We start from the raw sequence: 56,327 nt of genomic DNA on the forward strand, positions 1-56,327 counted from the left end.
ATCCGGGGCGCATCCACCCCGTTCGTCATGGAACTGCCGCCCTACCGTATGCCCACGCTCCAGGGCGTGCTCATCCACACCTGGGAACGGACCTGGGAGTACATGAAAAAGGCAGGTACCGTCATTCTCGGCATTTCCATCCTCATCTGGGCCATGATGACCTTCCCCGAGCTGCCCGCCGATCGCGTGGCCCACTATGAGGCGCAACGCGCCGCGGCCCAGACCGAAGAGCAGATCGCCGAAATCGACAACACCCAAGCCGAGGAAGCCGTCCGCCACACCCTGGCCGGTCGCATCGGCACCGCGCTCGAACCCATCTCCGAACTGGCCGGTTTCAACTGGCGCGTGAACATCGCCCTGACCGGCGGCTTCGCGGCCAAGGAAGTCATAGTCTCCACCTTGGGCACGGCCTACTCCCTGGGCGAAGTGGACGCCGAGGAATCCCAGCCGCTGTCCGAACGGCTGGTGGCCGACCCGGCCTTCTCCCCGGCCACGGCCATAGCCCTCATCATCTTCACCATGCTCTACGCGCCCTGCTTCGTGACCGTCGTCACCATGGCCCGCGAATCGAGCTGGCGATGGGCCGCCTTCAGCGTAGTCGGCTCCACCGGCCTGGCCTACGTCATGGCCGTCATCGGATACAACGTGTCCAAGGCGTTCCTGTAACGCCAAAAGGTTTCGCACAACATGAAGGGAGCCCTCCGGGGCTCCCTTTTTTATTCCCCGCGTCCCCGCCGAAACGCCTCGCGGCGGACTGTATCCGAGACAGCGTCAAAGCGAACAGCAAACAGCTTCCTAAGACCCGAGGCGGATGGACGAATCAGCGCCCGCCTCTTTCCTTTTCGGGAAGGATACCCTATTGTCCGCACGGCAAAGGAAACCGATCATGACAAGACTCATCACCATACTGAAAACGATCTTCCGCGAGACCGCCGACGCCTGCCTGCAGTTGTTCAAGGTCATGATTCCGATACTCATCCTGGTCAAGATTCTCCAGGAACTCGATCTCATCAAGTACCTGGCCTGGCCGCTTGAGCCCCTCATGGGGGTTATCGGGCTGCCCGCCGAGATGGGGCTTGTCTGGGCCACCACCCTCATCAATAATATCTACACCGGCATGATCGTCCTGGCGTCCTTCACCGGCGACGCCCCGCTGACCTCGGCCCAGGCCACGGTCCTCGGCGTGCTCATGCTCGTGGCCCACGGTCTGCCCGTTGAGACCGCCATCGCCGACCGCTCCGGCGCACGGTTCCTCTTCCAGTGCTTCGTACGCATGGCCGGGGCGTTCATCCTGGCCTGGCTGCTCCACCTGATCTACTCGGCCACAGGCGCCCTGAGCGGCCCGGCCGCCATGCTATTCCAGACCGACGCGTCCGCCGGGACCGGCTCCCTCGCGACCTGGGCATTTGGACAGGCCAAGAACCTGCTGTCCATCTTCTGCATCATATTCGCCCTCATCTCCATCATGCGCGTGCTCCGCGCCATCGGCGCAATCGACCTCATGAACCGCATCCTCCGGCCCGTGCTCAACCTCATCGGCATCGGTCCCAAGGCCTCGGCCATCACCGTCATAGGCCTGACCATGGGACTCTCCTACGGCGGCGGACTCATCATCAACGAAGCGCGCAACGGCGTCCTGAGCAAGGAGGACGTCTTCTATTCCCTGACTTTCATGGGCTTGTGCCACTCGCTCATCGAAGATACCCTGCTCATTGCGCTCATTGGCGGACATATGAGCGGGGCGTTCTGGGGACGATTGATCTTCGCCGTGCTGGCCATGGCCCTCATCGTCCAGATTGTCCGCCGTGTCCCGGAACGGGCCCGCACAGCCTATCTGTGGGCCGAGAAGTAACCCTCCACAAGGAGAACATCATGTCTGACATCCAATTGATCCACACGGAGAAAGCCCCGGCCGCCGTGGGCCCCTACTCCCAGGCCACCGCCGTGAACGGCATGATCCACGTGTCCGGCCAGCTCGGCATCATCCCCTCCGAAGGCAAGCTGGCCGAAGGCTTCAAAGCCCAGACTCGCCAGGCCCTGAAAAACCTGAAGGCCATCCTCGAAGAAGCCGGTTCCTCCCTGGACAAGGTCCTCTCCGTGGACGTGTTCATCATGGACATGGGCCGCTTCGCCGACCTCAACGGCATCTACGCCGAGTTCTTCACCGACCACAAGCCCGCTCGCGCCGCAATTCAGGTGGCGGGTCTGCCCCTTGGCGGCCTGGTCGAATTCAAATGCGTGGCCGTCATCGACTAGTCAAACCAGCAAGCAGCGAAAACTTTACTTGACAGGCTCTCCGCAAAGTGGATACCTGAAAATCATGCACAACATCACCGCCCGTTTCTTTTTCTTTTTTAGCTTTATCAGGAACGCCTGCGGTCTTGGTGTGCGCTAGTCTTTATTCAATAGGGATTCAAACCAAGAGGCCGCGGGCATAGTCCGCGGCCTCTTTTTTTTCGGGCCGCGCCGCAGCCGAAAGCAGCAAGGAGAAACACCATGCATCTCGGAAAAGCCATTCGGATGGAACGCATCATGAACCGCAACAATGGCCGGACCATCGTGGTCCCCCTGGACCACGGCGTGACCGTCGGCCCCATCTACGGCATCGTGGACCTGCGCGACACCGTCAACCAGGTGGCCGACGGCGGCGCCAACGCCGTGCTCATGCACAAGGGCATCCCCCGCTGCTCCCACCGCGCGGGCGGCAAGGACATCGGCCTTATCATCCACCTCTCCGCCTCCACCTCCCTTTCTCCACACCCCAACGCGAAAACCCTGGTGGGTTCCGTCACCGACGCGCTGAAGCTCGGCGCGGACGCCGTGTCCGTGCACGTCAACCTCGGAGACGAGACCGAACCCAGAATGCTCTCGGACCTCGGCGCGCTCTGCTCCGAAGCTTCGGAATGGGGTATGCCCGTGCTGGCCATGATGTACGCCCGAGGCCCCAAGGTAGAAAACGAATACGATCCCCAGGTAGTGGCTCACTGCGCCCGCGTGGGCGTGGAACTCGGCGCCGACATCGTCAAGGTCAACTACACCGGCGATCCCGAGTCCTTCTCCCGCGTGGTCGAGGGATGCTGCGTGCCCGTCGTCATCGCGGGCGGTCCAAAACTCGAAAGCGAACGCGACCTCGTCCAGATGGTCTACGACTCCATCCAGGCGGGCGGCAGCGGGCTTTCCGTGGGCCGGAACATCTTCCAGCACCCGACCCCGGCCAAGATCGTAGCCGCCCTCAACAAGGTCGTCCACGAAGACTGGGACGTCGACGCAGCCATGGAGCTGTTGTAGGCGAAACCGCCTGGACAGGGAGAAAGGGGAAGGAGGGATCCGGTGGATCGGGTTCCCCGTCCCCTCTTCTTTCCTCAACTTTCCTGTAGCCGTACCACTGAGCGGCAGAGTATGGAACGCGCAGTCGTTTTGTTCGGTGTGATTTAAGTAGGAACGGTCGGCAGAATGAAAAAGCGGCTTATAGTGCCTGGCCTGTAGCGGAAAAAACATGAGAAGCCATCGCGATGGGCTCCGGTCGGACCGGCACGCGGCTGAAATGTGATCAGCCGTCGAATTCGACCTGAACGGTGTCGAGATAGTGAGCCAGATTGTCCACGTGTCTTTCGATGGCGGCGGGATCGCGTTCAAGAGCGGCCAATTCGATGTCATAGCCTATCCTGCCCATCCCCTTGAACCCGTAACCGCTGCCCGTTCCGCGCGCCGTATGGCCCAACCGCGCCAGGGTATTGAAATCCCGGCCGTGCAGCGCGTCGCGCATCAGTTCAAGATCCTGACGGCAGACGGCGAAAAAACGATCCAGCAATTCTTGCAGGTCGGACGGTATCCGTTCGACCTCCGGAGATTCGGGCATGACAAGGTCCTCGGTGCAAATTCATGCACCCGGTTGAATATGTGCCGATAAAAACGTAAGATTCGGCGAACACTAAGGATAGCCGAAGAGCTGTCAAATAAAACATTCTCAACAAAGATATGGCACGAACCCTTTTCATCCTGGCCCTGCTTGTCCTGACCGCTTCCTGCTCGCGGCACGACGCCGTGCGCATTGCCCGCGCAGCCGCGACCGGCAATCCCGCTGCCGCCGCCGAAGCCCTTGCCCGCGACAAGGCCATCGGCTATGCCTCCAACCCGGCCGCGCTGGGCAACGACCTGAAGAACTTCAAGGAGCTCGTGGAGACCTTTATTGAGGCCATCACCGGGGTCTGGGGCAAGGACGACGCGCGTATGCCCGCGCCCAAACAGTACGTGAAGTACACCCAAAACTATCTCTCGCGAGCCAGTGTGGATTTCGACACGGGACAGATCGTGGTCGAGACCGTGGCTGACGACGACCCTCTCGGTAGCCTGCGCAACGCCATCGTCACCACCCTGCTCACCCCCGCCGATCCGCGCTCCGTGGACCTCTATTCGGCCAGCACCGTCAAACTCGGCGATACTCCCTTCCTGCTTGGCGAGGTCAAGGACACAAAGGGCAAAGACATCCGCTGGGAATGGCGGGCCAGGCAATACGCCGACCATCTCGTGGACACGAGGCTGCAAACCCGCAAAGTCAAGGGGAAAACCGCCCGATACGTTACCTTCCACATGGTCCGCGACCACCTTACGGTGCGCGCGGCCAAATATCGCGAGCTGGTGGAGAAGACCGCCGAGCGGTATCGGATCAGCCGGAACCTGGTTTACGCGATCATGAAGGTGGAGTCCGACTTCAACCCGTTCGCGGTCAGTTCCGCCTCGGCCGTGGGGCTGATGCAGGTGGTCCCGTCCACTGCGGGCAGTGACGTGTACCGTTTCCTGCACGGCAAACCTGGCCAGCCCTCGCGCGAGGACCTGTTCGAACCGCCCGCCAACATCACCTACGGCACGGCCTACCTCCACCTTCTCGACACCCGCTTCCTGGGCGGCGTCACCGACCCTGTGTCCAGAGAGTATTGCGTCATCGCCGGATACAACGGCGGCGCGGGCAGCGTGCTGAAAACCTTTGACGGAAACAAGACCCGCGCGGTGAGCAAGATCAATGCGCTGCCGCCCGCCGACGTTTACGGCACCCTGCGCCGGAAGCTTCCCTACGCCGAAACGCAACGCTATCTTGGCAAGGTTCTTGAAGCCAAGAAGCAGTTCGTCAACTTCTAGCCGCCGCGCACCATGGATTTGCAGGAACTCATCGCATCCGCCGGAGAGCAACTGGACCGCCTCATCACTCTGCTCTTTCCGGGCATCTCCCCCGAGCACCTTACCTCGGCCGGGGCCGCGTTGCTTGGCGCTCCAGCCCTCGCACTGCTGCTCATCGGCCTGCGGCTCCTGCTTCGTCCCGCGCGCAACTCGGAGTCCACGCGAACGGGTATCCCCCGCGTTCTGCAACACAAGGGCGTTGTCGTGGACATTCTGGCGGGACCGGACGACGAGTCCGTGGCGGCGCGCTGTGTGATTACCTCGGTAAAATCAAACCGTATCCGGTGCGAGATCATCGAGCGGCTGGACACCATCAAGACAAGGCCGGGCAACGACCTTGTCTGCGTATTCGCCCCCATGAAAACGCGCAACGGCCGGGTCAATTCCTTCACGGCCACCCTGCTGGAGCCGAATCGCGGCAACCGGCGGACGGATCGCCTCATTCTTGCCGGTCCAACGGACTACGCCCTCATTCCGCGCCGCAAGTACCAGCGCAAACGCGTGGCCGACCAGCAGTTCATCAGGGTCAAGCTGTGGGCCGCCTCGCCCGGGACCTCGGAGCTGGCGTTCGAAGACGCCACACCGCAAATCGGCGTCAACACCTTCGCCGCAAACGGGCATGACCAGAGCATCAACGCGGTCATCAACATCTCGGACGGCGGGCTCGGCCTGTCCGTACTGAGCCGCCTTATCCCCGAAACCTGCACTGTGTCGACGCCGGTGGTCGTCAACCTGTTCATGTTCAATTTTCAGGAAAAGACGTTCCGGCCGTATTGGTACGCAGGCGAAATCCGCTCGCTTGAAGACGGCCGCCCGGGATTCACCCGCATGGGCATCGAATTCACGGCAGCCGCCGAAGCGGACCGGAACACCGGCCGCCTTAACTGGATCAATCTATAGTCTGTGGATGGACGAAGGAAACACTCGTCCGCGACCACCCTTTTCACAGACGCCGGCGCATAAAAAAGGGCTCATAAGGACATGGCGTCAACCCGTTGGAAGCATTGCCAACCATCGGGAGATGGCTGTCGACATGTCCACGATTTTCCTCCATCACGCGTTCGGTTCTACGACTACGTTCCGCAGGATTTTATCGCCGCCAACATCATCATAAAGGGCAGCTCAAGGACTATTTGGCTTGCTGTCCGTGCTGCCGCTCCAAAAACGTCATTCGACATGGCTTTGCCGAACGTTGGATCCAAACCGTGCCCTTCGGTTTCAAGCCCGTCTGGCTGGTTGTTCCCGTGCAACGAGTAGGATGTCGTAATTGCGGTGCCGTCCGTTTGATTGACATACAGATGGCCGAGCCAAGGCGATGGCGCATCAAGGCCTTTGAGCGTTACGCCTCGCCTTGACGAAGAAGGAGGCCATCCAAGCTGTGGCCGATCTGCTTGGCGTCGCCCGGAACACCATCAAGTCGATTTCCCAACGATATCTATTCCTCGGAGATAGCTCCAACTCAGGTCATGGCAAGGACGTTCGCCGGGTATCGCTTCACCCTTCTCGCACACTACGATCATCCCATCTCATCAGGCCCAATCGAAGGGACGAACAACAAGATCAAGACGCTGAAACGGCAAGCCTACGGCTATCGGGATACGAAGTTCTTCAAGCTCAGGATTATGGGGATTCATGAAGCGAAGTACGCTTTAGCCGGATGAACCCAAAAAAGCCCCGGCCTGACGACCGGGGCTTGAACTTCGTTCACCGAAGAAAGATCAGCCTTTCTTGTTGAGAAACCGTTCCTTGGCGAGCCTCGACATATTCCCGGCCCCAAAGCTGTATCCGGCTATACGGCGATTCTGCCGCTTCATGCTGGTCAGGTCGTTCTTCAAGGCCTGCCTGAGCTTCCGGGCCTCACCGGTAATTTCGTCGTGCAGGGATTTCATCTCCACAAGCTTGTCGGCAAGAAGCTCCAGGTTCTCTCCGGACAGACCGCGCACGGCCGCATCCAGAATATCCTCCCTGGAACGGGCGAACCGTTCGGCCTCGAACACATCTCCGGCCACAAGGGAATCGAGCTCCCTGCGGCCGATGGCGATGGCCTCGTCGAGCATGTGCCTGCGTTCGGCCATGTCTACTTCTTCGCTTTGCGGATGTCGTCCCGCAGGGACTTGATGACCTTTTTCCATTTCTCCACCGCGGGCAGAAATTCGTATTCGAGCAGGTCGGCGAGCAAAATCCAATCCTCGTTCTCAAGCACGGTGCTCATCTCGGTGAACATGGAGTTGAATTCCTCGGCGCTCTCCAGATAGACCTGATTGTCCTTGAGTGAATACTCGTCGCGCAGAATACCGATCATGTTCAGGAAGTTGCGCATGACGTCGATGAGATCCTGATAGGTCTCCAGCGCCTCGGCGTCGTCGGCCTGACGGAACAATTCAGCCACGCGCTTGCCGCCTTCGCTCATAAGGTTGACGACCTTGTAGAGTTCCAGGGTAATCTCGACGGCCATTTCCTCCGTGGCCATGGTGACGATCTCCACGGACTCCACCTCGGCCAAGTCGATATCCTCGGCCTGGTGCGGATAAATTTCGGTGAACGGCTCCTTGTTGACCATGACGTCGGTCACGATGCGGTCTTCCAGATGGCCGTCCTCGACCACCTTGTTGAAGACCTGCTCCAGGTTCTCGAAATTGTGTTCCCCGATATCATATTGTTTTCCATCGATGATGATCATGCTGACCTTCTCCTCCGTGAGTAGATAAAATTTGCCGATTGTACCGGTGTGAACCGGGTAATTCAAGATTCATGCCGGTCAGGCCAGGTCGTCCAGCAGCGCGGAAAGAAGCTTCAGGTGGCGTTCCGCCACAGCCAGCAGGGAATCAAGATCCCCGCCCCGCCGCTGGCTCTCGAACATCCACAATAACGACAATACTTTCAAGTAATTGTTTGACGAAAGAATATTCTGCACCCGCTGCCAGGAAGCCAAAAACTTGTTTTTGGCCTGGGGCCGTGGGTTCACTCGCAGGAGCGCGCCCTGCCTGGTGAGCAGGAAAAGCATGTCCCGTGCGCTCGTCAAAGTTTTGGACAACTCCGCTCTCAGGACCGGACCGAGCCGCTGACCGAGCCCGGTCCGCACCGCCTCGCCGCCGTCCAGGAACGAACGAAAATGCGCCCGCTGAAGACCTATCCACACGGCCCTTTCCGTGGCGTCGTGACCGGACAGCGATTCCAGCTCCATAAGTCCGTCATCGCCGATTAGGGTACGCCACAGGCGCGCGCCGCCCACGGGTTCCGGCTCGCGGCCACGCACCAGCGATGCGGCACAGGCGTACATCGCCTCGGAAGTGACGGCCCTGCGGCACGCTTCCCCATTGGGACACGCTTCGCCGAACTCGCACGGATGGCAGTCCATGTCCGGCTCCAGGCAGATATCGCCCGCGCGATACGGGCCGGTGTCCCAGGGCTGGGCCGTGGCCAGGAAGACCGCGCACAGAGGCACGTCCAGCCCGGCGGCCAGGTGCATGGTCCCGGTGTCGTTGGTCAAAAGCACCCTGCAACGGGTCAGGACGGCTGCCAGTTCGGTCAAGGAAGTCCGGCCGACGCAATCCACAAAGGAAAAATCCGCGCCCGCCGCGAAACGTCCCGCCAGTTCCGCCTCGCTCGCGGTTCCCAGCAGCACGGGCACCAGGCCATCACGCTCGTAAAGCATACGGGCCGTATCCACGAAATGGGACACGGGCCAGCGGCGGCGATCCTCGCTGGCCCCCAACTGCACTGCCGCGAAACCGCCCGGCCCTTCCAGACCGGCCAGCAATTCATCGGCGCGGGCAACGGCCTGTCCATCCGGACGGGCCAGAACGGAATCACTCCCCTCGCGATCGAGCCCGGCGGCCCGGCGGAACAGGTCGCAGACGTTGAATGGACTGGCCCCGCGATTGGCCCCGGCCATTTGCAGAAAGGCCGCCCAGGACGAAGTGTCCGCGTTGAAGCCGAACTCGTCCACGGTAAAGCCGGTTGTCCGTCCGGATTCAGGCGTAAGGGCGTAGGCGAGAAGCCGGGAGGAGACCGACGGCGTCAGGTTGACGGTCTCGTCCGGCGGGAATTCAGCGAACACGCCGCGCCTGAACTCCTCGGCGTCCCGCACGGCCTGCCGCCAGTCCGCGTCCAGCCCTGCCAGCAGGGATGCGCCTGAAAGAGGAAACACCCGGTCCACGCCGTCGAGCAGACGGGCAGCCGAGGCGAAGTTGGCCAGGCAGACCAGCCCCACCGCATGGCCCCGGCTCTTGAAACCGGCGATCACGGGCTGAGTCTGGATGAGATCGCCGAAGCGGGTCAGATTGACAATCAGAACATTCACGAACCAAATCCTTAAATATAACAGGGTACGCCGTCGAAAAATCGCCGGACCGGAAGAACATTGCAAAAAGGGAGCCGAATCAGAGGCCTGAACCGGCCTGGACCAATCTGACGAGTTTTTCCACCGCGTGAATGGCCGCCTTAAGCCGGATCTGCTCGGTCCGATCCAGGATGGCGGGCTTCACGTAGTTGTGGGGCGGCAGACCGGCGCGATCGCAGTCCAGCCCGATGTCGAACCGCTTGCGCTGGAGATATTCCCAGCCGTCCAGGAGGGAGCCTCCGTGATTGGCCGCGATGTGCCCGGCCCCGGTCAAGGCGCGGATACGATCGCAGGTATTATGCGGGCGAACGCCGTGCTTGAGCGCCAGAATGCGCGCGCTGTTGGTCAGATGGGCCAGGACGGACTTCTTGATATTCAGCCAGCCGTGCCACGGCCCCTCGCGTTCGGTGATGAACGCCCCGAACAAGGTCAGGGGCAGCCGATACACGGTCAGCTCGCTGACCAGCAAGGACAGCGCGATGGGCTTGGTGCGGACGTGCTCCCAGAGGCGCTCGCGCAGCCGCCCGACCTCCTCCTCCGCGCCGAACACGGGCTGGAAGTCGAGAATCAGGCCGGACTGCCACGGCCCCTTCTCGGCGGGATTGGACAGCCAGCCGGTCAGCCGGGAGAGCCACGCGTCGAAATCGCCGCGCCACTCGGGGTTGCTGACCATGACCCCGCCGTCGCACAGGGACAACCCCGCGCCGTCCAGGGCGATGACGATGGACTGGGTGCAGTCGTCCACCTCAGCCTCGTCCACCTTCACCTCCACGGGAATGAGCAGCCCGTTGTCCTGATCGGAGCCAAGCACCATCTCCCCACGGCCGCCCGAACCAAACTCCATGAAAGTGCACTGCGAAAGCCAGGGGTATTCCAGGGCATGGGCCTCCAGCACGGCGGAGGTCACTTCGCGATTGAACAGGGTCAGCCGCTTGCAGGTCTCCTCGGCGGACAATCCATGGTCAAGCCATTCCCCGACGAGATCGAGCCGGGTCCGGCCGATGCCGGTCAGCTTGCCCTCGCGGGCCATGACCCGCAGTTCGGCGAAAAGACCGTCCGGGACGCCCGATTCGCCGTTCACGGGCATCTCGCCGTTCAAAATCATGCCCAACCTCGCGCTCCGTGGCCTAAAGGCCGACCGTTAACCGGAAGAAACCGTCCGTTCGCCGCCGCCGAGAAAAGCCCGAATCCCGCGACCGTACAGGTTCGACCGCTTACCTGAAAAGGCGTGCTTGTCTTTTTTTACCTACTGTAAAAGGGCATCAACGGCAAACTTTCAACCGTATCGGGGGTACAAAATGGATCAGATCGAAAGGATTCGGAAACGGCAACTTCAATTCGCCCTGGGCGTGGGCGTGCCCTACTTCGCCTTTGTCATCGGCATCTTCCTGCTCGTCTATCTGGCAGGGGCATGGGTAGCCGGAGTATCCATCCTCGGCTTCCCCCTGCACTACTGGCTGGTGGCCATCGCCATCTATCCCATTACTTGGGGACTGTTCATCTGGTACGTGGGCAAGGCCAACCGAATCGAAGACGAAATAGCCGAAACAGTCGAAGGAGAATAACATGGAACTCGGATACCAAATACCGGTCACCGCGCTGCTCCTCATCGGGTGCATGTTGGCCTTCACGGTGGTCACCACCTTCATGTTCCGCAGCCAAAAGACCTCGGCCGACTATTACCTCGCCGGACGCAAGGTCAATTCCTTCATCAACGCCTCGGCGATCTCCTCGGACTACCTGTCCGCAGCCTCCTTCCTCGGTGTGGCGGGCGTAGCCTTTCTTTTCGGCTTCGACGGCATCATCTACGCGTTGGGCTTCTTCGTGGGCTATATCGCCCTGCTCCTCTTCCTGGCCAGCCCCCTGCGCAAGTTCGGACGATACACCATACCCGACTTCATCTCGGAACGATTCCACTCCAAACCGGCCCGCATCCTCGGAGTCATCGGCGTGCTCTTCATCTCCCTCTTCTACATGGCCCCACAGATGCTCGGCGCGGGCAAGGTCATGGGGCTTTTGCTCAACCTCGAATACGGCACCTCGATCATCATCATCGCCTGCATCATCACCTTCTACGTCACCGTGGGCGGCATGAAGGCCACCACCGTCAACCAGCTCGTCCAGTTCTGGATTCTGTTCGGAGCCATGTTCCTGCTGGCCTTCATCCCCTTCATGCTTAAAGGATACACCTACGCCGACGTGGTCAAATTCCTGCACGAATTCAAAGGTCCCGCGCCCATCACCGGCAAGGAATTCGACGGCGCGGCCTACACCAGCCCGGCCTACTGGCTTACCAACCTCAAGGACACGCTCTCCCTGCTCCTCGCGCTCATGTTCGGCACCGCCGGGCTGCCCCACATCCTGGTGCGCTTCTACACCGCCCCGGACGGCAAGGCCGCCCGCAAGACCGTCATCTATGTACTCTTCCTCATCGGCATGTTTTATATCCTGAGTCCCTACGTGGGCCACGTTGTCCGCTACGTCTTCCTCAACGGCGACGTCCTGGGCGTGTCCCCGCATCTCATGCACTGGCTGGCCGACAACGGCAAGAACCTCGCCGTTCCCGTGGCGGGCTCCCACTTCGGCGGACAGATTCTTCTGGGCATCGTGGTGGCCGGGGCGTTCGCCGCCATCCTGTCCACCGTGGCCGGGCTGATCATCGCCAGTGCCGGAGCCATCGGACACGACCTCGTGGTCAACGTCTTCAACCCGAACATGCCCGAACGCTCCCGCGTCATGGTCGCCCGCGTGGCCTCCGTCGCCGTGGGGCTGCTCGGCATCCCGCTTGGCTTCTGGGCCGAATCTATGCAGATCGCCATCCTCGTGGGACTGGCCTTCGCCATCGGTGCCTCCACCTTCTTCCCGGTCCTGGTCATGGGCGTGTGGTGGCCGAAAATGACCAAGAACGGCGCCTGCGCGGGACTCGTCACCGGCATCGTCGGCTCGTTCTTCATGATTTTGGGCAAATCCATGCTGCCGGAATTCCTGCAATACAACAACCCGGGCGGATTCGTCATGCTCCTGACCTTCATCGCCATCTACGTGACCTCCAAGATGGAATACGCCGCCAAGGGCGAAGCAGCGCTGCCGCCCGATACCATGGAAGTCATGGCCCTGCTCCACGGTCCCGAAAAAACATAACCCCATTATACATCGCTTCCCCCAAAGGCGGGCCGGTCGTTCCGGTCCGCCTTCTTCCGCGTCTTCCCCCGCACGCATTGCTTGACACTGCTGACGCCGATACCTACTTAAGGGCTCACCACAAACCAAGGAGACCCACATGAGTTATGACATTCGGCTCGTCAAGCTGGTCAGCGGCGAGATGGTCGTCGGCAACTTCGCCGGTAGCGACATCGAGGAACCCGCCATCCTGCAGGCCATGCCCACCCAACAGGGCACCCAGATGATCCTCCTGCCTTACGGATATCCCTTCGACCAGGAAATGCAGGGCAAGATCGCTCAGAGCCACGTGCTGTTCGAGTACAAGACCTGCCCTGAAGAGTTGAAGACCAAATATATCGAAGCCAAAACCAATATCTCCATGTCCAGCGGCGGACTCGACCTGTCCGGCCTGGGCGGCCAGGGCGGCGGCCTCGATCTCGGCTAGCCGACCCAAGCGAAAACTGCTATCCCGAACGGGGCTGGTTCAGTGAAGCCAACCCCGTTTTTTTCCGTTCACCGATCTACCTGCGACCATGAAAGAATTATTGCCTATCCTCCCCCGCCCCTCTCGCTACATTGGTAGCGAATGGGGGGCTGTGTTCAAGGACCCGACCAAGGTAACCGTACGGTGCGCCCTGGCATTTCCAGACATGTACGAGGTGGGCATGTCCTACCTCGGCCAGAAAATCCTGGCCCAGGCTCTCAATGCCCGCCCGGAATTCTGGGCCGAACGGGTCTTCACGCCCGACGAGGAGGCCGGAACCATCCTGCGCGAGCAGGGAGTTCCGCTGGCCACCCTTGAATCGGACACCCCGCTGGGGGAGATGGACGTCATCGGCTTCAGCCTGACCCACGAGCTTTGCTACACAAACATCCTGTACATGCTTGATCTGGCTGGCATTCCTGTTCGCAGTGCGGACCGTGAAGCCCCCTTCCCGCTCATCATCGCGGGCGGAGGCGCGGCCTTCAACGCCGAACCCATGGCCCCGTTCTTCGATGCCATGGTCCTCGGCGACGGCGAAGAAGCCATGCCGCAGGTCCTGACCGCAGTGGAACGCACCAAGGCCCAAGACTTGTCCAAGGAGGACCTGCTCTCGGCCCTGGCCGAGATTCCCGGCCTCTATATCCCGTCGTTCTTTGAGGACCAGGGACAGGACAAGCCGCTGAAACCGTTGCGCGAGGGATATGAAACCGTGGAAAAAGCCGTGGTTGACGATCTCAACCGCGCTCCCTTCCCTACGGGCCAGGTCATTCCCTTCGGGGCCATCCACGACAGGCTGACCATGGAAATAGCGCGAGGCTGCACACGCGGCTGCCGCTTCTGCCAGGCGGGCATGATCTACCGCCCGGTCCGCGAACGGTCTCTGGACGGCCTGAACGACATTCTTACCAATGGGCTGGCCGAGACCGGATACGAGGAAACCTCCATGCTGTCGCTGTCCACCGGCGACTTCTCCGGCCTGGACTCCCTCTTCACCCGAAGCTTCGACAAGTGCGCGGCCGAACAGATCGCCATATCCCTGCCGTCCCTGCGGGTAGGCTCTCTTTCCGCGCCGATCATGGAACGCATCTCGTCCATCCGGCGCACGGGCGCGACCATCGCCCCCGAGGCGGGCAGCCAACGGCTACGCGACGTCATCAACAAGGGCGTGGACGAGGAAGGCCTCCTCGAACACGTCCGGCTGCTCTTCGAGAACGGCTGGCAGGGGGTAAAGCTCTATTTCATGATCGGCCTGCCCACCGAAACGGACGAGGACCTGGACGCCATCCTGGACCTTTGTATCAAGGTGCGCGATGCGGCCGGACGGCATATAAAGAGGCTCCAGGTCACGGCGGCGGTTTCGCCCTTCGTGCCTAAGCCGCACACCCCGTTCCAGTGGGAACCGCAGATTCCCTTGGAAGAAATATACCGGCGCATCAGCCATCTGCGAAACATTTTCCGCCCGCACAAGCGCATTTCCATCAAGTACCACGAGCCGGAGATGACCTCGCTGGAAGGCGTCTTCTCGCGCGGCGACCGCCGGTTGGCCGAGGTCGTGGAGCGGGCCTACGCAAAGGGCGCGCTTTTCTCCAGTTGGAAAGACCACCTGCGGCTCGAACCGTACCGAGAGGCCATGAACGAGGCCGGGCTCGACTGGGATAAATACACCGGCCCGCGCGATCCCGAAGGCCCCCTGCCCTGGGACCACCTGTCCAGCGGACTGACCAAGCGGTTCCTGCTCAAGGAGCGCGAACGCGCCCTCGACGAAAAGATCACCAACGACTGCCGCTATGGGGCGTGCCGCAACTGCGGCGTCTGTCAATTCGACGGCCGAATTTCGACTCTGAAGCACCAGGCCGAATACAAGGACATCCGCCCCAAACTGGTCTTTCACAAACGGGACCAGGAAGGCGAACAGCCGCCCTACACCGTGGAGAAGCCGGACCTGACCGGCAAGGCCGCCCATTATCGCATATGGTACGAAAAGACCGGCCCCGCCGCCTTCCTCAGCCAACTGGAGTTGCAGGCCGTATTCGAGCGCGCCTTCAGACGAGCCGTGCTGCCCATGACATTCTCGGCCGGATTCCATCCCATGCCCAGGCTCTCCTTCGGCAAGGCCCTGCCCGTGGGCGTGGAAAGCCGCTGCGAGTGGATCAACGTTTTCCTGCGCAAGGACTTCGCGCCCGAAGAGGTGATCGAACGACTCGCCCAAAACATGCCCAAGGGGATCGTCCCGTTCAATGCGGAACGCCTGTCCCTGGGGCGCAAGCAGCCCCAGGCAGTGGAAGAGGTCTATACGCTGCGTTTCGTCGGCGATGACCAGCGCCGCAAAGCGCAATGGCGGGAATTCATGGCCGCCGACAATCATTTCATCGAGAAACGGACCAAGAAGGGCAAACCCAAGCAGGTGGACCTTCGGCCCATGGTCCGCGAGGCCACGGAGACCGGGGACGAACTGACCCTGGTTCTGGACTGGCGGGATCAATACATGAGCCCGCTGGTCTTGTGCTTCGCCGTCATGGAAGACGCGGGTCTGCTGGACTTCACCCTGATGAAGACCGAGCAGCGTTTCGAGGCGAAACCGGACGAAACGGCCTAATCGAGCCAGGCGTTGCCCGAGCCTATGCTCACAGCGACCTGCCGGTAAACGACCGTTTCACCCCCGGCCTCGGGGGTCATCCTGATGAGCACGTCCGTCGCCCCTTCCTCAAGGGCCGAGAACAGATAGCGCGCTCTGGGGCCACTATCGTCGTCATACTCAAAATACCGCTCCATGCGCAGCATTTCCGGGTCGAACGCCGCCCCGGAGATGCGGTACCCCTTGGAAGACGGCCTGCTCACGTCCAAAGCGAATACATCATTCTTTTCTACGTTGACGGCAGCCCCATATTCATCGTCCAAAACAATTGTTTCAACGGGGGAAATCCCACCATCGACAGACGAAAAACCCGAGCAACCAAATAAAAACAGAACAAAATACGAACTCATCGCCAAAAAAATTATTTTTCTGAACAAGATTCGCCTCCCCACGTATATCGGCAAATTCATTACGCTATTGTTAAAGCCTGGCGAAGCGTGTATGACTATTTCGTTTATGCCCATTAAAACTACGCTGTCTCAAGGGTTCCATGCAACCCTTGTTCGGAGGTGTTTTTTGTGGGTTGCGCCCGGTGTGGTGCAAGAGAGGTATGGATCGCGCCGTGCTGGCGCATTCGGATCAATTTATGGAGGAACAAACAATGAAAGTGTCGACGTTCAAAGCCGCCGGCAAATTCTCCCTGCTCGTTCTCTCGCTCCTGGTTGCCGCCCTCATGTTGGTCGGCTGCGGCGGTGAAGAGAAGAAAGAAGCAGCCGAGAAAGCCGCTCCCGCTGCCCCTGAAAAAATCACCCTCAAGCTCGCAATGGATGCCGACCCGGTATCCCTTGACCCGCATGTCCAGCTTTCCGGCGGCATGCTGCAGTTCTCCCACCTGGTCTTCGACCCGCTGATTCGCTATGACAAGGATATGAACTTCGTGCCCCGTCTGGCCGAGAGCTGGGAGCGCATTGATGATCTGACCATGCGCATGCACCTGCGCAAGGGCGTCAAGTTCCATTCCGGCAACGAGTTCACCGCCAAGGACGTGGTTTTCACCGTTGACCGCCTGAAGAAGTCCGAGGACTACAAGGGCCTCTTCGAGCCGTTCACCGGCGCCGTGGCCGTCGATGACTACACCGTGGACCTGGTCACCAAGAAGCCTTACGGCCTGGTGCTCAACATGGCCACCTACATCTTCCCCCTGGACAGCAAATTCTACTCCGGCACCGACGATAAGGGCAAGGCCAAGGACGCCATCGTCAAGACCGACTACTCCTTCGCCAACGTGAACGAGTCCGGGACCGGTCCCTTCACCGTCATCAGCCGCGAGCAGGGCGTGAAGACTGTCTTCGCACGGTTCAAGGACTACTGGAACAAGGACACCGGCAACGTCGAGGAAATCGTTCTCTCCCCGATCAAGAATGACGCCACCCGCACCGCCGCCCTCATGTCCGGCGACGTGGACTTCGTCATGCCCGTGCCTCCGCAGGACCTGGAGCGCCTCAAGACCACCGACGGTCTGCATCTCGTCACCATGTCCGGCTCCCGCATCATCTCCATGCAGCTGAACCAGAAGCGCAACCCGGCCCTGGCCGACCCGAAGGTCCGCCTGGCCATGGCATACGCCTATGACAACCAGGGTGTGGTCGAGAAGATCATGAACGGCTTCGCCACCGCGGCAGGCCAGATGTCCCCCAAGGGCTACGTCGGTCACCTCGAATCCCTGACCCCTCGCTTCGACCTCGAAAAGGCCAAGGCCCTGATGGCCGAGTCCAACTTCCCCAACGGTTTTGAAGCGACGATGATCTCCCCGAACAACCGTTACGTGAACGACGAGAAGATCGCCGAGGCCTTCGCCTCCATGATGTCCAAGATCGGCATCAAGGTCTCCCTGAAGACCATGCCCAAGGCGCAGTACTGGGATCAGTTCGACGCCCAGGTCGCCGACATCCAGTTGATCGGCTGGCACTCCGACACCGAGGACTCCGGCAACTTCTTCGAGTTCCTGTCCATGTGCCGCAACACCGAGACCGGCTACGGCCAGTACAACTCCGGCAACTACTGCAACGCCAAGGTCGACGAGCTGACCCTGGCCGCACAGACCGAGACTGATCCCGCCAAGCGCGCCGCCGACCTTCAGGAAGCGGAAAAGATTCAGTACGACGAAGCCGGCTTCATCCCGCTGCACTGGCAGAACCTGTCCTGGGCTTCCAAGGCCAACATGAACACCGAAGACATCGTGAACGTCATGAACTTCCCGTACTTCGGCGACCTGGTCATCAACTAGCGCCCAAGCGACTTGCATTAATCAAAAAATAACAATAAAGGGGAACCCCGGCCTCGCCAGGGTTCCCCTTTCATACAAAAGTGCGCCTGGGGCCGGGATTGTTGCGGTCCACCCCAAATTCCGGTCACAACCCCGTGCCTGGACAACATAAAGTCAACGAGTCGACATGTTTGCATTCACTGTAAAACGAATCCTGCAAGCCGTGGTCGTCATGCTGATCATCAGCTTCATCGGATTCGCCATCAAACACAACTTTGGCGATCCGGTCCGCGATCTGGTGGGACAGCGGGTCACGGCGACCGAGCGTGCGGAAATCCGCGACCGCCTCGGTCTCAATGATCCATTCCCCGTGCAATACGCAAGATTCCTGCGTGACGCCCTGCGCGGCGATCTGGGTCAGAGCTATTTCTTCAAAAAGCCCGCCACGGAAGTCATTATCAAAAAGGCTCCAGCTACACTGGAACTGGTTTTCTGTGCAGCCTTCATTATCGTGGTCTTATCCATTCCGCTCGGCATTTACTCGGCCATTCGCCCTAAAAGCCTATTTTCGCGGTTCGTCATGGGTGGGTCCATAGTCGGGGTTTCCATGCCCGTCTTTCTCACGGCCATCCTGCTCATCTACATTTTTTCCGTGGAGTTGCACTGGCTGCCATCCTATGGCCGAGGCGAAACCGTGCTCCTCTTCGGCTGGTGGGACAGCGGGTTGTTCACCGTTGACGGCCTCCTGCATCTGGTAATGCCGTCCATTGCCCTCTCCTCCATCATGCTCCCGTTGTTCATCCGGCTCATTCGTTCCGAGATGATGGAGGTGCTGGAAACCGAATACGTCAAGTTCGCCTGGGCCAAAGGCATCAAGCCCTGGCGCGTCTGGCTGGTACACGCCTTCAAGAACACCCTGCTCCCGGTCATTACCGTGGGCGGTGTGCAGCTCGGTATCATGGTGGCCTTCACCATCCTCACCGAGACCGTGTTCCAGTGGCAGGGAATGGGCTCCATGTTCATCGAGTCAGTGGAACGTTCCGACACCTCGCTCATGGTCGCCTACCTTGTCTTCGTGGGCATCGTCTTCGTGCTTGTGAACACTTTTGTGGACATCATCTACGGCCTGGTCAATCCCACGGTCCGAGTGGCAGGGAGGCAGTAGCATGAGATCCCGTTGGCAACGTTTCAAAGAATCCTACATGCTTTACAGCTTCCTGCGTGACCATATGGCCGTGACCTGCTTCGTCATCCTGGCCATATTGGTAACCACGGCGTTCACCGCGCCGATCATTGCGCCGCATGATCCGTACGACACCAAGACCATCGACATCATGAACGCCCAGCTTCCGCCCGTCTGGTCCGACGGAGGCACCGCCGACTTCCTGCTCGGCACCGACGCCCAGGGCCGCGACATGCTTTCGACCATGCTCTACGGTATGCGCGTTTCCATCATCATCGGCGTCGGCGCGGTCTGTCTTCAGGCATTCCTGGGCATCGTGGTGGGGCTGCTCTCCGGCTACATCAAGCGGCTGGACAACATCCTCATGCGTATCGCGGACGTCCAGCTCTCCTTCTCCACCTACATGGTGGCCATCTTCATCGGCGCCATCGTCCAGACGGCTTTCGGCGTGGCCGGATACGACAAGGTCGCCGTGCCGCTTATCATCGTCATCATCGGTTTGGCCGAATGGCCCCAGTACGCCCGAACCGTCCGCGCCTCGGTGCTGGCCGAACGCAAGAAGGAATACGTCGAGGCGGCCCGAGTCATCGGCCTGTCGAAATCCCGCATCATGTGGCGGCACATTCTGCCCAACACACTCTCTCCGGTGCTCGTTATCTCCACCGTCCAGGTGGCCAACGCCATCATGAGCGAGGCGGCCCTCTCCTTCCTTGGACTGGGAATGCCCGTGACCAAACCTTCGCTGGGATCGCTGATCACCGCCGGTTTCGAATACATCTTCTCCGGCTCCTGGTGGATCACCATCTTCCCCGGCTTCCTGCTGGTCACCCTGATCCTGGTCATCAACCTCCTGGGCGACTGGGTCCGGGACTTCCTCAACCCCAAACTCTACAAGGGGTAAGGCGTGGAAAAACTCATAGATATAAAAAACCTGCGCGTGGACTTCGCCCTGCGCTCCGGCAGAGTCCGGGCCGTGCGCGATGTCAGCCTGGTCATCAATAAAGGCGAACGCCTCGGCATTGTCGGCGAATCCGGCGCGGGTAAATCCGTGCTCGGCTTCTCCATCATCAACCTCATCTCCAAGCCCGGCAGAATCACCGGCGGAGAGATTCTCTTCGAAGGCATGGACCTGGTCAAAATCAATGCAGACCAGATGCGCCACGTCCGCGGCAATGAAATCTCCATGATCTTCCAGGACCCCATGATGACCCTCAACCCGGTGCTGACCATCGGCACCCAGATGAAGGAAACCATCCGGGCCCACATGAACGTCTCCGACAAGGAAGCCGAGGCCATCTGCCTGGACAAACTGCGCAAGGTCTACATTCCCTCCCCGGAAAAACGGCTCAAGCAGTACCCGCACGAGTTCTCCGGCGGTATGCGCCAGCGCATCGTCATCGCCATCTCGCTGCTGACCAACCCCAAGCTCATCATCGCCGACGAGCCCACCACGGCCCTTGACGTGACCATCCAGGCCGAGATCATGGACCTGCTCCTGGAGCTCTGCGAAAAGGAAAACATGGGGCTGATCCTCATCACCCATGACCTGGCGGTGGTCTCCGAGGTCACTCAACGCATCGCCGTGCTCTACGCGGGCAAAGTGGTGGAACTCGGCGCAGCCAACCAGCTCATCTCCAACCCGCAGCACCCCTACACCAAGGGGCTCATCCAGGCTTTGCCGCAGATGGCGGGCGGAGCAAGGCGGCTCAACCAGATTCCCGGCATGATGCCGTCCCTGCTGAACATGCCCAAGGGATGCCCCTTCGAACCGCGTTGCACCGTCGGCAGCGAACGCTGCAAGACCGAGATCCCCAAACTCCACGCTCTCGAAAACGGCACGCAGGTCGCCTGTTTCAAATGTGAAGGAGGCGAATAGCCATGAGTGCCATCCTCGAAGTCAAGGACATCGACAAACACTTCGACATATCCGGCTCGGTCATCGACCAGCTTCGGCTCACCGGCGGCAAGATCACCCGCAAAAAAACAGTGGTCAAGGCTGTCAACAGCGTCTCCCTGGAAGTCCAGGCGGGCGAAACCCTGAGCGTGGTCGGTGAATCCGGCTGCGGAAAATCCACCCTGGCCCGTACGGTCATGGGCCTGTACCGGCCCAACAAGGGCGAGATTCACTATCGGGGTGCGCGCATCGACAACCTGAGCTCCCACAAGATGCTCCCCTACCGGACCAAAATGCAGATGGTCTTCCAGGACCCTTACGCATCCCTCAACCCGCGCATGACCGTGCGCCAGATTCTTGAGGAGCCGGTCCGCTTCCACAACCCCGACATGAGCCGCGACGAGGTCAGCGACCGCGTTGCCGAGGTCATGTGCCAGGTGGGTGTGGACCCGGTCTGGGCCACCAACTTCCCGCACGAATTCTCCGGCGGTCAGCGCCAGCGCATCTCCATCGCCCGCGCCCTGGTCCTCGACCCGGAATTCATCGCGGCCGACGAGCCCATCGCAGCCCTGGACGTTTCCATTCAGGCCCAGATTCTCAACCTGCTCATGGACGCCCAGGAACAGCGCGGGCTGACCTATCTGTTCATCAGCCATGACCTGAGCGTGGTCGAGCACATTTCGAACCGCGTGCTGGTCATGTATCTCGGTTGCGTCTGCGAGCTGGGTACCGCCAAGGAGCTGTTTTCCAACCCGAAGCACCCCTACACCCAGGCGCTGCTTTCGGCGATCCCCAAGCTCGGCGGAACGGCCGGCGGCCACGTCAAACTGTCGGGTGACGTGCCCACTCCCATCAACCTGCCCACCGGCTGCGTTTTCCATGGCCGGTGTCAGCACGCCAACGAGCGCTGCACCCGGGAAATCCCCAGACAGCAAACGCTCGCCAACGGCACCGTGGTAGCCTGTCACGGCGTCGAGGAAGGCCGCCTGTAACCTGCCAAGGCGTTCCCTCGTCCCGCTTTTGCCGAGACTTCGCTTGAAGCCCGCGGGGAAACGAACGAGACGGATCGATATGCAACAAAAAAAACGGCGCACCGTAAATGGTGCGCCGTTTTTTATTGTCGATTGGTCGGGCTGAAAGTTATCTTCAGCCGCCCGGCCCTACAGGTCAATGCCATATTTCTTGATGGCCGCCATGCCGCCGTGGATGTTGGTCACATCCTTGTATCCCTTGTCGTCAAGCATGATCTGCGCCTCGTAGGAACGCGCTCCGGTATTACAGATCAGCACGATGGGCCGATCCGTGGGGATTTCGTCCAGACGGTCGTAAATCTCGCCCTGCGGGACGTTATGCCAGAACTCCGGATTGCGTTCCATGAACGGTCCGGCGTCCCCTTTCTCCCGGCAATCCAGGAAGAAGCAGGCATCCTTGTCGCGATGCTCCCACAGCTCCTTGAACCCGGCAGGACCCACGCCGCGGTTGATGCCGCGCAACGCGTTGTCCGCAAGGTTGGCAAGGGTGTTGAGGATGTCCATGGCCGCAGCGAACGGCGGAGAATAGGCCAATTCCATATTGGATACGTCATCAATGGTGGGAGACGACTTGAGAATGGCGGCCACCGCGTTGATGCGGCCCACCATGGCGTCTCCGGAGGAACCAAACCCCTGAACGCCGAGCACGCGGCGGGTGGGTTTGTCCACAACCATCTCAAGAGTCATCAGCTCCTTGGTCGGATAGAAATGCGCCCGGTCCAGTTGAATGAGCAACACGGACATGGCGTCGAAACCGGCGGCCTTGGCGGATTCCAGGCTCAGGCCCGTGCCCGCCATGGAGGTCTCGAACAGCTTGACCACAAAGGAACCGACCACGCCGTCGAACATCGCCGAACCGCCCGCCAGATTGGTGCCGATGATGCGCCCCTGGCGGTTGGCCATGGAACCGAGCGGCAGGAAGGCGTCCGTGCCGGTAACGAGGTTCTTCACGATGCAGCAGTCGCCGCCAGCATAGATGTCCGGATCGTTGGTACGCAGACATTCATCCACATACACTCCGCCGCGCTCATGCACGGCCAGTCCGGCTTCCTTGGCCAGGTCCGAATTGGGAACGACACCCGCCGAGATGATTACGGCGTCGGCATCGAGCACACGCTTGTCCGTGACCACCCGCTTGACCACGCCGCCCTCGCCCTCAATGGCCTTGACGGTCTCGCCGAAATAGAAGGAAACGCCGTTCTCTTCCATATGTTTTCGGCCCATGGTGGCCAGGGTCGGACTCACCAGACGAGGCATGATCTGGTCAGTGATCTCCACCACGGAAGTCTCAACGCCCCACATATCGGCGAACGCCTCCGCCATCTCCAGGCCAATGAAGCCCGCGCCGATAATCACGGCGTTGCTTACCTCGCCCTTGGAGATGGACTCGCGGATGCGGGTTGCGTCGCCGGGATTGGCCACGTAGTTGACGCCCTTGAGGTCCTCGCCGGGCAAGCCCAGCCTGCGCGGGGAGGCGCCGGTGGCGATGACCAGCTTGTCATACGCTATGCAATCCTTTTCGCCGGTCTCGACGTTCTCCACCTCAACGCACTTCCTTTCACGGTCGATGCGCGTGGCTTTGGTCAGGACGCGGACGTCCACGCCCTTGACCTGCTTGAAGAACTTCGGATCGCGCAGCATGTGGAAGCTGGTGGTGCACAGCTCCGACGCGTCCGACACGTCGCCGGACACGTAATAGGGGATGCCGCACCCGCCGTAGGAAATCATGGCGCTCTGGTCGATCATGGTCACCCGGGACTCGGGCTCCAGCCGCTTGAAGCGGCAGGCGGCCTTGGGCCCGAGGGCCACACCGCCGATGACTACGATATGCTGAGACATAAAACCAATCCTTGGAATCTTGGCTCCGGGCGTCCCTCAAACCCGGGGCGTTACTTCAGGAACGAACCGATGGCCCTGCCAAGACGCTTGATGCCTTCCTCAATGCGGACTTCGTCCGAGTTGGAGAAGTTCAGACGCAGGGTGTTGTCGCCGGAACCGTCCACGTAGAACGGCTTGCCGGGCACAAAGGCCACCTTGTCCTTCACGGCCATATCCAGGAGCTGCATACTCGAACATTCCTCGGGCATGGTCACCCACAGGAACATGCCGCCTTCGGGCCGGGTGATGGTGACGCCGTCCGGGAAATACTTGCCGATCATCTCCACCATACACTCCCGCTGGCGGCCGTACCGCTCACGGATGAGCTCCACATGGGAATCGATGTCGTTGGTTTCGAGATAACGACGCATGATCGCCTGGGACACGGTGGAAGTATGGAGATCAGCGGCCTGCTTGGCGACGACAAGCTTGTCGTAGATATCCTTCTCCGGCGCGACCACCCAACCGATGCGGAAGCCCGGCGCGGCGATCTTGGAGAACGAACCGCACAGAAGGCCCTTATGCTCGCAGAACGAGAAAACGCTCGGCAGGTCTTCGCCCAGGAAGCGGAGCTCGCCGTAGGGGTCGTCCTCGACAAAGAGCACACCGTACTGGTCGCACAACGCCGCGACACCCTTGCGTTTCTCAAGCGAATAGCTTACGCCCGACGGGTTCTGGAAGTTGGGCACGGCGTAAAAACACTTGGCCCCTTCCTTGAACGCCGCTTCAAGCTCGGCGAGGTTCGGCCCGTCGTCCTCAAGAGACACGGTCACGAACTCGGGCTCAAACAGGGAAAACGCCTGAATGGCTCCGAGATAGCCGGGCCGCTCGATGACGACCCTGTCGCCCCGGTCAAGAAAGACCTTGGCGCTGATGTCGAGAATCTGCTGCGAACCCGAGGTCACCAGAATGGTATCCGGGTCCACGGTCAGGCCGCGCTTCAGATATCGCTGCGCGATGATCGCCCGCAGGCCCGCATCGCCTTCAGTGGTTGAATATTGCAGAGCGCTTGCCCCGATGTCCTTGAAGACCTCGTGAGCGGCCGCATCCATGGCGGGAACGGGGAAAAGTTCGGGATTGGGCAAACCGCCCGCAAAAGAAATGATCTCCGGATCAGCCGTGACTTTCAGAATTTCCCGGATGAATGAGCGATGAACGGTGCCCATCCTCCGAGCGAAACGTTGGGACATGTTTTTTTCCTCCAAGCCACTTCGGATACTCCGAAAGCTGCTGCCTTGCAAGAGGATGCCCGCCCAAAGAGCGGATAAAAAACACAGCCTTCCGGCTCAAAAGATAGAGGACCGGGGATCAAGCCGGTCCTCTGGGGGCAAGAAGAGGAGAATATGCATGTACCATGCGGTTCAGCCGCCCCGTCCAAACGGACACGCTCCGCTTGGGGATGGAGCCGCCAATACCCTAATAATAACTATTAACGAAACACTGTCAAGTTCTCCTGATCGCGAACACCCGCAGTCGGTTATTCCTTTCCCGAACACATGGAACGAATATTGCTTTTAACGTATCAGCCATTGAACCGCGGACAAAAGGATAAATAATGAAATCCATCCCCGCCATAGTTTTGTTCATCGGCCTGCTTGCGGCCGCGACAATCCCCGCGCACGCCGGGGGATTCATCGCCATGGCCGCTCCCTATCCACCCTATTCCGAGAGCAACGGGCTGTCCGTCAAAGGCATGACGGTGTCCACCCTGACCACCATCATGGACAAGTGCGGCACCCCCATCGCCGACCGCGAGATAAAGCTCATGCCGTGGGCCTACGCCTGTGAAAGCGCCGCCCGGCAACCGGGCCGCATTCTGCTCAACGCCAATCGAACGCAAGAGACGGAACACCTGTACAAATGGGTTGGACCGGTGGCCACGGCCAAAATCGTGCTCATCGGGCGCAAGCAAGACCGGCTGCGTATCCCCTCCCGCGCGCACCTGAGCGGTTATCGCATCGCCACGGTGCGCTGGAGCCGTCCGGAAAAGAATCTTCTGGCAGGCGGTCTGAAGGCGGAGCAGCTCATGCGCAGCCCGAGCCATGTCCAGGCCCTGCGGCAGCTCGGCAACGGAGACGCCGACCTCTTCGCCACGACGGAACTCGACGCGCCCCGCCTGCTGGAAGGGTTGGGAATGCGCCAAGAAGACTACACGGTCTATTTCGTCTTCAACGAAGAGTCTCTGTATTTCGCTTTCAGCCGCGACACGGACGATGACCTCATCGACAAGCTCAATCTGGCGCTGGAGGAAATCAGGGCCTCGGAAGCCCGTGGAACAAACAGGTTCGAAATGACATGCGCCCAATAGAAAAGAGAAACGGATTCGATCAAACGAATCTGGAAAAAAACCGATAAAACCCGGCACAAAGGGTGAGGCGGCAGAACAGAGAAAGGGGCCTGGCGGCCCCTCTGTCATTTATTCCTTATCCGGTGACCAGTTCGGGTCGCGATATTTGTCGGGATTGTAAAGACGCCAATCGGAACCGTCATCATACTTCTCGTCCGCACCCGGATACGGAGTGTAGATGTTGTCCCGCTTGCTGGTTTCTTCGTGGCTATCCACATCTTCAATGAATACATGTTCCATGACAAACCTCTAATATCCTGAACTTTATTCACCTCGATACGGATCGTGTTTCGAGGCGGGACGCCATGCGCCCCGCCCTTTCGTGAATCAATTACCCGGCAGTGTCAAGCTTGGGCTTGACGTACAATTCACCACCGTGACAGTCGTTGATGACCAGCAGCGGGAAATCCTTGACCTTCATGGCACGGATGGCCTCCGGCCCCAATTCATCGAAGGCGATGACCTTGGATTCCACGATGGAGTTTGACAGCAGCGCGCCCGCCCCGCCCGTTGCGCCGAAGTAGACGCCCTTGTGTTTCTTCATGGCTTCCCGGACTTCATCCGACCGCTTGCCCTTGCCGATGGACGCCTTCATGCCCAGGGAATGAAGCCTCGGCGCGTAGGTATCCATACGATAGGAGGTGGTCGGCCCGGCGGAACCGATGGGACGGCCCGGAGGAGCCGGGCTGGGACCGACGTAGTAGATGGCCGAGCCCTCAAGCTCGAAGGGCAGCTCCTTGCCCGCATCCAGCAGTTCGAAAAGTTTCTTGTGGGCCGCGTCGCGCGCGGAATGGATGGTGCCGGACAGAAAAACGACGTCTCCGGCCCGCAACTGCTCAATGGCCTCGTCCGTAAGCGGCGTGTTCAATTTATATTCGGCCATTACAGCACGACCTCCTCGTGTCGCTGGGAGTGACACTGGACATTGACCGCCAGCGGCAGGCTGGCCAGGTGGCATGGTTCCATGGTGATCTTCACGCCGAGCACGGTGGTCTTGCCGCCCAGCCCCATGGGGCCTATCCCCAGCGCGTTGAGCGCCTCTTCCAATTCCTTCTCCATGGCCGCGACCGCGGGGTCGGGATGGGTGTCGTCAAGCTCGCGCAAAATCGACTTCTTGGCGATCTTGGCCGCGTGCTCGAAAGTACCGCCGATGCCGATGCCGATAACGGTCGGCGGACACGGATTCGGTCCTGCCTCGGCCACCCGCTCGACCACGAATTTCTTGATGCCCGCCCAGCCCTGGGCCGGAGCGAGCATGGTTACGCGGGACATGTTCTCGGCCCCGCCCCCCTTGGCCATGTAGGAAATCTTGAGCCGGTCGCCCGGGACCATGTCGAAATGAATGATGGCCGGGGTGCCGTCGCCGGTGTTGGCGCGGGTCATGGGATCGCACGCAGATTTTCGCAGATAGCCGTCCGCGTATCCTTTGCACGTCCCTTCGTTGATAAGCTCACGCAGGTTGCCGCCCACGACCCGGCAATCGTCGCCGATCTCCACGTAGAATACGGCCAGACCGCAATCCTGGCACAGCGGCAGCTTGGTGTCATGGGCCAGATCAGCATTCTCCAACAACTGGCGCAAAACCTCTTTCGCCGAAGGAGAATCCTCCTCGGCCATGGCCTGTTCCAGCCTTCTGCGAACATCCTGCGGCAGCTCCGTGTTCGCCTTCATGCACATGGCGGCCACGGCCTCGACCACATCCTTTCCCTGAATTTCTCTCATTGATTAGCCTCCAATGATTACCTCCGGCGGCCAGAGGGGAAACTTTTGGAAAAGTTTCCCCTCTGAACTCTCCTTCAAAACTTTTTGCGGCTCCCTCCGCCCAAAGCCGTGCGAGCGCGTTGATGCATTCCGAGTCCCCTGCAAATGGGGGGGCAACCTGCTTATTTCCTGAAAAGACGTTTCAGGGACGTGATGCCCATTTTGCGCCGCAGAAATCCGAGCTGGTTCTGAAGCGGCAGGTGTTTGGGGCAGACATCTTCGCAAGCGAGCAGGCCCATGCAGCCGAATATCCCCATGTCGTTGCCGATAATCTCGTAGTAGTCGTGCTCGGTCCGCTCGTCGCGCGGGTCGATAAGGAACCGGGCCACGCGGTTGAGCGATGCCGCCCCCAGGAAGTCCTCGCGCAGCCGGGCCGTGCCGCAGGCGGCGATACAGCATCCGCACTCCACGCACCGCTCCAGCTCGTAGATGGCGACGGCGTCCTTGTTGTCCATGCGCTCTTCCAGCGCGGTGGGATCGAAGATCTTCTTGGTGTGAATCCAGGACTCGGTCTTGGTGTACATCTCACGGAACCAGGTGCCGGTGTCCACGGACAGGTCGCCCACGAGCTTGAAGACAGGCAGCGGCAAAAGGGTTATCTCGCCCGGCAGGTCCCGGGTCTTGGTGTGGCAGGCCAGGCCCGGACGGCCGTTGATGACCATGCCGCAGGAACCACAGATGCCGGCCCTACAGCAGAAATCAAACTGGAGAGACGGGTCCTGCTCCTCGCGGATGCGATTGAGCGCGATGAACAGGGTCATGGAGTCGGTCTCTTCCAGGACGAACTCCTGCATATGCGGCATGGACAGCTCGTCTTCGGGATTATACCGGAAGATATTGAGTTTGAGTAATCTGGACATGGCTATTCCTTCCTGTCGTCGGCGCTGATGATTTGCGAATGGCCGTAGCCCCGGTCACCCGGCGGAATTTCCACGACGGTGGTGGCGGGCTCGTATTCGAGAGTCGGGAGGGTGTCCTCCGGCTTTTTCCAATAGGCCAGGGTGCGGGTCAGCCAGTCGCGGTCGTTACGCGCGGGGAAGTCCTCGCGGTTGTGCGATCCGCGCGACTCGGTGCGCATGAGCGCGCCGTAGGCGACCATCAGGGCGAGCCGGACCTGGCCTTCGAGCTTGAGGGCGGCGGCCAGCTCGGGGTTGACGCCCTTGCCGTTGGAACGCAGCCCGACCTTCTTGGCCCGAATGAGGGCCTCCTGCAATTCGGCCACGCATTTTTCGAGCCCTTCCTGAGTGCGGAAGATGTTCGCGCCCTTGTGCAGGGCCTCCTGCATGGCGGCGCGGACCTTGTAGACGTTCTCCGAGCCGTTGGCGCCGGAGATCAGCGCGTCGATGCGGGCCTGCTGCCTGCCGACCTCGTCGTTGATAAGACCGGTCTTGAACTCGGTCTCGCACCCTTCGAGGTATTCGGCGACCTTGCGGCCGATAATGCCGCCGGCAACCACGGTCTCGGCCAGAGAGTTGCCGCCCAGCCGGTTGAAGCCGTGCATGTCCCAACAAGCGGCCTCGCCCGCGGCGAACAGTCCCTTGAGGCCGTAGGCGGCCCCGTCCCTGTTGGTGCGCACGCCGCCCATGGAATAGTGCTGGGTCGGGCGCACGGGGATGAGCTGATGAATGGGGTCCACGCCCAGGAACGAGGTGCATATCTCGTAGACCTCACGCAGCTTGCCGGTAATGTGCTCCTCGCCCAGATGGCGAATATCGAGCCAGAGATGCTCGCCGTAGGGCGACTTCACGCCGTGGCCTTCTCGCATGTGGTGGGTCATCCAGCGTGAGACCACGTCGCGGGAGGCCAGCTCGGCCTTCTCGGGTTCGTAGACGTGCATGAACCGCTTCTCGTCCACATCGAGCAGGGTGCCGCCGTCGCCCCGGCATCCTTCGGTGACCAGGATGTCGGTGGGCACGATGCCGGTGGGATGGAACTGGACGGCCTCCATGTTGCCCATGGGAACCACGCCGGTGTTGACGCACATGGTGTGCGCTCCGCCGTCGCAGATGACCGCGTTGGTGGTGTTCGGGTAGATGCGGCCGAACCCGCCCGCCGCGATCATGGTCGCCTTTGACAGATAGACGCGCAGTTCCCCGGTGCGCAGGCAGCGGGCGACCACGCCGAAGCAGGTCTCGCCGTCCTGGAGCAGGGCGATGGCTTCGGTCTTGTCGTGGACCTCCACGCCCTTTTCCGCGCAACGGTTGTCCATGGTGCACATGACCGCGTGGCCGGTGCCGTCCGAGGTATAGCAGGTGCGCCATTTGGCCGTGCCGCCGAAGGAACGGGCCATAATCAGCCCTTCCTTCTCCTTGGCCTCGACCTTTTCATATTGCTTGCCGCCCTTGTAATAGATGGACTTGCCGGGAACCACGCGGTTCCACGGAACGCCCCAGTGGGCAAGACGACGCATCTCGATGGGAGCGGCGTCCGCGAACAGCCGGGCGACCTCCTGGTCGCACCCCCAGTCCGAGCCCTTGACCGTGTCCGCGAAATGGACGTCGGGACAGTCGCCCTCGCCCATGACGGAATTGCCCAGGGAGGCTTGCATCCCGCCCTGCGCGGCGGAGGAATGGGACCGCCGGGCCGGGACCAGGCTCAGACAGACGACGGAGAAACCGGCTTCGGCCGCTTCCACGGCCGCCCGCTCGCCCGCCAACCCCGCGCCGACAACAAGAAAATCGGTGTAGACAGTCTGCATGGCTTATTCTCCGTCAGTTGGTGCTCAGGAAAAGGAAACGGGCCAGGGTAATCAGGCCGATGCCTATAAAAATGAAGGTAAGCAGGTTCTCACCGCGCTTGAACTTGCCGCGCTCCCGATCCTTGATGAATCCCCACTTGACCCCGATACGGTAAAAGCCGATGCCTACGTGCAGTTCGGCCAAGGGAAGCAGGAACAGATAGAAGACGGCCCAGAACCCGCTCTGAACGCGGGCTGCGGACTTTGCCGCCGTAATCGGCAGGTCGGTCAGCACCACCCACATGTGGATGGAGCCCATGACCAGGATAAGCATGGCCGAGACCACCTGAACCACCCACAGCCAGGTGTCGCCGTGGTGCATCATCTTTGCGTGCTGCCAGATGGTCTTCTGGCCCTCGGCCCGGAAGGGTATCTTTCTGGCGGCCAGAACAAAGTGCGTCAGGAAGACGAGAAAGATGAGCGGACCGCCCACCTGGGCCATCATTGTCGCCTCGAAAAACTCGGCGATGGCGTTCATCAGACGGGGGCTGACCACGACGCTGGATACCAAGAGCATGTGACACCACATGAACAAAATCAGGCTGGCACCGGACAGCATTTGCAGCCAATCCATGACGCCGTCCCACTTGCCGGTTTTTCCGGCTGGCGCATAACTAATGGACATTCATTCCTCCGTTTGGTTGGACACGGAAACACCCTAGACAATCGTCTGCCTACGTAGGCTTGAAAAAAGAAATCTGTCAATATCTCCAAGCCCATCTCACCGACTCGTCATCTGGAAATGACGGTTTTTCCCCGCTACGAGAGCGAAATCGGCCGTGCAAACCCGCCGCGACCGGAAGCCGCCCCCTTTTGCGGTTTCCATTTCAGGCCGCCTCGGGTAGGGTACCCTACTCCTGCTGTGGATCTCCCTCCGCCAGACTTGCCATTCCGACATCAGGACTTATCTTATTGGCCGTGTTGAAATTGATTCAATGCGACAGCAGAAAGTAAGACCAACTTTATGGAGTCGTATCCATGTTCCGAAAACTGTTACTGCTCGCAGGGCTCACGCTGATCCTTGCGGCCTGCCAAACCGCGACTATGAATAAAAGAACCGAAACCGTCCCCTCCCCGACCCCGGATACCTCGACCGCCAAGGCGGCTTCCCTTCCCTCCCTGGACGGCGACGACCAGGGCGCGACGCACATCGTCAAGCTGAAGAACGGCCTGACCGTTCTCATCAAGGAAGACGACAGGTTCCCGCTGGTCAACGTCCGCCTCTACGTCCACGCGGGCAGCGCCTATGAAACGCCCGAAATAGCGGGCATCAGCCACCTGCTCGAACACATGGTCTTCAAGGGCACGGACAACCGGGGCCCCGGAGAAACCGCCCGGCAGATCGAATCCGTTGGCGGCAGTCTGAACGCGGCCACCAGCTTCGACTACACCGTCTACTATGTGGAAGTGCCCGAGACCCAATGGAAACTTGGCATGGACGTGGTCACGGACATGGCCTTTCACCAGACCATCGACCCCAAAGAGCTGGAGAGCGAAAAGAAGGTCGTCCTCGAAGAACTTGAGCGCGGCGAAGACACGCCCACCAGCAAGCTGTTCAAGACACTCCAATCCATGGTCTGGAAGGAGACCAGCTACGAGTGGCCGATCATCGGCTTCCGCGACACCGTCTCCGGCATCACCCGTCCGCAGATAAAGCAATACATCGCGACCCACTACCAGCCGCAATCCATGCTGCTGGCCGTGGTCGGCAAGGTCGATCCCGACAAGATTCTGGCCGAGGCCAACGATCTGGTCGGCAGCCTTTCGAACACCCGCTCCTTCACCCCGCCCGCGCCCCTGCCCATCCCCGAGGCGGGTGACGGTCCGCAGGCGGTCAAGCTGTCCGGCAAATGGAACAAGGTCTACATGGGAGCGGCCTTTCCCATCCCTTACGGGACCTCGGCCGAAATCCCGGGCCTGGAAATGCTCTGCCAGCTTCTGGGCGGCGACGACACCTCGCGGCTCTACAGGACCTTCAAATACGAGAAACAGTTGGTGGACGACATCTCTATCGCGCCCCTCTCCCTTGAACGCGGCGGGATGCTCTATGTCCACGCAGTGCTGGACGCCGACAAGGTCGATGAGTTCTGGACCGAACTGAACAAGGAGATGGCTTCCTTCGATCCGGCGGACTTCACCGACCGCGAAATCGAACGCGCACGCCTGAACCTTGAGAACAGCCTGTTCCTGGCCAAGGAAACCCTGTCCGGCCTGGCTGGCAAGCTCGGCTATTTCCAATTCCTCGACAACGGCGAGCAGGCCGAGAAGAACTATCTCTTCTCGCTGAACCAGGTGAACCGCGCCGAGCTCAAGCGGCTGTTCGACGAATACGTCCGGCCCGACCGGCTCGCCTTGGCCGTGCTCACGCCCGAAAACTCCACGGTCTCTGCCGAAGGCCTGACCGACATCACCAAGGCCAACTGGCCCAGCAAAAAGGCGGCCGAGGCCAAGCAGGCCGCCGAACAGGCCGCAGGCCCGGCCGAAGTTGCCCTGCCCGGCGGCTCCAAGCTGATCCTTTTGCCCGACAACACCCTGCCCTACACGGCCATGTCCATGTACTGGACCGGCGGCGACGGCGAACTCGACCCGTCTCAACAGGGACTGGCCGCGCTGACCGCCAACACCCTGACCAGAGGAACCTTGCGGATGTCCGCCACCGAGTTGCAGGACTTCCTGTCCGACCACGCGGCCAGCCTCGGCTCCACTGCCGGACGCAACGTCTTCGCCCTGGAGGCCAAGTTCCCCACCCGGTTCACCGATCAGGTGCTCCCTGTAATCACCGACACCCTGACCTCACCGTCCTTCAACCAGACCGAGGTGGATCGGGCCAAACAGGACCAGATCGCGGCGATCAAGCAGAGTGAAGACAGGCCCCTCGGCCTGGCCTTCCGGCACCTCTTCCCGTTCCTGTACAAGAGCGGCCCCTACGCTCTGTTTCATCAGGGCACTCCCGAAGGCGTCGAGCAATTCACCACCGCCGACATCATGCGCTTCTGGGGCCGCCAGTCCATGCAGCCCTTCACCCTGGCCGTGTGCGGCCGGTTCGATCAGGCATCCATGGAAGCCTTTGCCACACGCATAGCCCAAACGCTGACCGCGCCCACCGGCGAATACCTCTTCTCCACCCCCGAATGGGGAGGCGAAAAGGAAGAGGCCCTGCACCTGCCTGACCGGAACCAGGCGCACCTCCTGATGATCTTCCCCACCCCGGGCAAGACCGACCTGGAGGCTTCGTCCAAGCTCGAACTGCTGCGCGCCGCCCTGGCGGGCCAGTCCGGCCTGCTCTTCCGCGACCTGCGCGACAAACAGGGGCTCGCCTACACGGTCACCGCCATGCTCTGGCAGAGCCGCAACACCGGGTTCATGGCCCTCTACATCGGCACCGGCCCGGAAAAGGTCGACCAATCCATCGCCGGATTTCACAAGGTGCTGGGCGAGCTGGCCGCAACCCCGCTTCCGCAGGACGAGATCGACCGCGCCCGGAACATCCTCACTGGCGACTACTACCAGGAACACCAGTCCCTGCTCTCCCGTAGCCGCGAGGCCGCCAGCCTCCAGTCGCGCGGGTTTGACCTCGACTATGAGCGGAAGCTCATCGAACGGGCCCAGACCGTCACCCCCGCCGAAGTTCAGGCCATGGTCAAGGAGTACCTCGACCCGGCCAAGGCGTACCTCATGAAGGTCACCCCGTAGATTCCACGACATCCGAAAAAAGAGGCCGGTCCCACCGGCCTCTTTTTTTGCGCCCATCCCCGCCGTCCGCCCCGTGACGGGGAGTGCAACCGGCTATCAACCTCGATATAGTGAAATCCCGGCCCCCGCCCGATCCACGGCAGGCCCCGAACGGCCCGCCCAAAGGGTTGCCCCCCGCCCCCCGGTGCGCTACAAATCGCTAACGACAACTTTCAGTTACCTACATCGAGGGGAGACGCATGGCGCTTATATTCGGTTCACCCAGGAAACAGGCCGCGGACAAGGACGACACCGGCACCGACCAACGCCTGACCCTGGCCAAGGACATCTACATGGCCGGGAAAATGAAAATCGTCACCACCGAAGCCGTACCGGGCCGCGACATCCAGTCCGCCTTCGGGCTCCTGGTCTGCCGCAGCTACGTCTTCGACAACGCCTTCTACGGCCTCATGGCCCAAGCCGTCGACGTCAACGCGGACGCCATCGTCGGCTATCGCGAGTCTGTGGCTTTCCACCCCGAAGGCGACAAATACTATTCCTGCTACGGCACGGCGGTCCGCATGAAAAAGCTCAAGTAGGACATGCAAAACGAATCCGCCCTGTCACGCCTGTTCCCGCACGGCCTGGCCATCGCCTTTCTGGTCCTCTGGACCGCGCTGGCGGTGAACCCGGCCATGCGCGACGTCTGGTGGGCCGAGAACGTTCCGGCCATGGGGGTCTTTCTGCTCCTGGCCGCCACCTACAGGGTCTTCCGCTTCTCCAACCGGGCCTACGCGCTGATGGCCTGCTGGCTGTTCATCCATACCATCGGCGGGCATTACACCTTCGCCAACGTGCCTTTTGGCTTCGTCACCGACCTTTTCGGGTTCGAACGCAACCATTTCGACCGCCTCGGGCACTTCTCCATCGGCCTCTACGCCTTCCCCATCGCGGAACTATTGACGCGCAAGAATCTCGCGAAACCGCTGATCATCCGGCTCTTCGCCCTGTTCGCCATCATGGCGCTGGCCGCAGGTTACGAGATCATCGAATGGTGGGCCGCGGAGCTGGCGGGCGGCGAGGCGGGCATAGAGTTCCTCGGCTCACAGGGCGATGTATGGGACGCCCAGAAGGACATGCTCTGCGACACGCTGGGCGCGGTTACGGCCCTGGCGCTGTTCGCTTTCTCGGGAATCAAACCCGACAGGGCCTAGACTCCCCATTCCCCCAAAACGGCTTATTCCATTTGAGCGGACATTCCCACGCAGGGGCCGCGCCTTATCCGTTGCCTTGATTCGTCAAAGCCGCGCGGGCTGCCGCCGGACCGGGCGGCTCCCATTACGCGCATTCATTGAATCGCGCCCAAAAGCACGTCTGTTGACACCATGATCCCAAACACATGGGGCCGATGCGCGTCAACGCATCGGCCCCGTGATATCGGACTTTTGCCGGACAATCGCTAATCGCGCACGCCCAACCTCCGGTCGAGGAGCAGGAGGTCCGCGACGGTCAGGGCCATCATGGCCTTGAGCACCGGGTTAATACGGGGGATCGCGCTGATGTCGTGGCGGCCGCCAACCATGATGAAGGTCGGCTCGCCTTTGGTGGTGATAGTCCGCTGTTCCTGAAGAATGGACGGGATAGGCTTGACGTAAGCCCTCGCGATGACGTCCTGCCCCGAGGATATGCCGCCGAGAATACCGCCCGCGTTGTTGGAAAGGAAGCCGTCCGGGCCGATGGGATCGTTGTTCAGGCTGCCCAGCGAACGCGCCGCCGCCATGCCCGAACCGATCTCCACTCCCTTGACCGCGCCCACGGACATCAACGCCCCGGCGATGCGGGCGTCGAACTTGCCGAATACCGGCTCTCCGAGACCGGCGGGAAGGCCGGAGACGCGGATTTCGACCACGCCGCCCAACGTGTCCTCGTCGTCGCGCACCTTGGCGACGCGATCGTTCCATTTCTCAATCACATCCGGGTCCGGGCTGAAATAGGGCCTGTCCTGCGCGTTCTCATAGTCCTTGGTCTCGGCCGGGATGCCGCCCAACTCGACGGTATAGGCGTGAACCGAAATGCCTTCGAGACGCAGCAGCTCCTGGGCGACGGCTCCACCCGCCACGCGGGACACGGTCTCCCGCCCTGAGGAGCGTCCGCCCCCCCGATAATCGCGGAAGCCGTACTTGGCGTTGTAGGTAAAATCCGCGTGGCCGGGACGGAACACGTCCTTGATCTTGGAATAGTCGTGGGAACGCTGGTTGGTGTTCTCCACGAAAAAGCCAATGGGCGTGCCCGTGGTCCGGCCCTCGAATACGCCGGACAGGATACGGACCTGGTCCGGTTCCTGGCGGGTGGTCGAAGCCAGGCCGCCCTGGCCGGGCCTGCGCCGGTCCAGCTCAAGCTGAATAATGGATTCGTCCAGTGGGATGCCGGGGGGGCAGCCGTCCACCACGCCGCCCAGGCCCGCGCCGTGGGACTCGCCGAAGGTGGTCAGCCGAAAAATGCGTCCAAAGGTATTGCCGCTCATACTCGCTCCATGCCTGACTAATATTTCTCCACGCGCATGATGTCCTCGGTCCTGCCGAGAATTACCAGCACGTCCCCTACCTTGAGCGCCCTATCCGCCTGGGGCACGAAGTGGAACTCCGAATCCCCGGCCAGCCGGAAAGCGATGACCTGCACCTGATACTTGTTGGTCAGGTCGAGATCGCGCAAGGTCTTTCCAACCCAATTCTCCACGATGATTTCCCGCACGGCCACGTCCTTGCCGAGCCCGAAGTATTCCTGCAGGCCGGGAGCGGTAAGGCGGTTGGCCATCTGGGCCGCGACGAACGCCTCCGGGAAAACCACGAAGGGCACGCCAAGCTTGTAGAGCACCCGCTCATGCGCCTCGCTGATGGCCTTGACCCAGATATTCTTGACCCCCACGGCCTGGAGGTTCAGAACCACCAGGATGCTCGCTTCCATGGAATCGCCGGTGGAAACGATGACCCGGTCCAGCTCCTGAATGCCGATCTGGCTGAGCATCTTCTCGTCGGTGGCGTCCGCCTCGTAGGCCTGGGCGATGATGTCCTGGGCCCGGCGCACAAACTCGGGGTCAATGTCCACCCCGACCACAGAATGGCCAAGCTCGGTCAAGGCCTTGGCCAGGGAGAACCCGAACTTGCCGAGACCGATGACGGCTATTTCCTTTTTTACAGCCATTGAAACTTCTCCTTATCTTCTAACCGAAGGGCAGCGTGGAGGTCGGCACCTTGAAACGCCGCTCGGTCTGCCAGCTCTGTAGGGCCGAAAGCATCCAGATGGGCCCCAGCCGCCCCACGAACATGAGCACGATGAGCGTCACCCGCTCGAAGTCGTTGAGCAGCGAGGTCATGCCCGTGGACAGCCCCACCGTCGCAAAGGCGGAAATGGTTTCGAACATGTCGGCGATAAACTCGCCTCGCGCCATGAGGTAGGAACTGTCCCCGCTTTCCAGCGCGGTCAGGACCATGGTGCCCGCGCCCACCAGGAGCAGGCTCATGGTCACCAGGGAAACCACCTTGTTCATGGCTTTCTGATCCAAGGCGAAGCGGCCGATGCGCACCTGCTCCCACCCTCGGAATTCGGCCCAGACAAAGCCGACCAGGGCGCGGAAAGTGGTGGTCTTGATGCCGCCCGCGCAGGACCCCGGCGAACCTCCAATGAACATGAGGACCATCATGAAGGCCAGGGAAACATTGGTCATGCCGCCGATGTCCACGGTATTGAAGCCTGCCGTGCGGCAGGTTACCGACTGGAACAGGGCGTTCCAGAAATGTTCGAGAAAATTGTCCGGCGCGTTGCCCGCCGCGCCCTCGGCCACAAAGATGACCACGGTTCCGGCGGCCACCAGGATCAGAGATGTCTTGAGCACGATGGCCGTGTGCCAGCTCATGCGCGGTCGGCCCAGCCTGCGCCCGTTACGCCCGAAGAGCGCGTTCCAGATCAGGATACCGCACTCGTTGAGCACGTAGAAGCCGAGCCCGCCCGCAGTGATGAGCACGATAAAGACCATGTTGACCCCACCGTTCCCGGACCATTGGGTCAAGGAATCGGGATACAGGGAGAACCCGGCGTTGCAGAACGCCGACACCGAATGAAAAACGGCCGAATAGGGATTGAAACCGACGGGGTCCATCAGCCACAGGCTGAGCGCGCCGGCGGCTTCGAAGGAAAAGGCCCAGACCACCACGCGCATGAGGAATCGGGGCAGGCTGAAGGACGGATCGTGCAGCAGGGATTGTCCCACGGCAAGCCTGTCGTTCAGGGAAACGTGCCTGCCGAGCAGGTGGATGATGAGCGTGGTGAAGGTCATGATCCCCAAGCCGCCGAGCTGGATAAGGACCAGAATGACGTCCAGGCCAAGAGTCGAGAAATATGAGCCGGTGTCCACCACGGCCAAGCCGGTGACACACATGGCCGAAGTGGCCGTGAACACCGCGTCCACAAAGGACAACGTGCCGCCGGGGTGGCTCACGTCCAGATGCAGGATGAGTGCGCCGATCAGTATGGCCCCGGCAAAGAACCAGACCGGCAGCCAATACGGCGAAAAGACTTTAGTTCGCATGGTCCTCCACGCTTATATGCCTGACGGGCCAACCTGTCAAAAACGCTCGAAGATGGTTTTCACGATCCCGTATGCCCGCTCCACCGTGCCATCCAGGTCCACGCCCTCGACAACGTGATGCGCGCAGCCTTCGTAGAGCCCAGCGCGCTCGGCCAGGACCTCGCGGACCTCGTCGGCCAGGGATTTGCCGGTCAGGGATGGACGTTGGGAAGCGAGCGGGTCGGCCGCCAGCCGACGCGCCAGCTCATCGGGGCCGGTCTTGAGATACAGCGTCAGCCCCCCGGCCAGCACGGCCCGGTTCTCCTCGCGCAAAACGATGCCCCCGCCGCAACCGATGACGCGCCCGCCGGACGCGGCCTCGCGTTCGAGCGTTCTGGCTTCCTCGTCGCGAAAGGCGTCCCAGCCGTTGGCTTCGACGAACGACGCGATGTCCATGCCCACGGCCTCGACAAAAGCATGGTCCGTGTCCACGAACTCCATGCCCAACCGTTTGGCCAGGGCTCGGCCGACGCTGGTCTTTCCGCAGGCGCGCGGTCCGATGAGAAAAATGTTCCTCGCCTTGTGCATTCCGAGCACCGTAAGGGAAAACCGTCCAGCATTCAATGATTTGCCCGGCCCCATCCGCTTTGCATCCCCGTCGATAACTGATACCTTCCGCCATGCCCCTCATGGGCATTTTTCCAGCCACCCGAATAAGCGAGGGAAAAGCACATGAAAACAGCCATCTTCGGCTTCTCCGGCTCAGGCAAAACCGACCTCTTCGCCGCCTTGGCGGGCCCGGACGCGGCCGCCTCGGGCAATCGGGCCATGGTCAAGGTCCCGGACGCCCGGCTCGACCCGCTTATCGAACTTTTCACCCCCAAAAAAGTCACCTACAGCGAAATCGAGTACCTCGACATCCCCGGCGGAGGCGGCAAGGGCGCGGGACTGGGCGAACGCGTGCTCAACGAAGTGCGGCCCTACGACTGCTTCATTGGCGTACTCGACTGTTTCTCGGGCATGAACGACCCCGAGCAGCAATGGCAGGCCATCGAGGCGGACATGATGGTCTCGGACCTGGCCGTCATCGAGAAACGACTGGAAAAGCTCTCCGCCGACGGCAAGAAGAACAAGGCGCTGGTGGACCCCAAGGAGGAGGCCGCCCTCAAGCGAGCCCTCGCCCTGCTTGAAGAGGAACGCCCCCTGCGCTCGGATGTGGAGGTTTGCGGACTGCCCGAACTCAGGGGCTACAAATTTCTCTCCGCGCGGCCCATTCTCTACGCCTGGAACTGCCCCGAGGGCGGGGAAGCGGATCGCAAGCTCCCAGAGGACTCCCTGGGCATGGCCCATATCGCCGTATCGGCCAAGCTTGAACGCGAACTGGCCGAGATAGACGATCCCGAGGAAAAGGCCATGTTCCTGAACGACCTGGGCATAACCGAATCCGCTTTGGACAAGGTCATTGCCAAGACCTACCAGCTCCTCGGCCTCATTTCCTTCCTGACGGCGGGCGAGGACGAATGCCGCACCTGGCCCCTGCGCGTCGGCTCCACAGCTCCCCAGGCCGCGGGCGTCATTCATACGGATTTCGAAAAAGGATTCATCCGCGCCGAAGTCATCGGTTACGACGACTTCCTGACCTACGGCGACTTCAAGAAAGTCAAGGAGGCCGGCAAGGCCCGGCTGGAAGGCAAGGACTACATCGTCGAAGACGGCGATATCATCGAATTCCGGTTCAACGTGTAGCCAACGCTGCGACCCAATTCCAAGGCAGAACCGTTCGCTCTATCTGCCGTTAGATTGCACTTGCCAAATTGGATAACAATAACTATTATTAAAATATGAACGATACCAATACCTGTACAAAGCATCGTGAAGTGGCCATCGAGTTGGGAGACTGCCGCTCCTGCATGGGGTGCATTGACCTCAACCCCGATGTTTTCCAGTGGGACGATGCCCTGGACATGCCCTACGTGTGCCGCTCCAAGGTCACCGAGGAAGAAGTCCGCGACATCATGAACTCGTGCCCCGAAGGCTGCATCGTCTTCGTGGACTGTTGACCCGCTCCAACCTCATTTCCACAAAAAAGCCGGGCTCATGCCCGGCTTTTTTCTTGTGAGGCAACTGCCTGGCGCCAACGTTCGCGCAGCAGACCGCAGAGCTTTTCACAGGACATTGCCGTTTTCCCCGCAATATCCAAAATGATGCGCCCGTCCTTGACCACATAACCGCTCATCGTGGCGTGAAACCGATTGTCGAACAGAAGTTCGTCCACGGAATGCAATTCGATGACAAGTTGCCTGACCGTGATCTTGGAAGAGGAAAGCAAAAGGCCCTTTCCCATGTCCCGTTCCACGGACATGACCGCGATGTCCCTGATATTCGCCCAGGGGCAGTACCATCGAACCATGCTTCCGGCCATGACGCCGTCATCACTCGTTTCCAGAAACGGCTTGTCTGAGGCCAAAGAATACAGGGAAAAGACTGAGGCCACACCGACGGCAAGACCGAGCGCGAGAATCCGAATGTCGAGATCAATCTCCACCCCCGGAAGAGTCGTGAAATACAGGCAGATCACGACCAAAGAACCGGCAAGCCCCACCCAGGCGAAGAACCAGGAAAGGGCCCGGCTGACCTGTTCGATGACGACCTCGGCCAAACCGCCCTACTTTTTCGGCGGCATGGGCGGCAGCGAACATTCGCAATGGTCGCCGCACACGAAACCGCAGTAAGTGTGGAAAACGCGTGTTTGCCGCTCCCGCTGCTCGTCGGTCAGCGGCGTGAATTCCGCCTCCCCGACCATCCGCATGAGCCGTTCATAATCGGGAACCGCGTCCATGCTCCGGGCGATCTCCTCGCCGGTTCGCACATCCAGGAGGGTGGCGTCCATGGTGTCGGTGACGAGCGCATAAGGAACCGGCCCGCCCTCTATAAGCCGGGCGGCGCACACGGTCTCGCGCTCGAAGGTGGCCACCTCTCCCGCGCAGAAAAGGACCAGGAACACGGGCCTGCCCTGCTCGTCGTAGAGCACAAAGTCGATGGACCGCTCGAACTCCTCCCCCTCCACGCAATACTTCAACGGGACCTTGGCCTTGAGCCGGTCCTTTGGATAGCCCTTTTCCTCCACCAGGAGCCGCGCCAAAAGCTGCCGGAATTCCTCAAAGGTGGTCTCGTCTATCTCCTCGCCGGAGAGGTAGTCGCGAAGCGTTCCGCCCAAGCTTGTCTCGTGCATGAAAGCCCTTCCTTTCTTTTTAGGATAAATCGCCTGAGAGTCCGGCGCAAGGCGGAACGCGGTCTAGAGAAACCACACCGGCTCTTTCCTCTCCCGACACGAACCCGTCAGCCGCCGGCCGAACTCCGCAATCTGGCTATCCGGCTTGGCAGTGCGTGCGCCTTCCGGACAGAACTTGATGCAGGCGCAACACTTGATGCACTTCTCGGCGTCGGTCCGGTCGTACGCGCCCTCGGCAATGGCCCCGACCGGGCACTTTTCCGCGCAGGTGCCGCATTGAATGCAGGCGTCGCTCACCTCGATAAAGTCCACGGGAACGCCTTTCTTCAACTCCCTGTAGGGACGGTTACCGGGCACGGCGATGTCCGGGGCCTCGTCCACTGACGAAAGGGAGTCCATTGCCTCGCGTACCTTGCCGCCAAAGGTTTCGGCCAGGCGAAGGTCGTCGCCGTCGGGCCTGGACACGGCCACAGGCGTTGCAGGGGTCGAAAAGGAATGCTCGCCAACAAAAGCGGCACAGGCAACCGGAACGCCGCCGCGAGACCGGACGATATCGGTCAGCTCAAGCAGCGCGTCGTCATAATCGCGATTGCCGTACACCACCACACAGACCACGGGCGTGCGGTCCAGCCGCAATCCTTCGAGCCACCGGCCAAGGAGAACCGGGACGCGCCCGGCGTAGACCGGCACAGCCAGCACGAGAAGATCGTCGTCAGATGCGTGGAGCGACCGACCCCGCGCATCCTCCATGGTGATGTCCTCGTTTTCCGTATTGTCGTATCGCAATCCACGAGCCAGAGCCTCGACAATGGATGCAGTGGTTCCGGTGGGAGAGAAATAAGCCAATTTCAAGGATTGAATGCGCATGGGAAGCCTTCCTGTTATTTAAATGATCGCATGGATTATCCACGTCCAAAAGGGCGCGTTCCCTCTACGCGCTCCCGCCTGCATTCCATCCGCCGCTTGTTGCAGCCCCACAATTATAGCCTCCTCCCCCTTTGGGGTCAATCGCACACGGAAAAGCCTGTCTCCAATGCCGAACGAGAAGAGATACTCCGCGCTGACAGGCAATCAAGCCCCCTTCCGCCCCACATTCCAGTTACCGCCCCGATGAAGCAAAACGCAAAGGGCAAGCTCTGCTTGACGCGGCCCAACAAAAAAGGGGCGGAAGCACTGCTTCCGCCCCTTTTATTAATAACGCAACCTGTTAGTGGCCGCCGCCGCTGAAAGTGACGGTGATGCCGTACAGGGTCTTGCCCGCGTTGATGGCGAAGTTGAACAAGGGAGCCGGGATCATGCCTATGACCAGCACTGCCGCGGCGAGCATACCCGCGCCTGCGGAGGCGAACCAACCGTTGTCGGGCGGGGCCACTTCGCTCGGCGTCGTCTCCTCGGTGAAGGCGTGCCGGAACAGGGACAGGTAGTAGTAGATGGCGATGGCCGAGTTCAGCACCAGGGTGATGACCAGCCAGTTGTAACCGTGGTCCCAGGCCGAGGTGATGAGGAAGAACTTGCCCATGAAGCCCATGGTCGGCGGCAGGCCGACGAGGGCGAAGGCCCCTGCGGCCAGCGAGAACGCCAGGGCCGGAGCCTTCTTGTACAGGCCGTTCAGGTCGGTCAGCTTGAGATTGCGGCCGTCCGAGGCCACGCGGCTGACAATCCAGAACACGAGCAGGTTCATCACGAGGTAGGCCATGCCGTAGAAGGCGGCCGCGCCGATACCCTCGGGAGTGCCGGAGACCAGACCGACCATGATGTAGCCCGCATGGGCCACTGACGAGAAGCCGAGAAGCCTCTTTATGTCCGTCTGGGCCAAGGCCGACAGGTTGCCGAAGGTCATGGACAGCGCGCCGAGCACCGCCAGGATGGTGGTGATCTCAAGACCGGGCTTGAGAAGCACGGCCAGGCGGCACAGGACCACGATGGCGCCCATCTTGGGCATGGTCGCCACAAACGCGGCGGTCTCGTTGCTGGCACCCTGATAGACGTCCGGGCACCAGAAGTGGAACGGGAACAGGGCCAGCTTGAAGAACATGCCGCCCAAGAAGAGCGACAGGCCCACAACGGCCATGGGCTGGTCGGCGAACGACCAGGACTTGTTCATGAGCTCGGCGATGTGGGTCGTGTGCTGGGTGGCCATGATGTAGGACAAGCCGTACAGGGCCAGGGCCGTGGCGACCGCGCCGAACATGATATACTTGATGCCCGCCTCGGCCGCGCCCTTGTCTTTGGCGCGCAGCGGGATGACCGCGTACATGGAGTATGAGGCCAGCTCCAGGGCCAGATAGATGGTAATCAGCTCCACGGAGGAGGCGAGCAACATCAGGCCGAAGGTGGAGAAGCCGAGCAGCATGTAGTAGTCGGCCCGCTTGCCCTCAGCAAGGGTGGGCTGGCGCGAGGCGTTGAGCACGACCACGTAGAAGCCGAACGTAATGACGATCTTGAAGAACTGGGACATGAGATCCACTTTGTAGACGTCCCAGAACATGGTCCCGTGCAGATGGAAGCCGGTGATGGTCACGAAGAAGGCGGCGCAGGCGCCGAAAGGCAGCCACCGCTCGACAGGCGGCTTCCACTCCCTGCTGCCGAGGGACTGAACCATGAGGGCCAGCACCATGCAGAGGAAGAACAGCTCCGGGACAAGCGCAGTGATGTTGAAGTTCACGTCGTTATCCCCCTATTCCTTTTCCGCCGTCACGTTCAGGACGTCAGCGGCGGCTGTTTGCAACGGTTGCACGGTTTCCACGACAGCCACCTTCCGGCTGTCGAAGTCTTCGAGCAGCTTGTTTATGGAGGGATCGATGACCTTGAAGAACGGGGTGGGCGCGAGGCCGATCCAGAACACGAACACGGCCGGAATAGTCAGGTAGATCCACTCGCGGGCGTTGAGGTCGCGCCAGGTCTTGGCCGTGCTGGGCTTGCCCCAGGCCATCTTCAGGGACACTCGGAACATGTAGGCCGCGGCCAGGAGCGCACCGGGAACCAGGAGCATACCCAGAATGGTGGACTGCTCGAAAGCGCCGATGAACACCAGAATCTCGCCGACGAACCCGTTGGTTCCCGGGAAGCCGAAGGACGCGAGCGCCATCAGGCCCCAGAAGAACATGAAGGCCGGAAGGTACTTGCCCAGGCCCATGTTCTTCGAGATTTCACGGCTGTGGCTGCGTTCGTAGACCGCGCCGATCATCATGAAGAGCGCGCCCGTGACGATGCCGTGGTTGAGCATCTGGAAGAGCGCGCCTTCAACGCCGCGCTGGTTGAACAGGAAGATGCCCAAGGTGACGAAGCCCATGTGGCCTACCGACGAGTAGGCGACCAGCTTCTTGATGTCCTGCTGTCCCAGGGCGATGGCTCCGCCGTACAGGATGGACACGACCGAGATCGCGATCATCATGGGGGCGAAGTATTCGGAGGCCGCCGGGGTGAGCGGCAGGCAGAAGCGCAGGAACCCATAGGTCCCCATCTTCAGCAGGACGGCCGCCAGGATGACGGAACCCGCCGAAGGCGCCTGCACGTGAGCCGCGGGCAGCCAGGTGTGGAACGGGAACATGGGAACCTTGATGGCGAAGGCGAGCGCCATTGCCAGGAAGGCCCAGAACTGGAAGCGGAAGCTGAAGTTCATCTGCATCAGGTCCGGGATGGAAAAGGTTCCGCCCGTGATCCTGAAGGCCACGATGGCCGCCAGAAGCAAGGTGGACCCCGCCAGGGTGTACAGGAAGAACTTGAGCGACGCGTACTTGCGGTCGTCGCCGCCCCATACCGCGATGAGCAGGTACATGGGGATAAGCATGGCTTCCCAGAACACGTAGAACAGGACCAGGTCCAGGGCGCAGAACACGCCGAGCACCGAAGCTGTCATGAACAGCAGGCAGAAATGGAATTCCTTCACCCGCTTGCCGATGTAGGTCCAGGAGCACATGACGCACAGCGGCAGGACCGCGATGGTCAGCAGGACCATGAGTATGCTGATTCCATCCACGCCGAGGTAGTACTGCAGGCCCCACTGGTGGACCCAGTCTATCTTCTCGACGAACTGGAAATCGGCGTTGAGTTTAAAGCCCGTGAGCGGCACTGCAAGCAGACACTCGATGAGGGACACCGCCATGGTGTAGTATCTCACCACCTGCGGAGCCCGCAGGAAGAAGAGTCCGCAAGCCGCGACGAGCGGGAATGCGATCAATATCGTGAGTACCGGATATCCGAAGTCCAAAATGAGCTCTCCTTAGATTGTCCGGCTTAGCCGAAGTACCATACAAGGGCGAAGATGCCCAAGCCGAGAACGGCGGCCAGCGCCAGGTAGTCCTGCAGGTTGGCTGTCTGGACCTTGGCCCCCAGCCTTCCGAGGTTCCTGACGGTGTAGGCGCTGCCGTCCACCACCGTATCAATGCCCTTCTTGTCGAACCAAGAAGTGCCGTCACCCATGCCGATGAGCGCCCGCAGGCCGACGGTCCGATAGACCTCGGTCCAGACGTCGTCAACCTTGGCCGAAGGCCAGCAAAAGGCCTTCATGGTCACCTTGCCGATGAGGCGGTAGAACCAGTCGAAGTCCAGGTTGAGCGACTTGTGCGGGGTGATGATGTAGCGGGTCAGGTAGAACGCCAGGCCGGAGAAACCGAGCAACAGACAGGCGTTGATGACCTTGTCCATGGTCCAGGGAACAAAGGCGTGCCCTTCCATTTCCATGGGGAGGTAGTGATAGAGCATGTTGGGGTAGACGCCCTGGGCGATGCACAGCAGGCCGCAGATGGCCATGCCCACATACATGTTGACGGGCAGCGGCTTGACCTCGCCCGTGAACTCCTTCTTGCGTCCCCAGAACGCGAAGTAAGGAAGCTTGATGCCCACCGAGATGAACGTACCGACCGCCGCGATCTCCATGCCGAGGGCGAGGAAGGTGCGGTGGTGTTCGGCTGCGCCGGCGATGGTCATGGTCTTCGAAATGAAGCCGTTGAACAGCGGCATTCCGGAGATGGACAGGGCCGCGACCATGTACCAGACCATGACCCAGGGCAGCTTGGTGGCCAGGCCGCCCAGTTCGTCCAGTTTGGCCGTGCCGACCGAGTACAGGATTGCGCCGGTGCCCATGAAGAGCAGGCCCTTGTACAGAATGTGCGCGTAGGCATGGGCCACCGCGCCGTTGATGGTCATTGCAGTGCCGATGCCGATGCCCGCGACCATGTACCCCACCTGGGATACGATGTGGTAGGACAGGATGCGTCGGGAATTATTCTCGATACACGCGAAGAGCACGCCGTAGATAGCCATTGCCGTACCGGCGATGGCCAGAATTTCCCAGCCCGCGAAGCCCCGGCAAAGGACGTAAACCGCAGTCTTGGTGGTGAAGGCGCACATGTAAACGGCACCCGCCACGGAGGCGCGGGGGTAAGCGTCGGGCAGCCATGCGTGCAAAGGCACCACGGCGGCGTTGACGCAGAAGCCGGTCAGGATCAGCCAGTCGTAGAGATGAGCGCCGCCCGGGTTCACGCCTTCAAAGGCGAAACCGCCGGTGGCCTTGTACTTGAGCAGCAGCCCTGCGAGCAGGAACAGGCCACCCACGGTGTGGTACAGGAAGTAACGGAAACCGGCATGAACGGATTCCTTGGTCCTGGCCTGCCAGATAAGGAAGGTGGAACCGATGGACATCAGTTCCCAGAACAGGAAGACCGTCAGCAGGTCGCCCGCGAACACGCAGCCGAATCCGCCGGCCACGTACAGGGAGGCGCAAACGTAGTGCCCCCGGTCCTCCACGTGCATTCCGTAGATGCAGCCGATGAAGGAGATGATGGCGAAGACCTGGCCGAAGACGACGGACAGTTTGTCCACGCGCCCGAAGGTCAGGGTCTGGTCAAGGTAATGCAGGTTGCCGTACAGGCCCGGTTCCACCGAGAAGATGGAATAGATGGCGACAAGCGGCGGTATGATGGCCAGCGCGCCCCGCAACGCCTTGTTCTTCCACAGGCTTGTGGGCACGAACGGCACCAGCAAGGCCAGGATGAGGAAGCCCGCGGCGGGGTGAATGAAGATATCAGTCCCCATAGTAGTCCTCCTTGCGGGCAATGAACGGCTGGACGATCTTCTTCATGATGATGACCATGGCCAGCCCGACGACAAGGCCGAATCCGGCAAAGAACCCGGGGTACTTATCGAGGCCGAAGTGCGGGTGATGCGTGACGAACGGGACGTTGAGCAGCAAAAGCACGCCCAGCGTGACGAAGAAGATGGTCCTCCACGTCTTCCAGTTGTCTCTCCATTTGGCGAGAATATCGCCTAATCCTTTTTGACTCATATATACCCCCTAGAACTTGCCGAAAGCGTTGACGAAGTTCAGGAACGTCTGCGGATACAGACCCAAGAACACCGAGATGAACGCCGTTACGCACAGCGGAATGACCATGGTCATGGACGGCTCGTTGTACTGGCCGATGTTGGCTTCGGGCCGGGGCTTCTTGAAGAAGGCCCGGTAGGTGATGGGCACGAAGTAGCCCGCGTTGAGCGCCGTCGAAAGGAGCAGCGCGCAAAGCAGCGGCCACTGGTGCGAATCGAGCGTGCCGTTGACCAGGTACCATTTGGAGACGAAGCCGCAGGCCGGCGGCATACCGATCATGGACAGGGAGGCTATGCCGAATGCGCCGAAAGTCAGCGGCATACGGCGTCCAAGGCCATCCATGAGGCTGATCTTCTTCAGGTGGCAGGCGACATAGATGGCGCCCGCGGCCATAAAGAGTGTGATCTTGGAGAAGGCGTGGTGGGCGATATGCATAACACCGCCCTGCACTGCCGTATCCACCAGCATGGTCACGCCGATGACGACGTAGGAGAGCTGGGCCACGGTCGAATAGGCCAGTCGCGCCTTGATGTCGTCCTTGGTCAGAGCGATGAACGAAGCCACCGTCAGGGTGAAGGCCGCGATGTAGGCCGTGCCCAGACCGATGCTCAGGTCGCCGAGCCAGGTGCCGGGAGAGCCGACGTAGACCTGACTCATGGTCAGGGCTGCGGCGGTCTTGGTGCCGAAAGCGGAGAGCACGATGCGGCTGACGCAGAAGACGCCCGCCTTGACGACCGCCACCGCGTGCAGCAAGGCCGAAACCGGGGTGGGCGCGACCATTGCCGACGGGAGCCAGTTGTGGAACGGCATGAGTGCCGCCTTGCCGATACCAAAGATGAACAGCCAGTAGGTGAGAGCCACCAGTCTGGGATGCTCGGCGACGACCTGTGCGGAGAACATGCCGTGCTGGATGTCAGTGAGATTGAAGTCGAGGTTGCCGACCAGCACGTAGGTCAGGACCATGGCGGGCAGGAGGAAGAGCTTGGAGGTACCCATCAAGTAGATGATGTACTTGCGGGCTCCGATCTTGGCCTCCTGATCCTCGTGGTGATAAACCAGCGGATACGTGAACACGGTGATGACCTCGTAGAAGAGGTAGAGCGTGAACACGTTGGCCGACAGGGCCACACCCACGGCGCCGAAGATGGCCACCGCGAAGCAGACGTAATAGCGGGTCTGCGCGTGCTCGTTCAGCCCGCGCATGTAGCCGATGTTGTAGCTGGTCACGAAGAACCAGAGGAACGGGGCGATCAGGGCGAAAACCATGGACAGCCCGTCCGCCGCAAAGGCTATGGTGATACCCGGCAGGATGGTGGTTACGTGGTAGTACAGGACCTGTCCGGAGAGGACTTTCGGCGCCATCCAAAGCACCGAAACAAAGGTCAGGAACGCACCGATGAAGCTGATCGCCTCGCGCCGGTTGTCATCTCCCCGACAGAGGTAGATGAAAAGAGGCGTGAGCAGCGTGAACACCACCGGCAGAAGAATTGGACTATATGTAGTTACACCTTCCATCATAGCTATTCCTTCAGGGTAGTGATGTCACTGGATTTGGCGGATTTAAAACGTCTCGCCACAACCACGACCATGGCCAGGACCAGCGTGGCTTCGGCTGCGGCCAGCCCCATGACGAACAAGGTTCCGAGCTGCCCGAGGACCGCGCTGAAGTCGGTCAGTTGCGCCGCCGCCACCATGGACAGGCCCGCGCCGTTGAGCATCAGTTCCACCGAGATCAACATGCCGACGAGGCTCCTGCGTTGGGTCAGGCCGTAGAGGCCCGCGCACAGGAGAATCAGCGCGACGATTTGGTATAAGGTCAATGCGCTCATTTATTTCTTCCCCCTCTTTTCCCAGACAAGCAGGACGGCGCCGGACATGGCGACCATCAGGATGACCGAGATCAGCTCGAAGGGCAGGAAGTAGGATTCGAGCAGCCCTTCACCGAGCTGCTTGATGCTCACTTCCACGGGCAGGGACACGGACTCGACGGGCCGAGTCAGAACCAGCCAGCCCAAAATGGCCGCCGGGGCCATGGTGGCCGCCAGCCCGTAAACGTACCGTTTCATGGGTGCCGCGCCAGCCTCATCGCCGCCTTTCTCCGCCCGGGTCAGCATGACCGCGAAGAAGATCAGGACGCTGACCGCGCCGACGTAGATGAGCAACTGCATGAAGGCCATGAACGGGGTCGCCAGGAGAAGATACATCCCCGCCACGCCGATGAGCGTGGTAATCAGGCCGATAAGGGCCCGCACCAGACTGCTGCTCGACACGGCGAGAACGGCCCCGCCCAAAATGACGAGCGTGTACACGCCGAATGCTATTTTTGCCAAGACTTCCATATTACGCCTCCTTCTCCGCCGCGGCCGAAGCGGCCTCGGTCTTGGGGACAGGCGCGGAAAGCTCCGTGGCCTGTTCCTTGAGCCGGGCGAGAAGATCGATTTTCATCTCTTTCCTGGAAGTCGCCACCCAATATATATCATTGGAGAACTTGAGCGACTTTGCCGGGCAGTTGTCGATGCAGGTGCCGCACAGCGAACACAGGCTGTAGTCGTAGGTGAACTTGGCCGGGTTCTTGGGAGCTTTCGGCTTCTTGACCTTTTCCCCCGCTTCCTCGGCCGCCTTCATGGCCGCTTCCTCCTCGGCGGTAGGCTTGGGAGGCTTGGACTTGACCACAGACAGACATTTGCTCGGGCAGTTGGTCACGCACATCATGCAGGAGATGCACTTGGGCGTGGCCGGGTCCTTGGGCTTGCCGATGAGTTCGATGTGCCCGCCGTATGTTTCCAGATTCTCGTCGTCGATGACCTGGCGCGGATAGTGGACCGTGACCAGGGGCTTGCAAAAATACTTGCCCGTGATCTTGAGGCCGACAATCAGAGACCAGCAGTCAATGAGCGGCTGAATGACGTTTTCCTTGAATTTACCCATTGTTACTCCCCCTACAACTTCATGATCAGCGCGGTGGCCAGCAGATTGACGGTGGCCAGCGGCAACAACCATTTCCAGTTGATGTTCAGCAGTTGGTCGAACCGAACGCGGGGGAAGGTCCAGCGTGCCCAGACCATGAGCGACAGCAGCGCGTAGGTCTTGATGAGCATCCACCACCATCCCTCGATGCCGGGGAAGGGGCCGTTGAACCCGCCCAGGAACAGGACGGAACAGACGGAACACATGACCACCATGTAGCCGTATTCGGCCATGAAGAAGAGGCCGAAGCCCATGGACGAGTACTCGGTATGAAAACCGGCGGTCAGTTCGGACTCGGCCTCGGCCAGGTCAAACGGAGCGCGGTTGGTTTCACCGAACATGGCGATAATGAAGATGATGAAGGCCAGGGGTTGTTTCCAGATGAACCAGTTGCCGATGTGGCCGCCCTGCTGGACGGTGATGTCCAGCAGACTCAGGCTGCCGGTCATGAAGGACACGGTCAGCACGGTCAGAAGCAGCGGGATCTCGTAGGCCACGGTCTGGGACACGGCACGGGCCGCGCCGAGGACGCCCCATTTGTTGTTGGAGGCCCAGCCCGCCAGGATCACGGCCAGTCCGTTGAAACTGGAGAAGGCCAGGATCAAGAGCAGGGCCAGGTTGACGTCCATGCCGATCAGCACCGGGCCGTACGGAATGGGCAGGAAGAGCAGCAGCACCGGCAGCATGGACAGAAGGGGCGCGAGCCAATAAAGGACGGCGTCCGCGTTGTCCGGAGTCAGGAGCTGTTTGCCCATGAGTTTCAAACCGTCGATAAGCGGCTGGAGCACACCGTGGGGGCCGACCTCGAAGGGACCGGGACGACGCTGGATATGGCCCGCGAACTTACGTTCGCAGTAGACCCACACCAGGGCGTTGAGCCCCAGCCAGATCATGGCGGCAACCGCTGCAATGATCAACGGTATCAGATTACTTAAGAATGCATTCATTGATTCCCCCCTACCGGTCGATTTCAGGAATAATCAGGTCCAAGCTGCCCAGGATGGCCACAGCATCGGCCAGAAGCGTGCCGGTGGCAGCCTCGGCGAACGCGCTCAGGTTGGAGAAACCCGGTGCGCGCAGCTTGATCCGGTACGGGACCTTGCCGCCGTCGGAAACCACGTAGACGCCGATCTTCCCGCGGCCCCCTTCCACATTGAAGTAGGCCTCGCCCGTCGGCGGTTTCATCGCCGGTTTGGGAGCCTTGTCCACGATGTGACCGCCCTCGGCGGACGGCAGTTGCTCCAACGCCTGCTCGATGATGCGCATACTCTGTTCCATCTCGGCGAGACGGACCTTGTAGCGGCCCATCGAACAGCAGGTATCCTGCGTCGGAATCTCGAAATCGAAACGATCGTAGATCGAGTAGGGCTCGTCCTTGCGCACGTCGTAGGGGACGCCGGCGCCACGAAGCACGGGACCCGTGCAGCCATAGCGGCGGCACATGTCCTGATCGATGATGCCGATATCCTCGACTCGACGCCGGAGGATGATGTTTTCGGTGACGAGATCATGATACATGGGCAATCTCGCTCGGAAGTGCGGGATGAACGTTTTCATCAGTTCTATGCACTTGTCGTCGAAATCCATCTGCAGGCCGCCGACGCGGAAATTACTGTAGGTCAGCCTGGAGGCCGACGGCCTCTGCAGGATGTCCAGGATCATTTCGCGATCGTCGAAGGCGTACATGATGGGCGTGAACGCCCCAAGGTCGAGGATGTAGGCGCCCCACCACAACAAGTGGGAGGTCAGGCGGTTGAACTCGGTCATGATGACCCGCAGATACTCCGCCCTTTCCGGCACCTCGATGCCCATCAGTTTTTCGACAGCGCCCACGTAGGCCCAGTTCCAGGCCATGGCGTGACCGTAGTCGACGCGGCCCATGTTGGGGATGAATCCTCCCCAGGTCTGGGTCTCGCCCATTTTTTCATGCATTCGGTGCAGGTAGCCCAGCACGGGCTCGGCGCGAACGATGTATTCACCGTCAACCTCGATCACGATCCGCAAAACGCCGTGCGTGGACGGGTGTTGCGGACCCATGTTGATAATCAAGGTACCGTCCTGCTTCCCGGCCTCGAACTTCTGGGTGTAGAAATCACCCTTCATCTGTTCTAAATTTTGGTAAGCCGACATACACTCTCAGTCCGGTTTTTAATACCGACCGGTCGCCCCGGCCTACGCATCGGAGGCCTCCTCGGCCTCCGCTTCCGCAAACAACGCTTCAACTTCCGCAGAGCAACTCACGACTTCACCCAGCGCAAGCACGTCCTTGATGGACTTGCGCGCCTTGTCGGTCTTGCACAGCGGGCAAAGGTCCTTGTCCTCCACCGCCAGAAGCAGCGGCACAAGATTCGGGTTGCCCTCGAAGACCACACCATGAAAGTCGCGGGTTTCGCGTTCATGCCACTCAGCCCCGTCAAAAACGGAGGTGATGGACGGAACCACGGGATTGTCCTTACTCACGAGCACGCGGAGGACGATCCGTTCGTTTATGGTCCATCTGTTGAAGTGGTACTGCACGAGGAACCCCTCCTCGAAGTCCATGGCGAATATATCCTCAAGGGAATATTCGGCCTCGCACAGCTTCCTCGCTGCCTTAACGATCTGGCCCGGAGCCAGAAAGACCGACCACACATGGCCCGTGACGGCCGGGTCCTGTTTGGCGACGCACTGGGTCGCCACCCCTTCCAAAGCCTGCAACATGGCTAGCCCTCCACCTTGGCGGCGACAGGCCACCAACGTTTGCCGGTGATCAGTCGCTGCAGCTCGAAAAACCCTTCGAGAAGGCCTTCGGGCCTGGGCGGACAGCCCGGCACGTAGACATCCACGGGAATGAGCGTGTCCACGCCCTGGATCACGTTGTAATTGTCCTTGATCTTGAAGGGCCCGCCGGAGATGGCGCAGTTGCCCATGGCGATGACCCACTTGGGACCGGGCATCTGCTCATAGAGCCGAACCACGGACGGTGCCATCTTCTTGGTCACGGTGCCGGCCACGATCATCACGTCGGACTGGCGCGGCGAGGGCCTGAAGACCTCCGCCCCGAACCGGGCCATGTCGAACCGGGCCATGCCGGTGGCCATCATCTCGATGGCGCAGCAGGCCAGGCCGAAGGTCATGGGCCACAGCGACATGGAGCGGCAGACGTCGAAGATGTCCTGAGCCAGTTTCATGTTGACGATGGGCGGGTCCATATGATGACCGCCGGTCGTCAGCATATCCTGTTGCACTACTGAATCCTGCGCGGCCATGTGAACACCCCTTTCGCCCAAAAGTAAATGACGGAAAGAATAAGGAAGAACAGGAAGATGAAGACCTTTACGAAGGGAACCCAGCCTTCGGCGTCAGCATACGCCGCCGAGACCGGGAAGAGGTAAAGGACGTCAACGTCGAAGGCCAGGAAGATCAGGGCGTATACATAATACGATACGCCCCACCGGGCCCACGAACTGCCGTAGGGAATCATGCCGCACTCGTACGGCATACCGATATCCCCTCCCCTCGCTTTGGGGGCGAGCAGTCCTGCCAGGATCAACGGCCCGATGGCAAAGAGCAGGCCAGCGAGCAAAAACAAAACGATTGCAAAATGCAGCCAGTCGAAAATCATACCCCATCCTTTGGCAGTAAAATTGCGGGAATCCTGAAACAAAAATTTTCAAGAATTATCGAGTTCCATGCCCCGAAAAAAGGGCTAAGTCAAGCACCTTGCGCTTTTTTTCGTTTAGAACCCACCGTCTAAGTATGTAATTTTCCTCACTCTGCTACGGCACTCGCCGAACCGCCATCCGGCACGCCATTTCACCCCCGGCAAGGCGCGGAATTCAGCCTTCGGATGACAAAAAAGGGCGCTTCGACAATGCGAAACGCCCCGAAAAAACCACTTGAAAAAAGGGTCTTCTATTTTGATGAATCATATTCGGCGAACGTGCCGTAATCCGTACTTCTCTTTTTCTTGGCCCCATACATGGCCGCGTCGGCGCGGCTGATGAGGGTCACGGTATCCTTGCCGTCGTCCGGATAGAAACTGATGCCAATGGTCGCCCCGATGGTCAGCGTCCGGCCGTCGATCTCGTAAGGCCGCCGGACCACGTCGAGGAGGCTGCGGGTAAAACTCAAAACCCCCTCCTGGTCCGTTACGCCGGACAGAAGGATGCCGAACTCGTCTCCCCCCAACCTCGCCAGGGTGTCGGACTCCCGGGTGCGCCCCTGCAACCGCTCGGCGACCTTACGCAGAAGATCGTCGCCGGTCTGGTGCCCATAGGTGTCGTTGACGCTCTTGAAGGCGTCGAGGTCGACGAAAAGCACGGCGGCCATGGTTCCATACCGCTTGGCCACGGCCAACGTATGCTCCAGCCGGTCGAAAAAGCGATGCCGGTTGGATACGCCGGTCAGGCTGTCGCGGCTCGCCAACCGCTTGAGCTCAAGCTCGACCTTCTTGCGTTCGGTAACGTCCTCCAGGACACCTTCGACGAACTCGCCGTTGGCCGTCCGGACCAACCTTGAAGACTCCGAGCACCACACGACCTTCCCGTCACGCCTTTGCAGGCGGAACTCGAAGCCGCTCACGGCCCCTTTCCGTTCAAGAAGCTCCCGATAGACGCTCCGCTCGCCCTCGTCCGCCATGAAGAGGTCTCTGAAGCCGGGCCTACCGATCACCTCCTCCATGCGCTCGTACCCCAGGATACGCAGCATTGCAGGATTGACCTCCAGAAACTCGCCGTTCGAATCGCTCTGA

General features: G+C 60.7%; 58 protein-coding genes (2 of these 58 only partly in view). 23 read left to right on the forward strand and 35 right to left on the reverse strand.

The window, feature by feature from the left end:
• The 4 genes from feoB to LF599_RS11165 form a co-directional block, all read left to right on the forward strand.
• On the forward strand, positions 1-666 hold the final stretch of the coding sequence (feoB, locus tag LF599_RS11150) for a ferrous iron transport protein B (protein ID WP_279520806.1). It extends 1,470 nt beyond the left edge of the window; only the last 666 of its 2,136 coding nucleotides appear in the window; the start codon falls outside the window, past its left edge; the stop codon is at positions 664-666.
• Positions 667-886: 220 nt separating this feature from the next.
• Positions 887-1,852 (forward strand): nucleoside recognition domain-containing protein, encoded by a 966-nt coding sequence (locus tag LF599_RS11155; RefSeq protein WP_269942376.1) that lies wholly within the window; start codon positions 887-889, stop codon positions 1,850-1,852.
• 20 nt (positions 1,853-1,872) lie between these two features.
• A complete protein-coding gene (locus LF599_RS11160) occupies positions 1,873-2,256 on the forward strand; it encodes a Rid family detoxifying hydrolase (RefSeq protein ID WP_269942375.1) in 384 nt (127 codons plus the stop codon).
• Between the two features lie 240 nt (positions 2,257-2,496).
• Positions 2,497-3,288, forward strand: coding sequence for a 2-amino-3,7-dideoxy-D-threo-hept-6-ulosonate synthase (locus LF599_RS11165; RefSeq protein ID WP_279520807.1), 792 nt, complete (start codon positions 2,497-2,499; stop codon positions 3,286-3,288).
• Positions 3,289-3,550: 262 nt separating this feature from the next.
• Here LF599_RS11165 and LF599_RS11170 read toward each other — a convergent pair whose 3' ends face one another.
• Positions 3,551-3,859, reverse strand: coding sequence for an Hpt domain-containing protein (locus LF599_RS11170; RefSeq protein ID WP_269942374.1), 309 nt, complete (start codon positions 3,857-3,859; stop codon positions 3,551-3,553).
• 119 nt (positions 3,860-3,978) lie between these two features.
• On the opposite strand from LF599_RS11170, the gene mltC reads away from it, so the two are divergent.
• The 4 genes from mltC (at position 3,979) to LF599_RS11185 (ending at position 6,836) form a co-directional block, all read left to right on the forward strand.
• On the forward strand, positions 3,979-5,136 hold the full coding sequence (gene mltC, locus LF599_RS11175) for a membrane-bound lytic murein transglycosylase MltC (protein ID WP_279520808.1): 1,158 nt from the start codon (positions 3,979-3,981) through the stop codon (positions 5,134-5,136).
• Between the two features lie 12 nt (positions 5,137-5,148).
• Positions 5,149-6,075 carry a hypothetical protein gene (locus LF599_RS11180; protein ID WP_279520809.1) on the forward strand — a complete coding sequence of 309 codons (927 nt, stop codon included), beginning with the start codon at positions 5,149-5,151 and terminating at the stop codon, positions 6,073-6,075.
• Between the two features lie 233 nt (positions 6,076-6,308).
• Positions 6,309-6,530, forward strand: a complete 222-nt coding sequence (locus LF599_RS18315; protein WP_404823754.1) for a transposase family protein — start codon at positions 6,309-6,311, stop codon at positions 6,528-6,530.
• Between the two features lie 111 nt (positions 6,531-6,641).
• On the forward strand, positions 6,642-6,836 hold the full coding sequence (locus LF599_RS11185) for a transposase (RefSeq protein ID WP_404823694.1): 195 nt from the start codon (positions 6,642-6,644) through the stop codon (positions 6,834-6,836).
• Between the two features lie 57 nt (positions 6,837-6,893).
• On the opposite strand, the gene LF599_RS11190 is transcribed toward LF599_RS11185, so the two are convergent.
• The 4 genes from LF599_RS11190 to LF599_RS11205 all read right to left on the reverse strand — a co-directional run bounded on the left by LF599_RS11190 (position 6,894) and on the right by LF599_RS11205 (position 10,622).
• On the reverse strand, positions 6,894-7,250 hold the full coding sequence (locus tag LF599_RS11190; protein WP_269942368.1) for a hypothetical protein: 357 nt from the start codon (positions 7,248-7,250) through the stop codon (positions 6,894-6,896).
• A gap of 2 nt (positions 7,251-7,252) precedes the next feature.
• Positions 7,253-7,855, reverse strand: a complete 603-nt coding sequence (locus LF599_RS11195; protein WP_269942367.1) for a hypothetical protein — start codon at positions 7,853-7,855, stop codon at positions 7,253-7,255.
• A 78-nt stretch (positions 7,856-7,933) separates the two neighbouring features.
• Entirely contained in the window at positions 7,934-9,478 is a 1,545-nt protein-coding gene (locus tag LF599_RS11200) for a glycosyltransferase family 9 protein (RefSeq protein WP_279520810.1), read from the reverse strand.
• A 79-nt stretch (positions 9,479-9,557) separates the two neighbouring features.
• Entirely contained in the window at positions 9,558-10,622 is a 1,065-nt protein-coding gene (locus LF599_RS11205; RefSeq protein ID WP_279520811.1) for a putative nucleotidyltransferase substrate binding domain-containing protein, read from the reverse strand.
• A 193-nt stretch (positions 10,623-10,815) separates the two neighbouring features.
• Between LF599_RS11205 and LF599_RS11210 the strand changes: the two genes are divergently transcribed.
• From LF599_RS11210 to LF599_RS11225, 4 genes are all read left to right on the forward strand, one after another.
• Complete coding sequence (locus LF599_RS11210) at positions 10,816-11,082, forward strand: DUF485 domain-containing protein (protein WP_279520812.1); 267 nt, start codon at positions 10,816-10,818, stop codon at positions 11,080-11,082.
• 1 nt (position 11,083) lies between these two features.
• The gene (locus tag LF599_RS11215) at positions 11,084-12,658 is read left to right on the forward strand and encodes a sodium/solute symporter (protein ID WP_279520813.1); all 1,575 of its coding nucleotides are present in this window, start codon (positions 11,084-11,086) and stop codon (positions 12,656-12,658) included.
• Positions 12,659-12,797: 139 nt separating this feature from the next.
• The gene (locus LF599_RS11220) at positions 12,798-13,124 is read left to right on the forward strand and encodes a hypothetical protein (protein ID WP_269942363.1); all 327 of its coding nucleotides are present in this window, start codon (positions 12,798-12,800) and stop codon (positions 13,122-13,124) included.
• Positions 13,125-13,212: 88 nt separating this feature from the next.
• Positions 13,213-15,759, forward strand: coding sequence for a TIGR03960 family B12-binding radical SAM protein (locus tag LF599_RS11225; RefSeq protein WP_279520814.1), 2,547 nt, complete (start codon positions 13,213-13,215; stop codon positions 15,757-15,759).
• On the opposite strand, the gene LF599_RS11230 is transcribed toward LF599_RS11225, so the two are convergent.
• Positions 15,756-16,175, reverse strand: a complete 420-nt coding sequence (locus LF599_RS11230; RefSeq protein ID WP_279520815.1) for a hypothetical protein — start codon at positions 16,173-16,175, stop codon at positions 15,756-15,758. The genes LF599_RS11225 and LF599_RS11230 overlap by 4 nt on opposite strands.
• Before the next feature lie 224 nt (positions 16,176-16,399).
• On the opposite strand from LF599_RS11230, the gene LF599_RS11235 reads away from it, so the two are divergent.
• The 5 genes from LF599_RS11235 (at position 16,400) to LF599_RS11255 (ending at position 22,073) form a co-directional block, all read left to right on the forward strand.
• Positions 16,400-18,025, forward strand: coding sequence for an ABC transporter substrate-binding protein (locus tag LF599_RS11235; RefSeq protein WP_279520816.1), 1,626 nt, complete (start codon positions 16,400-16,402; stop codon positions 18,023-18,025).
• Between the two features lie 166 nt (positions 18,026-18,191).
• A complete protein-coding gene (locus LF599_RS11240; RefSeq protein ID WP_279520817.1) occupies positions 18,192-19,169 on the forward strand; it encodes an ABC transporter permease in 978 nt (325 codons plus the stop codon).
• Position 19,170: 1 nt separating this feature from the next.
• Positions 19,171-20,088, forward strand: coding sequence for an ABC transporter permease (locus LF599_RS11245; RefSeq protein WP_269942361.1), 918 nt, complete (start codon positions 19,171-19,173; stop codon positions 20,086-20,088).
• A 3-nt stretch (positions 20,089-20,091) separates the two neighbouring features.
• The gene (locus LF599_RS11250) at positions 20,092-21,063 is read left to right on the forward strand and encodes an ABC transporter ATP-binding protein (protein WP_279520818.1); all 972 of its coding nucleotides are present in this window, start codon (positions 20,092-20,094) and stop codon (positions 21,061-21,063) included.
• 2 nt (positions 21,064-21,065) lie between these two features.
• Positions 21,066-22,073, forward strand: a complete 1,008-nt coding sequence (locus LF599_RS11255; RefSeq protein ID WP_279520819.1) for an ABC transporter ATP-binding protein — start codon at positions 21,066-21,068, stop codon at positions 22,071-22,073.
• Positions 22,074-22,241: 168 nt separating this feature from the next.
• Here LF599_RS11255 and LF599_RS11260 read toward each other — a convergent pair whose 3' ends face one another.
• Positions 22,242-23,951: an FAD-dependent oxidoreductase gene (locus tag LF599_RS11260; protein ID WP_279520820.1), complete on the reverse strand. Its 1,710-nt coding sequence runs from the start codon at positions 23,949-23,951 to the stop codon at positions 22,242-22,244.
• A 50-nt stretch (positions 23,952-24,001) separates the two neighbouring features.
• On the reverse strand, positions 24,002-25,180 hold the full coding sequence (locus LF599_RS11265; RefSeq protein WP_279520821.1) for an aminotransferase-like domain-containing protein: 1,179 nt from the start codon (positions 25,178-25,180) through the stop codon (positions 24,002-24,004).
• Positions 25,181-25,545: 365 nt separating this feature from the next.
• Between LF599_RS11265 and LF599_RS11270 the strand changes: the two genes are divergently transcribed.
• Entirely contained in the window at positions 25,546-26,298 is a 753-nt protein-coding gene (locus LF599_RS11270; protein WP_279520822.1) for a substrate-binding periplasmic protein, read from the forward strand.
• Positions 26,299-26,406: 108 nt separating this feature from the next.
• Here the strand turns inward: LF599_RS11270 and LF599_RS11275 are convergent, their stop codons facing one another.
• From LF599_RS11275 to LF599_RS11300, 6 genes are all read right to left on the reverse strand, one after another.
• Complete coding sequence (locus tag LF599_RS11275; protein WP_269942353.1) at positions 26,407-26,577, reverse strand: hypothetical protein; 171 nt, start codon at positions 26,575-26,577, stop codon at positions 26,407-26,409.
• Between the two features lie 91 nt (positions 26,578-26,668).
• Positions 26,669-27,220 (reverse strand): Fe-S-containing hydro-lyase, encoded by a 552-nt coding sequence (locus LF599_RS11280; protein WP_279520823.1) that lies wholly within the window; start codon positions 27,218-27,220, stop codon positions 26,669-26,671.
• On the reverse strand, positions 27,220-28,059 hold the full coding sequence (locus LF599_RS11285; protein WP_279520824.1) for a fumarate hydratase: 840 nt from the start codon (positions 28,057-28,059) through the stop codon (positions 27,220-27,222). The genes LF599_RS11280 and LF599_RS11285 overlap by 1 nt, the downstream gene beginning before the upstream one ends.
• Positions 28,060-28,220: 161 nt before the next feature.
• Entirely contained in the window at positions 28,221-28,958 is a 738-nt protein-coding gene (locus LF599_RS11290) for a fumarate reductase iron-sulfur subunit (protein ID WP_279520825.1), read from the reverse strand.
• Positions 28,959-28,960: 2 nt separating this feature from the next.
• Positions 28,961-30,796 (reverse strand): fumarate reductase flavoprotein subunit, encoded by a 1,836-nt coding sequence (locus LF599_RS11295; RefSeq protein WP_279520826.1) that lies wholly within the window; start codon positions 30,794-30,796, stop codon positions 28,961-28,963.
• A 13-nt stretch (positions 30,797-30,809) separates the two neighbouring features.
• On the reverse strand, positions 30,810-31,460 hold the full coding sequence (locus tag LF599_RS11300) for a succinate dehydrogenase/fumarate reductase cytochrome b subunit (RefSeq protein WP_279520827.1): 651 nt from the start codon (positions 31,458-31,460) through the stop codon (positions 30,810-30,812).
• 353 nt (positions 31,461-31,813) lie between these two features.
• Here LF599_RS11300 and LF599_RS11305 point away from each other — a divergent pair, with 353 nt between their 5' ends.
• From LF599_RS11305 to LF599_RS11315, 3 genes are all read left to right on the forward strand, one after another.
• The gene (locus LF599_RS11305) at positions 31,814-34,528 is read left to right on the forward strand and encodes a M16 family metallopeptidase (RefSeq protein ID WP_279520828.1); all 2,715 of its coding nucleotides are present in this window, start codon (positions 31,814-31,816) and stop codon (positions 34,526-34,528) included.
• 239 nt (positions 34,529-34,767) lie between these two features.
• Positions 34,768-35,106, forward strand: a complete 339-nt coding sequence (locus LF599_RS11310; RefSeq protein ID WP_269942351.1) for a hypothetical protein — start codon at positions 34,768-34,770, stop codon at positions 35,104-35,106.
• Positions 35,107-35,109: 3 nt separating this feature from the next.
• Entirely contained in the window at positions 35,110-35,721 is a 612-nt protein-coding gene (locus LF599_RS11315; protein ID WP_279520829.1) for a DUF2238 domain-containing protein, read from the forward strand.
• Positions 35,722-35,966: 245 nt separating this feature from the next.
• On the opposite strand, the gene aroC is transcribed toward LF599_RS11315, so the two are convergent.
• Genes aroC through aroL form a run of 4 tightly spaced genes read right to left on the reverse strand, consistent with a single transcriptional unit; the run spans position 35,967 to position 39,659 of the window.
• Positions 35,967-37,031, reverse strand: a complete 1,065-nt coding sequence (aroC, locus tag LF599_RS11320; protein ID WP_279520830.1) for a chorismate synthase — start codon at positions 37,029-37,031, stop codon at positions 35,967-35,969.
• 17 nt (positions 37,032-37,048) lie between these two features.
• Positions 37,049-37,708 carry a potassium channel family protein gene (locus LF599_RS11325; RefSeq protein ID WP_279520831.1) on the reverse strand — a complete coding sequence of 220 codons (660 nt, stop codon included), beginning with the start codon at positions 37,706-37,708 and terminating at the stop codon, positions 37,049-37,051.
• A gap of 19 nt (positions 37,709-37,727) precedes the next feature.
• Entirely contained in the window at positions 37,728-39,092 is a 1,365-nt protein-coding gene (locus tag LF599_RS11330) for a TrkH family potassium uptake protein (protein ID WP_279520832.1), read from the reverse strand.
• A 36-nt stretch (positions 39,093-39,128) separates the two neighbouring features.
• The gene (aroL, locus tag LF599_RS11335) at positions 39,129-39,659 is read right to left on the reverse strand and encodes a shikimate kinase AroL (RefSeq protein WP_279520833.1); all 531 of its coding nucleotides are present in this window, start codon (positions 39,657-39,659) and stop codon (positions 39,129-39,131) included.
• 144 nt (positions 39,660-39,803) lie between these two features.
• On the opposite strand from aroL, the gene LF599_RS11340 reads away from it, so the two are divergent.
• Together LF599_RS11340 and LF599_RS11345 are read left to right on the forward strand one after the other, a co-directional pair.
• On the forward strand, positions 39,804-40,817 hold the full coding sequence (locus LF599_RS11340; protein WP_279520834.1) for a DUF933 domain-containing protein: 1,014 nt from the start codon (positions 39,804-39,806) through the stop codon (positions 40,815-40,817).
• 95 nt (positions 40,818-40,912) lie between these two features.
• The gene (locus LF599_RS11345) at positions 40,913-41,131 is read left to right on the forward strand and encodes a 4Fe-4S domain-containing protein (protein ID WP_269942347.1); all 219 of its coding nucleotides are present in this window, start codon (positions 40,913-40,915) and stop codon (positions 41,129-41,131) included.
• Positions 41,132-41,166: 35 nt separating this feature from the next.
• Here the strand turns inward: LF599_RS11345 and LF599_RS11350 are convergent, their stop codons facing one another.
• From LF599_RS11350 to LF599_RS11430, 17 genes are all read right to left on the reverse strand, one after another.
• Positions 41,167-41,730, reverse strand: coding sequence for a hypothetical protein (locus LF599_RS11350; protein ID WP_279520835.1), 564 nt, complete (start codon positions 41,728-41,730; stop codon positions 41,167-41,169).
• 6 nt (positions 41,731-41,736) lie between these two features.
• Positions 41,737-42,303: a type I restriction enzyme HsdR N-terminal domain-containing protein gene (locus tag LF599_RS11355; protein ID WP_279520836.1), complete on the reverse strand. Its 567-nt coding sequence runs from the start codon at positions 42,301-42,303 to the stop codon at positions 41,737-41,739.
• Between the two features lie 63 nt (positions 42,304-42,366).
• Positions 42,367-43,170 (reverse strand): EFR1 family ferrodoxin, encoded by an 804-nt coding sequence (locus LF599_RS11360; protein ID WP_269942345.1) that lies wholly within the window; start codon positions 43,168-43,170, stop codon positions 42,367-42,369.
• A 340-nt stretch (positions 43,171-43,510) separates the two neighbouring features.
• A complete protein-coding gene (locus LF599_RS11365; RefSeq protein ID WP_279520837.1) occupies positions 43,511-44,968 on the reverse strand; it encodes an NADH-quinone oxidoreductase subunit N in 1,458 nt (485 codons plus the stop codon).
• A 12-nt stretch (positions 44,969-44,980) separates the two neighbouring features.
• Entirely contained in the window at positions 44,981-46,513 is a 1,533-nt protein-coding gene (locus LF599_RS11370) for a complex I subunit 4 family protein (protein ID WP_404823696.1), read from the reverse strand.
• A 26-nt stretch (positions 46,514-46,539) separates the two neighbouring features.
• Positions 46,540-48,339, reverse strand: coding sequence for a Na(+)/H(+) antiporter subunit D (locus LF599_RS11375; protein WP_279520838.1), 1,800 nt, complete (start codon positions 48,337-48,339; stop codon positions 46,540-46,542).
• Positions 48,329-48,589 carry a hypothetical protein gene (locus LF599_RS11380; RefSeq protein WP_279520839.1) on the reverse strand — a complete coding sequence of 87 codons (261 nt, stop codon included), beginning with the start codon at positions 48,587-48,589 and terminating at the stop codon, positions 48,329-48,331. The genes LF599_RS11375 and LF599_RS11380 overlap by 11 nt, the downstream gene beginning before the upstream one ends.
• Before the next feature lie 9 nt (positions 48,590-48,598).
• Entirely contained in the window at positions 48,599-50,146 is a 1,548-nt protein-coding gene (locus tag LF599_RS11385) for a monovalent cation/H+ antiporter subunit D family protein (protein ID WP_279520840.1), read from the reverse strand.
• 2 nt (positions 50,147-50,148) lie between these two features.
• Entirely contained in the window at positions 50,149-50,457 is a 309-nt protein-coding gene (gene nuoK / locus LF599_RS11390) for an NADH-quinone oxidoreductase subunit NuoK (RefSeq protein ID WP_269942343.1), read from the reverse strand.
• Positions 50,458-50,967 carry an NADH-quinone oxidoreductase subunit J family protein gene (locus LF599_RS11395; RefSeq protein ID WP_279520841.1) on the reverse strand — a complete coding sequence of 170 codons (510 nt, stop codon included), beginning with the start codon at positions 50,965-50,967 and terminating at the stop codon, positions 50,458-50,460.
• 1 nt (position 50,968) lies between these two features.
• Positions 50,969-51,556, reverse strand: a complete 588-nt coding sequence (locus LF599_RS11400) for a 4Fe-4S binding protein (protein WP_269942341.1) — start codon at positions 51,554-51,556, stop codon at positions 50,969-50,971.
• An 11-nt stretch (positions 51,557-51,567) separates the two neighbouring features.
• Positions 51,568-52,542, reverse strand: coding sequence for an NADH-quinone oxidoreductase subunit NuoH (gene nuoH / locus LF599_RS11405; protein WP_279520842.1), 975 nt, complete (start codon positions 52,540-52,542; stop codon positions 51,568-51,570).
• A gap of 10 nt (positions 52,543-52,552) precedes the next feature.
• On the reverse strand, positions 52,553-53,725 hold the full coding sequence (locus tag LF599_RS11410; protein ID WP_279520843.1) for an NADH-quinone oxidoreductase subunit D: 1,173 nt from the start codon (positions 53,723-53,725) through the stop codon (positions 52,553-52,555).
• A gap of 42 nt (positions 53,726-53,767) precedes the next feature.
• On the reverse strand, positions 53,768-54,295 hold the full coding sequence (locus LF599_RS11415) for an NADH-quinone oxidoreductase subunit C (protein WP_269942340.1): 528 nt from the start codon (positions 54,293-54,295) through the stop codon (positions 53,768-53,770).
• Between the two features lie 2 nt (positions 54,296-54,297).
• Positions 54,298-54,843 carry an NADH-quinone oxidoreductase subunit B gene (locus LF599_RS11420; RefSeq protein ID WP_269942339.1) on the reverse strand — a complete coding sequence of 182 codons (546 nt, stop codon included), beginning with the start codon at positions 54,841-54,843 and terminating at the stop codon, positions 54,298-54,300.
• Positions 54,822-55,199: an NADH-quinone oxidoreductase subunit A gene (locus tag LF599_RS11425; protein ID WP_279520844.1), complete on the reverse strand. Its 378-nt coding sequence runs from the start codon at positions 55,197-55,199 to the stop codon at positions 54,822-54,824. The genes LF599_RS11420 and LF599_RS11425 overlap by 22 nt, the downstream gene beginning before the upstream one ends.
• A 290-nt stretch (positions 55,200-55,489) precedes the next feature.
• Positions 55,490-56,327: the 3' portion of a GGDEF domain-containing response regulator gene (locus tag LF599_RS11430; RefSeq protein WP_279520845.1), read on the reverse strand. 497 nt of this gene lie beyond the right edge of the window; 838 of the gene's 1,335 nt are visible here — the last part of the coding sequence; the start codon falls outside the window, past its right edge — the gene reads right to left on this strand; it ends in the stop codon at positions 55,490-55,492.

Source organism: Pseudodesulfovibrio thermohalotolerans (assembly GCF_021353295.2).
Lineage (GTDB): Bacteria > Desulfobacterota > Desulfovibrionia > Desulfovibrionales > Desulfovibrionaceae > Pseudodesulfovibrio > Pseudodesulfovibrio thermohalotolerans.

Excerpts from the sequence above, each read along its gene's own strand:
- LF599_RS11380 (WP_279520839.1), bottom strand. The coding sequence starts at position 48,589 with ATGAGTCAAAAAGGATTAGGCGATATTCTCGCCAAATGGAGAGACAAC.
- nuoH (WP_279520842.1), bottom strand. The coding sequence starts at position 52,542 with ATGAATGCATTCTTAAGTAATCTGATACCGTTGATCATTGCAGCGGTT.
- mltC (WP_279520808.1), top strand. The coding sequence starts at position 3,979 with ATGGCACGAACCCTTTTCATCCTGGCCCTGCTTGTCCTGACCGCTTCC.
- nuoK (WP_269942343.1), bottom strand. The coding sequence starts at position 50,457 with ATGAGCGCATTGACCTTATACCAAATCGTCGCGCTGATTCTCCTGTGC.
- LF599_RS11280 (WP_279520823.1), bottom strand. The coding sequence starts at position 27,220 with ATGGCCGAATATAAATTGAACACGCCGCTTACGGACGAGGCCATTGAG.
- aroC (WP_279520830.1), bottom strand. The coding sequence starts at position 37,031 with ATGAGCGGCAATACCTTTGGACGCATTTTTCGGCTGACCACCTTCGGC.
- LF599_RS11160 (WP_269942375.1), top strand. The coding sequence starts at position 1,873 with ATGTCTGACATCCAATTGATCCACACGGAGAAAGCCCCGGCCGCCGTG.
- LF599_RS11315 (WP_279520829.1), top strand. The coding sequence starts at position 35,110 with ATGCAAAACGAATCCGCCCTGTCACGCCTGTTCCCGCACGGCCTGGCC.
- LF599_RS11325 (WP_279520831.1), bottom strand. The coding sequence starts at position 37,708 with ATGGCTGTAAAAAAGGAAATAGCCGTCATCGGTCTCGGCAAGTTCGGG.
- LF599_RS11395 (WP_279520841.1), bottom strand. The coding sequence starts at position 50,967 with ATGGAAGTCTTGGCAAAAATAGCATTCGGCGTGTACACGCTCGTCATT.
- LF599_RS11345 (WP_269942347.1), top strand. The coding sequence starts at position 40,913 with ATGAACGATACCAATACCTGTACAAAGCATCGTGAAGTGGCCATCGAG.
- LF599_RS11420 (WP_269942339.1), bottom strand. The coding sequence starts at position 54,843 with ATGGCCGCGCAGGATTCAGTAGTGCAACAGGATATGCTGACGACCGGC.
- LF599_RS11170 (WP_269942374.1), bottom strand. The coding sequence starts at position 3,859 with ATGCCCGAATCTCCGGAGGTCGAACGGATACCGTCCGACCTGCAAGAA.
- LF599_RS11205 (WP_279520811.1), bottom strand. The coding sequence starts at position 10,622 with ATGATTTTGAACGGCGAGATGCCCGTGAACGGCGAATCGGGCGTCCCG.
- LF599_RS11285 (WP_279520824.1), bottom strand. The coding sequence starts at position 28,059 with ATGAGAGAAATTCAGGGAAAGGATGTGGTCGAGGCCGTGGCCGCCATG.
- LF599_RS11165 (WP_279520807.1), top strand. The coding sequence starts at position 2,497 with ATGCATCTCGGAAAAGCCATTCGGATGGAACGCATCATGAACCGCAAC.
- LF599_RS11270 (WP_279520822.1), top strand. The coding sequence starts at position 25,546 with ATGAAATCCATCCCCGCCATAGTTTTGTTCATCGGCCTGCTTGCGGCC.
- LF599_RS11225 (WP_279520814.1), top strand. The coding sequence starts at position 13,213 with ATGAAAGAATTATTGCCTATCCTCCCCCGCCCCTCTCGCTACATTGGT.
- LF599_RS11330 (WP_279520832.1), bottom strand. The coding sequence starts at position 39,092 with ATGCGAACTAAAGTCTTTTCGCCGTATTGGCTGCCGGTCTGGTTCTTT.
- LF599_RS11375 (WP_279520838.1), bottom strand. The coding sequence starts at position 48,339 with ATGGGGACTGATATCTTCATTCACCCCGCCGCGGGCTTCCTCATCCTG.
- LF599_RS11360 (WP_269942345.1), bottom strand. The coding sequence starts at position 43,170 with ATGCGCATTCAATCCTTGAAATTGGCTTATTTCTCTCCCACCGGAACC.
- LF599_RS11220 (WP_269942363.1), top strand. The coding sequence starts at position 12,798 with ATGAGTTATGACATTCGGCTCGTCAAGCTGGTCAGCGGCGAGATGGTC.
- LF599_RS11260 (WP_279520820.1), bottom strand. The coding sequence starts at position 23,951 with ATGTCTCAGCATATCGTAGTCATCGGCGGTGTGGCCCTCGGGCCCAAG.
- LF599_RS11340 (WP_279520834.1), top strand. The coding sequence starts at position 39,804 with ATGAAAACAGCCATCTTCGGCTTCTCCGGCTCAGGCAAAACCGACCTC.
- LF599_RS11215 (WP_279520813.1), top strand. The coding sequence starts at position 11,084 with ATGGAACTCGGATACCAAATACCGGTCACCGCGCTGCTCCTCATCGGG.
- LF599_RS11290 (WP_279520825.1), bottom strand. The coding sequence starts at position 28,958 with ATGTCCAGATTACTCAAACTCAATATCTTCCGGTATAATCCCGAAGAC.
- LF599_RS11275 (WP_269942353.1), bottom strand. The coding sequence starts at position 26,577 with ATGGAACATGTATTCATTGAAGATGTGGATAGCCACGAAGAAACCAGC.
- LF599_RS11185 (WP_404823694.1), top strand. The coding sequence starts at position 6,642 with ATGGCAAGGACGTTCGCCGGGTATCGCTTCACCCTTCTCGCACACTAC.
- LF599_RS11385 (WP_279520840.1), bottom strand. The coding sequence starts at position 50,146 with ATGATGGAAGGTGTAACTACATATAGTCCAATTCTTCTGCCGGTGGTG.
- LF599_RS11265 (WP_279520821.1), bottom strand. The coding sequence starts at position 25,180 with ATGTCCCAACGTTTCGCTCGGAGGATGGGCACCGTTCATCGCTCATTC.
- LF599_RS11255 (WP_279520819.1), top strand. The coding sequence starts at position 21,066 with ATGAGTGCCATCCTCGAAGTCAAGGACATCGACAAACACTTCGACATA.
- LF599_RS11235 (WP_279520816.1), top strand. The coding sequence starts at position 16,400 with ATGAAAGTGTCGACGTTCAAAGCCGCCGGCAAATTCTCCCTGCTCGTT.
- LF599_RS11180 (WP_279520809.1), top strand. The coding sequence starts at position 5,149 with ATGGATTTGCAGGAACTCATCGCATCCGCCGGAGAGCAACTGGACCGC.
- aroL (WP_279520833.1), bottom strand. The coding sequence starts at position 39,659 with ATGCACAAGGCGAGGAACATTTTTCTCATCGGACCGCGCGCCTGCGGA.
- LF599_RS11195 (WP_269942367.1), bottom strand. The coding sequence starts at position 7,855 with ATGATCATCATCGATGGAAAACAATATGATATCGGGGAACACAATTTC.
- LF599_RS11305 (WP_279520828.1), top strand. The coding sequence starts at position 31,814 with ATGTTCCGAAAACTGTTACTGCTCGCAGGGCTCACGCTGATCCTTGCG.
- LF599_RS11295 (WP_279520826.1), bottom strand. The coding sequence starts at position 30,796 with ATGCAGACTGTCTACACCGATTTTCTTGTTGTCGGCGCGGGGTTGGCG.
- LF599_RS11245 (WP_269942361.1), top strand. The coding sequence starts at position 19,171 with ATGAGATCCCGTTGGCAACGTTTCAAAGAATCCTACATGCTTTACAGC.
- LF599_RS11190 (WP_269942368.1), bottom strand. The coding sequence starts at position 7,250 with ATGGCCGAACGCAGGCACATGCTCGACGAGGCCATCGCCATCGGCCGC.
- LF599_RS11310 (WP_269942351.1), top strand. The coding sequence starts at position 34,768 with ATGGCGCTTATATTCGGTTCACCCAGGAAACAGGCCGCGGACAAGGAC.
- LF599_RS11300 (WP_279520827.1), bottom strand. The coding sequence starts at position 31,460 with ATGTCCATTAGTTATGCGCCAGCCGGAAAAACCGGCAAGTGGGACGGC.
- LF599_RS11355 (WP_279520836.1), bottom strand. The coding sequence starts at position 42,303 with ATGCACGAGACAAGCTTGGGCGGAACGCTTCGCGACTACCTCTCCGGC.
- LF599_RS11240 (WP_279520817.1), top strand. The coding sequence starts at position 18,192 with ATGTTTGCATTCACTGTAAAACGAATCCTGCAAGCCGTGGTCGTCATG.
- LF599_RS11155 (WP_269942376.1), top strand. The coding sequence starts at position 887 with ATGACAAGACTCATCACCATACTGAAAACGATCTTCCGCGAGACCGCC.
- LF599_RS11400 (WP_269942341.1), bottom strand. The coding sequence starts at position 51,556 with ATGGGTAAATTCAAGGAAAACGTCATTCAGCCGCTCATTGACTGCTGG.
- LF599_RS11410 (WP_279520843.1), bottom strand. The coding sequence starts at position 53,725 with ATGTCGGCTTACCAAAATTTAGAACAGATGAAGGGTGATTTCTACACC.
- LF599_RS11210 (WP_279520812.1), top strand. The coding sequence starts at position 10,816 with ATGGATCAGATCGAAAGGATTCGGAAACGGCAACTTCAATTCGCCCTG.
- LF599_RS11425 (WP_279520844.1), bottom strand. The coding sequence starts at position 55,199 with ATGATTTTCGACTGGCTGCATTTTGCAATCGTTTTGTTTTTGCTCGCT.
- LF599_RS11415 (WP_269942340.1), bottom strand. The coding sequence starts at position 54,295 with ATGTTGCAGGCTTTGGAAGGGGTGGCGACCCAGTGCGTCGCCAAACAG.